Below are 55,054 nucleotides of genomic sequence, written 5' to 3'. Positions count from 1 at the left end.
CATAGCTGCGGAAGTCGAAGGACGGCGCCAGGGGCGCGTTCAGTATCTCCTTCGCCAGGACCGCCCCGATCACGTCCCCTGACGAACCTTCGATCACGGGATAGCGCGAATGGCCGAAATCCCGGATTTTTCGTCCGATCGTATCCAGACTGTCGTTTACGTCGATGAAACTCACCTCGGTGCGGTGGGTCATGATCGATTTGACGCTGCGGTCGCCGAGCCGGATGATGCGGCGCAGCATCTCGTGCTCGCTCTTCTCGATAGCGCCGCTCTCCACCCCTTCGGCCATGATCGCCTGCACTTCCTCTTCGGTGACGCGGTCAACGTCGTCAGCTCTCATGCCCATCAGGCGCAAGGCGAGAGCAGCGGTGGTCTCGAACAGGTAGACGACCGGCGCCGCTATCCGCGAAAGCCAGGTCATCGATCCCGCGACGAATATCGCCAGGGATTCCGGATTGCGGAGCGCGAGTTGCTTTGGGATGAGCTCGCCTATGACGACGGAAAGGAAGGTGATCAGAGTGACGACGAGCGCCACGGCTACCGTATGGCCATACGGGTGGATCCATGGGACTTCGTTGAGCACCGGTGCGACCTTTGCCGCGATCGTCGCGCCGCCATAGGCGCCCGCCAGAATACCGACCAGCGTGATCCCGACCTGGACCGTCGACAGAAACTTGCCAGGCTCCTCCGCAAGCTTCAGCGCGTTTTCGGCTCTCCGATTGCCCTGCTTCACCATTTGGCGAAGCAATGGCTTGCTTGCCGAGACGATGGCCAATTCCGAAAGCGCAAAGAAGGCGTTGATGAGGAGGAGGAGAAAAATGACGAAAAGCTCGGACATGGTCCCGATCTACCGCTGATGGAAGCCGCCGCACTCGCAGGCGACTGCGTCTGCAGATAGGCCACGGTCCATAAAAGGGCAAGGGCAGGCGATGGAGGAGCGGGTCACGCCATCTCGCCCTTGGCGAAAGCCTCGTGAATGCGGTCGCGCCCGTACTTGATGACATATTCCATCGCCTGCCGGGCACCTGCCTCGTTCCGGTTCCGGATTTCCTCGACGATGCGGATGTGATTTCGGGCAACCTCGTCGATGCCGCCCTTCTCATCCGTGGGTGAACTCAGCCGGAAGACGCCGACAAGGGCAGCTTCGATCAGGCTGCCGACGGTCCGCAGGAATGGATTTCCGGATGCATCGAGAACGGAGAGATGGAATTTGAGATCGGCCACGGCGAGGGTTTCCGCGCTGTGATTAGCATCGCCCATGGCGACCGCAAGGCGCATCATCGTCACGATTTCCGCATCGGACGCGTTTCTCGCGGCCAGTGCCGCTGCGTGAGTCTCGAAAGCAAACCGCACTTCGCTGAGATGCTGCAGGAATTCCTCATTCACTCCGCAGGCAAAATGCCAGGTCAGGATATCCGCGTCGAAAAGGTTCCACTCTTTCGGGGGCGTGACACGGGTGCCGATCCTGGCGCGCGGGACGATCATGCCCTTGGCGGCGAGCGTCTTCATCGCCTCACGCAGGACCGTGCGCGACACTCGGAAACGTGCCGCCAGTTCAGGGTCGCCGGGCAATATGCTCCCAACCGGAAATTCGCCAGAAACGATTGCCTTGCCGAGTTGATCCACCACCTGCGCGTGACTTGTCCGCTTCGGGGCTCTGGTTAATACGGTCTCGAGCAAATCCTTCACCCCCTCCCCTCCAAGAATGCCGCGGACGTCGCGCCACGTCCGACCACGGCGCTCTTCAGAAGCTCCGCATATAACTCTAGATCGAATACACGATTCCTGAAAGCCTGAGTTATATCGGCGGCTATAGATTTTGACCGATCTGAGCGAACGAGGCGCCGCGTGGGAGGTGTGTCGCCCGCGATGAAGCCGTAGCATCACAAGCCCACGGGCTGCCCGGCCCTGGGATGGGACAAACGGTCCCGAGGCGCCGAAATCTCTCAGCGCCGGCATAAGCAAACCCCGCGCACCGTGCGCGGGGTTCGCGGGTGTGAGAGGCCCCGAGAACGCAGGCTATTGCGGCAGCTTGTCGTCCACGCCTTCGACATAGAAGTTCATGCCGAGGAGCGTGGCATCGTCGGCCGTTTCACCTTCCTTGAGCCAGGGCGACCCATCCTGCTTGTTGAGCGGTCCGGTAAACGGCTTCAACTCGCCGGATTTGATCTTGGCTTCGGTCTCCTCCGCCATCTTCTTCACGTCGTCGGGCATGTTCGTGTAGGGCGCCATGGTCAGGATACCTTCCTTCAGGCCGTCCCAGCTCGAGGTTGATTGCCAGGTGCCATCGAGGAAGGCATTGGTGCGCTTCACATAATAGGCGCCCCATGTATCGACGATCGCCGTCAACTGCGTCTTGGGGCCGGCGGCGATCATGTCCGATGCCTGCCCGAAGGCCTTGATGCCGCGTTCGGCGGCGACCTGCATCGGAGCGGTCGTATCGGTGTGCTGCGTCAGGATATCGACGCCCTGGTCGATCAGCGCCTTGGCGGCATCCGCCTCCTTGCCCGGGTCGAACCAGGTGTTCGCCCAGATGACCTTGATCTTGAAGTCCGGATTGACCGAGCGGGCCCCGATCACGAAGGAGTTGATGCCCATCACCACTTCCGGGATCGGGAAGGACGCGATGTAACCGGCGACGCCTTTTTCGGACATCTTGGCCGCGATCTGGCCCTGGATGTAGCGGCCTTCATAGAACCGGGCGTTATAGGTGGCGACGTTCGGCGCGGTCTTGTAGCCGGTCGCATGTTCGAACTTCACGTCCGGGAATTTCTGCGCGACGTTTATCGTCGCATCCATGAAGCCGAAGGACGTGGTGAAGATCAGGCCACAGCCGGAACGTGCCATGCGCTCGATCGCGCGTTCGGCGTCAGGTCCTTCCGGCACATTTTCCAGGAACTGCGTTTCGACCTTGTCGCCGAGCTCCTTTTCGACCTGCTGGCGGCCGATGTCGTGTGCCTGGGTCCAGCCGCCATCGGTCTTGGAGCCCACATAGACGAAGCAGACCTTGGCCTTTTCCTGTGCGCTCGCGGCCGCAGCAAAGCCGAGCACCGCTGTCGTGGTTGCAAGGGCGAGGAGTAGTTTTTTCATTTTTTGACCTCTGTGGTTCGAGAATAGCCGTCTGGTTCTTGTTGTTCACCGGTCCGGCACGAACGGCTTGCCGAGCGATGCCGGCGTATTGATCAAGGTCATCCGCCGGTTGTGGGATATCAGTATGAGTACGACAATTGTCGCCACATAGGGAAGCGAAGAAAGGAACTGCGACGGGATCCCGATTCCGAATGCCTGGGCGTGCAGCTGGCTGATCGAGACGGCCCCGAAGAGATAACCGCCGACAACTATGCGCCACGGACGCCAGGAGGAGAAGACCACGAGGGCCAGCGCGATCCAGCCGCGTCCGGCCGACATGTTCTCGACCCATTGCGGCGTATAGACCAGCGAGAGCTGCGCACCGGCGAGGCCGGCGCAGGCGCCGCCGAAGAGCACTGCAAGATAGCGTATGCCTATCACGTCCACGCCGAGCGCATGCGCCGAGCCATGGCTGTCACCGACCGCCCTGAGCTTGAGCCCGGCGCGGCTCCGGAACAGGAACCAGTGGATGCCGGCGACGATCGCGACCGAGAGGTAGAAGATCGCATCCTGCCGGAAGAGCAAGGGGCCGACGAGGGGTAGCTCGGACAAGAGCGGAATGGCGATCGGCTGCAGCTTGATGCCCTGCATGCCGAGGAAACTCTCGCCGATCATGCCGGAGGCGCCGATACCGAGCAGCGTCAGCGCCAGTCCCGTCGCCACCTGATTGGCGACGAGCGTCAGCGTCAGGAAGCCGAACAGAAGCGAAAACGATGCCCCCGCGGCAACGCCGGCGAGGACGCCGAGATAGGGCGAACCGGTGAGCTGTGTCGCCGCGAAGGCGCATACGGCCCCCATGATCATCATGCCTTCGACGCCGAGATTGAGCACGCCGGACCGTTCGGTGACAAGTTCTCCGGCGGCGGCAAGGACCAGCGGCGTTGCCGCGGTGATGACGCTCAAGAGGATTGCTTCAACGATACCCATCAGTGCGCCTCATCCGTCTTGATCGCCGGAAGTCTCTCCCACACGAGCCGGATGCGATAATGGATGAGTGTATCGCAGGAGAGCACGAAGAAGAGCAGCAGTCCCTGAAAGACGCGCGTCACCTTGTCAGACACGCCGATCGAAAGCTGTGCTGCCTCGCCTCCGAGATAGGTGAGCGCCAGCACGAGGCCGGCGGCGATGATGCCGATTGGGTTGAGGCGCCCCAGGAAGGCGACGATGATCGCCGTGAAACCGTAACCGGGCGAAATCACCGGCCGTAATTGTTGGATCGCACCGCTCACTTCGGCAATGCCGGCAAGCCCCGCGAGTGCGCCGGAAAAGAGCATGGAAAACCAGATCATCTTGCGCGACGAGAAGCCTGCGAAGCGCCCTGCCCGCGCGGACTGGCCGAGAACGGCGACCTCGAAGCCCTTGAGCGTGTAGCGCATCATGAACCAGACGAGCACGGCCGCGATGATGGCGAAGGCAAAGCCCCAATTGGCGCGCCCGGAGGCGAGCATCTCCGGCAGGATCGCATCGGCTGCGAAGCGCCGCGTTTCCGGAAAGTTCATACCCTCCGGATTGCGCCAGGGGCCGCGCACCAGCCAGTCGAGGAAGAGCTGGGCGACATAGACCAACATCAGGCTCGTCAGGATCTCGTTGGTGTTCATATGCGCCTTCAGGAAGGCCGGGATCGCCGCGAAGAGCGCACCGCCGATCATGCCTAGAACGAGCATCAGCGGCAGCATCAGCGGCGATTGCCAATCGTAGAACACCACGGGCAGAATGGAGCCGGCGATCGCGCCCATAATGAATTGGCCTTCCGCACCGATGTTCCAATTGTTGGAGCGGAAGCAGACCGAAAGCCCGACGCCGATCAGGATCAGCGGCGCCGCCTTGATCGCCAGTTCATGCAACGACCAGACTTCGATCAGCGGCTCGACGAAGTAGCTGTAGAGCGCGATCGCCGGGTTCTTGCCGAGGAGCGCGAACATGATGCCGCCAAAGACGAGGGTCAAGGCGAAGGCGATGAAAGGCGAAAGGATCGAGAACAGGATCGAGACCTTGGCGCGCTTTTCGAGCTCAATGCGCATGTGCCGCCCCCGCGCCTTCAGTCAGCCCATGTAGGCCGCCCATCAGCAGACCGATCTTCTCGCGCGAAAGCTCCCGCGCCGGATAGGCATCCGATAGCCGGCCGTCGCTGATCACCGCGATCTCCGTCGCCACCTCGAAAATCTCGTCGAGATCCTGGCTGATTACCAGGACGGCGGAGCCCGCCTTGGCGAGATCGACCAGCGCCCGGCGGATGCGGCTGGCGGCACCCGCGTCGACGCCCCAGGTCGGCTGGTTGACGACAAGCACCGATGGCTCGCGGTCGAGTTCGCGTCCGACGATGAACTTCTGGAGATTGCCGCCCGAAAGCGATGCGGCCGGCGGATCGTCACCGCTCTTGCGGACATCCATGTTCTCGGAGATCCGCCTGGTCGCGGCCTTCACCGCATCTTGGCGGATGACCTTCAGGAAGCCGCCGCCGAGAAAGGCGCGGCGGTCCGACTGGTTGCGCGCGAGAACCAGATTATCGGAAAGCGGAAGTGCCGAAACCGCGGCGTGGCCGTGTCTCTCCTCCGGCACGAAACCGGCACCCATCAGCCGTCGCGCGTTGATGCCCTTTGTCCCGACCGGCGTTTGTCGGATGTGCACGGCATTGTCGTCGGCCACCGGATACTCGCCCGAAAGCGCGTCGAAAAGCTCGCTCTGACCGTTGCCGGCAACACCTGCGATCGCCAGGACCTCGCCGGCCCGCACCTTGAGAGAGACATTCTTCAGCGAGACCGCGAAAGGCGTGCGCGCGGCGACCGAGAGATGCCGCACCTCCAGTTGCACCGCCCCCTTGGTGTTCGTTCCCTCGGGGGTGACGGCCGCGACTTCGCTTCCGACCATCATTCGGGCGAGCGAGGCCGGCGTCTCCGCGCGCGGGTCGCAGGCACCCGTCACCTGGCCGTGCCTCAATACGGTGGCGCGATCGCAAAGTCGCTGCACCTCCTCGAGCCGGTGACTGATATAGAGGACGGACCTTCCCTCCGCTTTCAGCTTATACAACGTCTCGAAAAGACGGTCGGCTTCCTGCGGCGTCAATACCGAGGTTGGTTCGTCAAGAATGATAAGCTGCGGATTCTGCAGGAGCGCACGCACGATTTCGATACGCTGCCTTTCGCCAACGGAAAGGTCGGCGACATGTGCTTTCGGATCGAGCGGCAAGCCATAGGCGCGAGAAAGTCGCGAGGCCTCTTCGGCGACCCGCCCGAGCGAAACGTTCCGGTCCATCGACAGAGCAATGTTCTCGGCAACCGTCAGCGCCTCGAACAACGAGAAATGCTGGAACACCATGCCGATGCCGAGCTTGCGTGCGTCACCGGGGCTCGCTATCCGGACTGCGTCGCCCTTCCACAGGATTTCGCCCGCTGTCGGCGCCAACACGCCGAACAGCATCTTCACCAGGGTGGATTTCCCCGCCCCGTTTTCGCCGAGGAGCGCGTGGATTTCTCCGGATTCTATCTGCAGATCGATCGCATTGCAGGCTGCGAACGAGCCGAACAATTTCGTCAGGTTGCGCACGGCCAGCAACGGGCCGCTCGCAGTTGATCCCTTCACAGGCACGCCGCCCTCTTTCCCCTCAATTCCCAGCCGTCCAGGCAACGATCAGGGAATCAGCAATGTCGTTCCACTCGTTTTTCTTGTTTCGAGATCCGTATGCGCTCGGCCGGCCTCGGCGAGCGGATAGGTCTGATTGATATTGATACGCACTTTGTTGCTTTGCACAACATCAAACAGGGAATTTGCACACGCCTCCAGTGCGGGTCTCGTCGCAATGTAACCGAAGAGCGTCGGCCGAGTGGCAAAGAGCGAGCCCTTCTGCGCGAGAATGCCGATGCTGAAGGCGTCCACCGGGCCGGAAGAATTGCCGAAACTCACCCACATGCCACGCGGTCTTATACAGTCGAGCGAGCCGGGGAAGGTGTCGCGGCCAACCGAATCGTAAACGACATCGACGCCGCGGCCGCCCGTCAGCTCCTTCACGCGATCGACGAAGTTCTCCGCATTGTAGTTGATGACGTGGTCGTAGCCGTGGGCAAGGGCGAGCTCGATCTTCTCCTGAGAACCCGCCGTGCCGATCACCGTCGCGCCGAGTGCCTTGGCCCATTGGCCGGCGATGAGGCCGACGCCGCCGGCCGCCGCATGGAAAAGCAGCGTCGTCTCCGGACCAACCTTGAAAGTCTGGTTCAGAAGGTATTGCGCCGTCATGCCCTTCAGCATCATCGCCGCCGCCGTCTCGAGGCTGATCCCCTCGGGAACCCTGACCAGCTGCGACGCATCGACGTTGCGCTCGCTCGCATAGGCGCCGTCGGCGGAGGCGTATGCCACGCGATCGCCGACCGAAAAAAGACCGACGCCGTCGCCGACGGCCGTGACGATCCCCGCCCCCTCCTTGCCGGGAACGAAGGGCAGGCCCTTTGCCGATTTGTAGAGGCCGGTGCGGAAGTAGACGTCGATGAAATTGAGACCGATCGCCACCTGACGGATCTGAACCTCGCCCGGCCCGGGCGGCGCCAGCGTCACCCCTTCCATCTTCAGAACTTCCGGCCCGCCGAGCTCGCGGATGACGATCGCCTGTGCCATGAGCAACTCCTTGATTTCAGAAAAACGAAAGGGGACCCGAGCGAAGATGCGCGCGGTTCCCGCCCCTCTAGCCCCGCCCGAGATTTGGGAAAAGCTGCAGAATGAAACCGATGACGTAGAGATAGATCCCAGTCGCTACAACCCCGGCGGCGACCCACATCGGCGTCTCGAAATGCAGGAGCAGCGCGTAAATGCCGAGAGCCGACCAGAGGAAAAACACCGCGAGATTGAGAGATCGCAATCGCTTCACCCGCACCGGATGCAGAAAATTGATCGGCAGGAAGGTCAAGACGACCGACAGGAAAACGACGATGGATGCCGTCACTTCGCTCGCCTGGATGACAAACAGCGTGAAGACGACCATGTTCCAGACGACCGGAAAGCCGGAGAAGAAATACTCATCCGTTTTCATGCCCATGTCGGCATAGTAGATGGCGCTCGATACCACGATGGCGCCGGCCGCCACGAAGGACCAGGGTTCCCCGATCATGCCGCTTTGATAGAGCGCGAAAGCCGGCAGCAGGACATAGGTCACATAGTCGATGACATTGTCGAGCGTGTCGCCCGACCAGTTCGGCAGCACTTCCTTGACCTGCACCTTGCGCGCGATCGGCCCGTCGATGCCGTCGACGAGCAGCGCCAGGCCCAGCCACCAGAACATGTCGACGAAACGATGCTCGGCCGCCGCCACGACGCCGAGAAAGGCGAGGAAGGAACCCGACGCCGTCAGGACATGCACGGAAAAAGCGCGGATCTCGGCGTAGGGGACGCGTCTGTAGTTGAAGAATTTCATCCGCGAATGCCGCCCATCACTTGTTCGTCTTTTCAGCTTTTCGTCTTTTCAGCCACCATGCAGCAATTCACACCGTCTCCGACTGCATCAGCGGTAATATGCACCCTTTGCCGGGCATCGCCAGCAAAAACAAAGCAAGTCAAGCCTCAACGGGGATTGTCTTGTGGACATGCGGGTGCAATGGCCGCTCTCGATCGAGCCCATTTATTTCAATGAGCTAAGGGGGTAGAAAGGCGGCTACTGGAAAATGAGGCGGGCGACCGCCGCTAAGAGGGTGCTGTCGGCCATGGAGCATTACGACATCGTCATCATCGGGGCCGGGCTTGCCGGCTCGCTGGCCGCGATCGCTCTTGCCCGCGAGGGGCATCGCGTGGCGCTCATCGGTCCGCGACCGGCGATTGCCGACGGTCGCACCACGGCGTTGATGGATCAGTCCATCGAATATTTGAAGACGCTCGGCATCTGGGACGATGTCGCTCCGTTGACGGCACCGCTCGTCGCCATTCACATCATCGACGCAACGAAGCGGCTGCTGCGCGCGCCGCCCGTCAACTTCCGCGCCGCGGAAGTGGGCCTGGAAGCCTTCGGCCACAACATCCCCAACGCGCCCTTCCTCGAGATCCTCGAAAAGCACGAGGCGAGCCTGCCCACGCTCGAGCGGGTGCCGGTCGCGGCGACTGTCTTCGACTTCGGCGAAGTGGAAGTACGAGTCGGCCTCGAGGACGGGCGAATGCTCACTGCGGATCTGATCGTCGGCGCCGACGGCAGGCGCTCGGCCGTTCGGGAAGCAGCCGACATCGAAACGTTCACCTGGTCCTATCCGCAGGCGGCCGTCGTCCTGAACTTCGCGCACGAGCTCCCGCATCAGGAGGTTTCGACGGAGTTCCACACGGTAAGCGGGCCCTTCACGCAGGTACCGCTTCCGGGTGACCGCTCGAGCCTCGTCTGGGTCCAGAAGCCGCGCGACGCGGAGGAAACGCTGCAATTGCCGCTGGACGTGCTTTCGCGCACCATCGAGGACCGGATGCAGTCCATACTCGGCAAGGTGACCGTCGAGGGCAAACCGCAATCCTTCCCGCTCACCGGCATGACGGCCCGGCGCTTCGGCAAGGGAAGGGTGATGCTGGTCGGCGAGGCCGCGCATGCGTTTCCGCCGATCGGCGCCCAGGGGCTCAATCTCAGTCTGCGCGACGTTATGACGGTCGCCGAACTCGTTGGATCTCCGACCGGCCGCCGCCTGCCGGCTGACACGGGCGACCGCTTCGACAGCCGCCGCCGTATCGATATCGTCAGCCGCACGGCAAGCGTCGACCTCCTCAACCGTTCGCTGCTCTCCAGTTTCCTGCCGGTCCAGGCGATGCGCGCGGTCGGTCTTCAACTTCTCTCCTCGGCCGGACCGCTGCGGGGGCTGCTGATGCGCGAGGGCATTCATCCCGGCAGTGCGCTGCAGTCGATCAAGGAGAGCCTGCGGGAGACGTTCACCAGGAAGACCGCCTAGGACGGCGGCCTTCCCCCCTCTGGCCCGCCGGCCAGAGGGGGGACTTGTCGCCACCACCTAGCCGATTTGCGACAGGATGGGGAAAGTCTGCTGGAACCAGATCGCCACGGCGCTGACGAAACCGAAGAGGAAGGCCAGGCCGGCAGCGACGAGCAAGGCACCCATCAGCTTCTCGACGAGCCCGAGGTGACGCCGGAAGCGTAACAGGAAGCGCATGAAGGCGCCTGAAAAGCCCGCGGCGATCCAGAACGGAACGGCAAGGCCGAGCGAATAGATCGCGAGCAGCAACGCGCCGTCGCCGACGGTGTCGCGCGCGGCCGCGACGCCCAGGATGGTGCCGAGCACGGGGCCGATGCACGGCGTCCAGCCGAAGGCGAAGGCAAGGCCCATGATATAGGCGCCGGACAACGTCGCCGGCTTCCCGCCACCATGGAAACGCGCCTCCCGGGCGAGCAAGCCGATGCGGAAGACGCCGAGGAAATGCAGCCCCATGATGATGATGATGATGCCGCCAATGCGTGACAGCAGGTCGATATGTTGCCGCAGCAAAAGGCCGATCGAGGACGCCCCTGCCCCGAGCGCGACGAAGACGGTCGCAAATCCGAGCGTGAAGAACAATGCGGCCGGCAGCACCGCCCTGCGCGTGCTCGCCACCGCGACCGCATTGCCGCCCCTGAACTGGTCCACCGAGACGCCGGCCATGTAGCAGAGATAGGGCGGTACGAGCGGCAGGACGCAAGGCGAGAGAAACGACAGAGCGCCCGCGAGAATGGCGGTCCAGATGGATATATCGGCAATCGACAAGGTTCAGAAACTCCGGCGCTCAGGCTCGCTGCCTTCTTAAGCGCATATATAATGGGAAACCAATCACCTTTCGGCGATCAATTTGCCGCATGCGTGACGCATTCTGAAAATGATCGCGTAAGCCCCGCCAAAGAACGGATCGCCCGCGGTTCATTGGATCGGGAGGGCGCGCCTATTATTGATGGTTTCGTGCGAATTTTTGGTTGACCGGCACGAAAGGCGCGTGCATATGTCCGCCCACTTCCGCCGAGCTTCGCGCTCGGTCGACGGGAGCGCGTAGCTCAGCCGGTAGAGCAACTGACTTTTAATCAGTAGGTCCAGGGTTCGAATCCCTGCGCGCTCACCACTCAAATGTTTGTCCAGCCCGGAGACATAGGTAACAGTTTGTACCTAAGACATGGGTGACAACCTCGTGCCGAACGGGTTGTCGATGGTTTGCAAGGTTCTCTGCTCCAGGTCGATATATCCCAGATCATAATACATGAAGCTGACGAGCCAAATGCCCCCGGATCAAGTCCGGGGCAGGCTCTCTCCACCTCCTTGATTCCGAGCCTTTGACCGGCGAGCACGGTCGAGATGTTGATCTTCTTGCGGTGCATGCAGACGCGGCCGCAGGCGGTGACGAGGACGTCGCGGTCGTGGAAGGGATAATCGATCTCCGGCAAGCCGTCATAGGCTCTTGAAGACGGCGTGTAGAGCTCGGCTGTCGCCAGAGGAGGAGAGCGCCAGGCGATAAGTAATACTTAAAGCAAAAGTAATACTTACTTTTGTTCTTGCTTCACTAGACTTTGGTATAATAATCTCACTTCCTAAGCTTTGGGAGGAGCGAGATGGTTGTACGCGTTGAAGCCGATGAGCTTTCCAAGCAGTCTGCTACTAAGGTGTGGAATATTCACGATTTTTGCCGCAGGCAACGCTTGTGCCAGGAGGAAGAACGGCGGCTAACGGTCATCTTCGGCGATTTTGCTACGGCTTCTGAATTGCTTCACAATGCGAAGCGCGCTCCGAGGTGGAGGTATTAGCCCAGCAGCCGCCATCTTCCTTGCTGCTGCCGCGCGGGCGCTGCTGCGTTGTTGAGCCGCATGGGTTTCAGCATTTCGTGATACTGGCCCCAACCTGCCTCAAAATTCGCTGATCATGGCCATGATCTCCTTCGGCGACTCCTGAACCTGGAGCGTTACGCAAGCTCCGCTTTTAGTCGCGCAGGTGACGAGAGTCGTGCGCCGCTGCCCTTCGACCCGCTGGAAGTGCGTAACAGTGTCCATGTTGACGAAAATCAGTCCATTGCTGTCGTGCAGTTCGAGCCACATGGATTGGTCCTCTCTACGTAGCGTGTCTCCAAAGATAACACCAAAAGAGCCGGGGAAGGGTGCGGTCAACAATCACAGTAGTCCTGGAAAATTCGCCCGCCTTCATTAGCCTTTGCTTTGTACTGCGCGCCATCGGAATTCCTCCGCTCGCAAGTGAGCAGGCAGGCGCCGCCTGGTCGGCATACCTGCAAAACTGCTCCAAACCGCAACGGCCTGCTTCGTTCCGTACACACTTACGCCGCTCCTCGCCGTTTATCTCCTTCCGACGGCGGCATGAACACAACGGCCACCGATCTTGAGCCGCACCGCGGACATCGGAGCCGACTGGCGACCAGCGAAAGCGGAAAGTCTCGGCCGCGCGTCGCCACCAACGTCAGCATGTCTAGATCGTAGCTCCAGCCGCACTGGCGGACGGACTTCATGCCTTCGCGCTTGCCGTAGGCACAGCGCGCCTTGAGTTGCCATCCGAGGCTGAAAGCTTCGCCAATCGTCTCGACCATGATAGCCAGTTATTATAAGAACAAACTGAGAACAATCACAGAGGTGCGCCAGTTCCACAGGTTATCGCCAGCCCCACTGGCGCATTTCACCTGAAGGCAGGTTTGGCGACATCGCCAGTGAATCCGAATGCGGTATTCAGAATGACCACCGACCGCCCAAGCCAAGCGGTAGGACGAGGATCGCTGCGAACTCAAAACCATGGAAACTGCATCTTGGACTCATCGAATCCGCCATGATGCGCGTCTCTTCGAAGATCCGGCGCAGGCATTAAGCTCGGTGCGCAGCTTTTCTTTGGCGGCTTAGAGCTCGGCGCGGCGCTGGGCGACTCGGAGACATAGGTACAGCTTTCTATCGAATATGGACTCCACCAGCGCCACTAGCCCCGCGCAGGTCTGCATGATTGCCCGTCAACGACTCTCAGCGAACGTTGAGAACAGCCTGCCTCACCCCCCAGTATTCACAAGTTATTTTCGGCCATTAACATTCCGTTATCGAAGGTCATACTTCCGCTATCGAAAGAAAAATGAGGAACAAATGAAATCACGCGACGTTGTAGCCCGTGTGTAGCAAGGGAGTACGACAGATGAATGCCAAGATCTTTGTAGCTTCTATGATCGCGGCCGGAATGTTTGCCGCACCCGCACTTGCGGATGACCGTAACAACTCTGCCGTCACCGGCGCAGCAGGCGGAGCAGTGACCGGCGCTATCGTTGGCGGCCCGGTTGGCGCAGCGGTTGGCGGCGCCGTAGGCTTGGCTGCCGGCGCAATACTTGCTCCTCCGCCGAGAGAGGTCATTGCCTATGTGGAGCAACAGCCGGTACCGGCTGATACGGTGATGATCCAGGAGCAGATCGCAGTCGGCAAGCCGTTGCCGCGCGATGTGGTCCTGACCCCGGTTCCTGAAAACCCGGCCTACGCCTACGCGGTGGTCAACAAGCAGCGCGTAATTGTCGACCCCAGGAACTATACGGTCGTCCAGGTCGTGCAGTAATTACACCCGGTAAGAATGGAAGGGCCTTCCGCGTGAGCGGAGGGCCTTTTCCGCGCTCCCCTGACCCCCAGTGTGGCCTATACACATCGGCCATTCGATAAAACCTTTGGGGTACGAGAAATCCTCTTCCGTCGCGGCGAAATCCGTTCTCTATCTTGGGAACCAGCCGAGCCATTGGCCCGTTTCCTGGTTGCCGCCACCGGAGGAGTGCCGCAATGTTCACCGCCCTGCTGATCGCCTCGTTGATGGCGCCGTCGGCTGCCGTCCCGACCTCGGCTACGATGGAGGAGCTTCAGGCGGATTTCGAGACGGCCGTCGCCTGCAACCAGATCGACGGCCGCAAGGTGTGGAAGGGACAATTGGCCTACTACATCCAATCCTACGTCTTTGAAGACCAGGCCGCGGCTTCGGAAGACGTTGCCGATGCAGTTTTGCCCGAGGACAACACGGAAGAGACCGTGAGGGAATTCGAAGAGGCCTGTGCGGTTGCCGATTCATCCGGATCCCATGCCCAAAAGTGAGCGCCAATAAACTCACGTGTGGATGGCTTTGGACAGGCTTGCCGCATGGTTGGCGCTTCGCATCCTGAGCGGGCTGGCGCCATATTCGCGCCTATAGGCGCGCGAGAAAGCGGAGAGGCTGTCGAAGCCGCAGCGTAATGCTATATCGCGCATCGAAATCCCGGAATCCCGCACCAGCCGGTGGGCGACCTGCAATCTCAAGCGCAGGTAATAGGCCCCAGGGCTGATCGAAAGGCCGCGGGCGAAGAGTTGCTCGAGCTTGCGTTGCGAGACCGCGAGCCGCCGCGCCAGAGCCGCGATCGTCATAGGCCGTTCGATCGTGCGCTCCATCAGCCTGATCGCGCCGGCCAGTTCCGGATCCCGCACCTCAAGGCGCCCAAGCGAAACGAAAGGCTGCACATCGGTGGGGCTGTGCATCTGGTCGTAGACGAAAATGCTCGCGACATCGAGCGCCAGAGCCGGGCCCAGCCTCTCGGTGATCAGATGCAGCATCATGTCGAAGGTGGGCGACGCGCCGCCCGATGTCCAATATTTGCCGTCAGTGACGAAGCGGTCGCCGATGACGGTCAGCTCCGGGAAGGCTTGGCCGAAGTCCTCGAGCTCTTCCCAATGAGCCGTAGCCTTGCGGCCGTTCAGCAATCCGGAGCGACCAAGCAGCCAGCAACCGGACTCGATCCCGGCAACGATATCGAAATGGCGGGCGCATTCCTGCAAGGTCGCGAAAAAGCGCCTGCCGGCATGTCGCTCAAGATTGAAACCGCCGATGACCAGGAGAACGTCGCCTGCGAGCGGCGAGGAGAACCGGCCGTCCACGGCGATGGGTATGCCGCAAGTGAGCATCACCGCCTGCCCCTCGCCCGACAAGAGCCGCCAGCGGAAGACCTGCCGGCCAGCAGCGCGATTGGCAGCCCGCATCGGATCGAGCACCGAGGCAAGCGACATGATCGAAGATTCGGGCAGAACGACCACCGCGACTTCGATCGGAGCAACTCTTTCTGCACTTGCCGACATGCGCAGAACGTCAAAAATCTTACGAAGTTTGTCAACTTGGAAAGCGTCCTTCGGGCATTATCGAGTGGCAATCGATCTCTCTCGGCAAGGCATCTGCCGCGCGCCGAGAGACGTTCCCCTTTCCGCAATTTCGGGACGGGCCGGCCGGAAAACCTTCCGCCGGCCTGCTTTTTTTGTTGTTCCCCTTTTTCTTTCTTGCCTGTAAGAGCAAGTGATTCGCAAAAGCGAGAATTTCGGGCAGACTCCCCCTACTCGCATGTCTTCTTAAATCGACCTCGATTTACGGAGAAGGACAAGCAGCTAAGTGCTGCAGCCACGTTTGCGCGTCTGATAAGACGCGCGGCGCTGTAGAACAGTTGTTATTCTGCGGATCGACAACAGGAGGCATCTGTGATGATCAGAAACGTGCTTGTTGCTATTTTCGGCGCCTCGATGCTCGTAGGAACGTCCTATGCTGCGGACATCAGCGAAGCGCCGGAGCCCGCTCCAACGGCCATCGAAACCGTGCCCACATTCGTATGGACGGGGGGCTATGTCGGCCTCCAGGGCGGAGGCGGATGGCTGAACAGCGATCTCAGCGTTCCCGGCGACAGCACCTCGGAAAGCCTCAATGGCGGCATTTTCGGTGCCTTTGCGGGCTACAATCATCAGATCGGCGATTGGGTCGTCGGGATCGAGGGAGACGTCAGTTACAATTGGAACGACGAAACCTTCACGCTTTTCGGCGCAGATACGGAAGTGGCCACAGATGTATCCGGATCGGTGCGCGGGCGCATCGGCTATAGCCTCACCGAAAGGGCGCTGCTTTATGGAACCGCCGGTTGGGCCGTGACGCGCGGCTTCGTCGACGTTGAAGGCTTGCCCAAGGAGAAGGAAACCTTCAACGGCTGGACCATCGGAGCAGGCGTCGATTACGCCTTCACCGACAGCATGTTCGGCCGCGCCGAATATCGTTACAATGATTATGGCGACAAGGATGTCGGCGGCGTCAACGTCGATCTCGACCAACACCAGTTCACGATCGGCGTCGGCGTGAAGTTCTGATTGCTTTCCGTTGCATTCGATCGACGACCCCGGCCAGCGCCGGGGTTTTTTCTGCGGCCGCTAGCGGGCAGAATGGCAGGAAGTTTTCACCACGGCCGCCGGAGGGGGAGCAAGGATGGGAAAATTTCTGGAGTTTCTCGGTGGCGCGATCGCGATCGGCACGCTTCTCCTCGTCCTGATGACATTGGTACCGGCGCGCGATGTCGACAGCCTGCTTGCCATCCTGCCCTGGGCGTTTCCGGCGATCGCCAGCGGCCTGCTTCTGGTCGCCTTCGGCGCGATGCTCGATCAACTGGCGGCAATCCGTGCCGCCGCCGAGAGACAGACCGAGATATTCGAGCAATTGCTGGAGCGGCGGACGCCGCCGAAGAAGGAATGATGATCGACGCCGGATGCAAGAGTGATCAAGGCGAGCGCGCCATCGCACCGGAGCTATCCACGGCATCCCTGCTTTCCTGATAGGAAAGCAGGACGTAAATGAAGATGAGCACGCCGGCGATTTCGAGGCCCTCCTCGAGATTCGTCAGCATCCGATAACGAACGGTCTGCATGCCCTGCAACTCCGCGACACTGCCGCCAATCATCTCGACCCCGACGGCGCCGCCAAGAAAAGCTACCGCGGACAACACCAGGAGCAGCGCAAGTCGCGGAGGAAACGACCGGATGAACGGGACGAAGGCAGCAAGCCCAAGCAGGCTGAGAACACCGGCTGGCGCGGCCCAGGCGAAATACAGCAAACCGGTATTGTCGATCCTCGACGCCAGTGCACTACTTATCTTCTCGTGAATTCCCGCGAACTCATCGAATGATACCAGCAGAAAAAGGGCGCTGAGAAAGTACCAGTGCCACTTGAACCGGCTGCGGCGCGTGCTCGCCGCGGCGGCGATCCCGAACAGCAGCCAGGCCGCGGCAAATGTGGTTACAACCGAAAGCCAGGTGAAAGCGCTGACCTCGGAATCGACGTCGAGCAGCCATATCTTGTCGGAAGAAGCCGCGCTCGTGCCTGAAAGCAGGATCAGGTCCTGGGTGAGACTTCCGAAGAGAAGCAGGGCTGCGACGACGCAGGACAACAAAAATATTCGATGGTGCAGGAGAGCTATGGACCGGACGTGCATGGGGCACCGGATTTTCGTCGACTGTCGCAAAACTATCACGAATCCGTCACATTGCCATCGGGGCAGCCGATCACGGAAGCTGTCGGCACGAGAAATCCCGGGCCGGAATCCTCCACTATAAACAACCACTTGTTGTATTGTTTAAAAGCGTTTTAGCGCTTTGATTTCATCACCACACTTTAGGTGAATCCCTTCCTATTTTGAGGTATCTAGGGCTGGCCGAGACTCCTGGTGGAGAAGCGATCCATGGGTATCTACAGTTACGTCATCCTGCCTAGGCTCTGCGATCGGTCGATGCGCAACGAACGCCTGCACCCCTATCGCGAGCGCGTGATCGGCGCTGCAGAGGGCCGCGTACTTGAGATCGGCTGCGGTTCGGGCCTGAACCTGCCGTTCTACCGTCCACGAGTGCGGGAAATTCTGGCACTCGAGCCTGACCCAAACCTGCTCGCCATGGCGCGTCGCGTTGAAAATTCCGGGATACACGTGAATTTCATCGAGGCGTCCGCGGAAGCCATCCCGCTCGACGACCGCAGTGTGGACGTGGTCGTAACGACCTGGACATTGTGCACGATTCCAGGATCGGCCGTTGCGCTCTCGGAAATGCGCCGAGTCCTGAAACCGAATGGGCGGCTCTTGTTCGTCGAACACGGCCTGTCGCCCGACCGAGGTGTACGGTGGTGGCAGGACAGCCTTACGCCTATCTGGCGGCGCATCAGCGGCGGCTGCCATCTCAACCGCCCGATTCGGTCGATGATAGAGGATGCGGGCTTTGGCATCGATCACATTGAAACCGGGTATATGCGGGGACCGAAGCCGATGACGTTCATGTATGAGGGCAGCGCCCGCCCGAAATGAGTGGACTGATGTGGGTCGGCATTGCTGCCCCCTCCCGCGAGTTACTCGCGAAACTGCGGTATCTTTCGGAGATCGTTAAATCAATAGGTTAGATGGCGACCCCTGTTGGACTCGAACCAACGACAACCTGCTTAGAAGGCAGGAATGCGATTCAGTATTTCCAGGCTATTCAGGCGATCGGTTTACAATCCTCACCCCGAAAATGATTATCGAATCCGGGAGCGATGTAAACGGCTCCCACCCCGGCTATTGCCGCCCGGCCGCCGCACCGGAGTGCTCGTGAGGGTGGCTGGATGTCATCGCGCAGAGCGTCACCATATCTCGTTTTGCTCTAGAAGAGCGATCCGTCTCGAATCCTCTTCCTCCTCAATGCGTCGATGCAACTTATTCACCATATCATCGAAGACGCCTGCCAAATCCCAGAGATAGCGGCCCGTAATCCCGGTAACTAAATTTCCCTCTTGATCGCGGCCATTCCTGTGGACGCAATCGTGACGTATCTTTGCTGCCCTTAGCACCTCACCCCTAGTCTCCTTGTCAGCGGGAAGTATCGGGTGTCGGATCGCAGCGCGAAGCATTCCGTTGACATGCTCAAAGCGATGAAACTGAGTTTTCCGAAGTCTGGAGACAATTGTATCTCGAACAAGGTGAGGGTTGGCTGCTACGGAGGCTAAGGAGACTTTCTCCTCCTTCAGTTCAGGATGCCATGCCACGATAGCGTTCAAGATCTCAGAGTTGTTGTACACCAGCGAGATAACAGCATCGGACAAATATGCTTCCAAGATCGAGAACAGCTGAACCAACAGCATTCGGTTTCTTCCCGATGCATCCCCAGCTTCTCCAAGCTCTTTGAGTAACGAATGCCACTCGGAGATCGCGGCTCGATAATTGGTGTACGGGTGAGGCTCCGGCTCTAAGTCTTCGAGCCACTGGTCATCACCGTAGTCATAGTGATTGACCTGGACTTCGTGGCTGGGATTCCCTGACACATGTGCCGTCCAACCCAGCAGATGCGCTGTGACAGTAACGTCGGTGGTTTGGCCGCATTCATCGCATTCGATCTCAAACTCCCCGGTTATGTCCGCCTCCCCCTCGACATCCGAGATAGCAACAGGCATCCTTTCAGGCCACGCCTCGCAAGGCACACCACACACCGGACACTGCAGCAATAGCTGAAATTCTTCTCTGATCATCGAACCCGCCCTCTTTCACAACGATAGGATAGTGGACGCGAGTCTGCTAGGTCCTGAGAGGAGAGGAGCGCGCGGAAGTCCGGCGCAACGGCAATCAATCATTCGCGTCTCTTGGCGAACCTCACGCTTCCCCGGGGAGAGCACGCAGACGTTTCATGAGGCGACAGGCAATAGTGTATTCGTTCCACCTGCAGGCGAATGCATCCGACACTTCGAACCAACTGCCGTCGTTACCGGCCCCGTGGTTAGCGCCCATGCATGAGCACTGGCACTCATGTCCCTGCGCATTCATGCACGCAGGAGAGCATTTCTCTTGTTCTTGGTAGGGCTGGATGACATACACGCTTCCATAGCGATCCAGCGATCTGTCGACGATAGTATTGAGCCACGCCTTCGGCAGCTCCCAAAACCTGTCATTTGAATTCCATTTGGGATCACGGCGTCTCCCCATTTTCAACCACTCGCCGTTCCCCTCTGCGAAGGGAAGCCGAACGGACAACGGCCTACCTATACCTAACCTCATCACGACTGGGATCGTCGTTTGGGTCCACACCGCCTTCAACCTGGCAACGTCAACATACAGCGTCATCACAAGCCCCCCTCAGTGACGTACTAAGCGTTGAGTTAGCGATGATGTATCAGCTGGCGCAAGCTTCCGTTTCTGCAAAATTGGTTTTCGCTCCACAGAGATCGAAAGCAATACTCAGCGAGTTCAAACACCGTGGCGTCGTCAGCCCGCTCCCTGATCCCCTTGAACGAGGGATGCCGTAGCTTCCCATCCTCGGTCCAGGCGCGATACTCGACGTCCGCGACCAGGAACGGCTCCGTAAAGACCACGCCTTTCCGCTTCAGGTTCACCGCCGGCGAGTTCGTCTCGATCTCCTCGAGCAGCTCGCGCAGCAAGAGAGAGCAAAAGGATGTACGTCGGCATGTCAGGCAGCCCTCCTTTTGAGCGGTTCCTGTCCCTCGGCGACGCGGATTTCGTCGACGAGATCCATCACTTTCGACCAGTGCATTGCCCTCCCCTGTCCCTTCGCTCCGATCTTCTTGACTCGGGTCGTCCCGCGTGCAGTCGTGAGCTCGAGCGTGTAGCCATAGCCGATCGCGGCCATGCTGACCGTCGTCTCGAATTTTTCGCGGGTCAGTTCGACCTTCGGCACGTCATGTGCAAGGCCGCTGAACCACTGCGCCTGACCGACCGAGTCCATGGAGAAGTACGTGACCGACTGAATCCATTCCGGCGCCGAGGTGTCGACCGGGATCAGCTGGGCGTACTGGATCTCCTGGTACTTCATCGCATAGACCGTTGGCTCGATCAGAGAGGCCTGACGTATAAGAAAGCTCATCGCGACCTGCTGAGCGTCCTGAGTGATAATTGCGTTCATCGAGATCGCTCCTGGTTAGCCAAGGCGGAGAGCTGCGAGACCGGCACCGGCGGTGCTGGTATCCCAGGTCGCATTCGGGATGAGGGTGTTCGACGTCGACGTTTTCGAAAGGACGCCGGTCGCCGGTGTGTAGTAGACGGGATCACCGACAGCGACGGCTTCGGAGGCCGTGACGACAATGACGCCCTTCTTCATGACGGCGACGTTCTCGTACTGCTCGTACTTGCCGGTAGGCCGGGTCGTGTCGAGCACGGCGATGCCGACGAACTTGGCGGTCGCTTCGGAGTCGACGACCTGATTGTCGGCCGTGCCCTGAACGCAGACCTTGCCGAAGCCGATGCCCTCGACGTCCTCCGCAAGGCGCGTGACGACATCGGAAGGCTCCATGTTGAGGTTCATGCCCTCGACCCAGCGCGCGTACTGGGCGCTATAAGTGGTCTGAACTGCAGGCATCACTTAGCTCCCTTCGTCTGCCAGGCCGATTCGATATCGGAGACCATGGCCTTGTGAGCGGTTGCGGATGCGTTGGCGTCCGTGGTCTGCGAGAGACCCTGCTGAACAGCCACGCGGAACGGGTCGGCGCCGCCCTTGCCCTCGTCCTCGACGAGCATGTCGAAGCGAGCATCGATGTAGGCGTCCGACTTGTCGGCGACGGCGGCATCGCCAATCTTGGCGACGACGACAGCCTTGCGGATGGCCGCATCGGAGAGGCCTTCGGTCTTGACGTCCTTGGCGAGCCCCTTGGCCTTGGCGACGAGATCGGCGCGAGCAGTGACGCGCTTGTCGAGATCGGCGTCCGAAAGGATCTTGCCTTTCAGGGTGTCGATTTCGGCATCCTCCTTCGCCAGTTCGGCATCCTTGGCGGCCAGAGCCGTCTGATGCGCCTTTTCTGCGTCCGAGAGTTTGGTGTTGGCGTCGGCAAGCCGCTGCTGCAGAGTGCCTATCACCGTGGCACCCTGATCGGTTACTTCAACCGGGATGCCATCGACGGTAACCGTCTTCAGGGTCATGATCTTTTCCTTTTCGGGTTGCTGATCACTGGTGAACGGGGCAGCGCCCCACAACCTCACACCGTCGCCGATGTGAGCTTCTGATCCGGCGCGACCGCACTGCACGATGGCGACGTGGTTGATCCGGATATCCTTCTGAATGGCGTCGTACTTCTCGCCCTCGGGCGTGGTGCCCGGCTCCCATGCGAGATCGCAGCTGTAGCCCGCGGAGAGCTCGCGCTTGCCGCCCTCGATCTCGGCGATGACCGCCGCGTCCATAACGATGAGCGGGACGCGGACGAATTCACCATCACGGGCAATCTCATCACCGATCGAGCCGACGGCGAGCGCCTTCCAATTGTCGGCGGTGACCGCCTCGTCCGGGTGATCGTTTGTCACCGGCTTGTGCGCATAGCTGCCGAGGCTGGCAGTTCCGGCCGGTAGACCTTGACCACCTGCATTTGCGGCTTGCCGACCTCATGGCCGGCATAGAGCTGGATGCCAGTGCGCGCGGTCCGGACGTCAGCAACAAGGTAGCCGTCGGCGGTCCGTCGCGTGCCCGCGATGGTTGAAGCATCAATGAAGCGCATAGTAAGTATTCCTATCAACCGCGAAGGGAATCGAGGACGTTCAATGACCGATACGAGAAATGCTCAGCCCGCCGATCCATCCCCCCGAAAGCGTCCGACAATGGTCACTGACATCGGCAGCGATCGGATCATGCTGGAGATTTGGGGAGAGGAATCAGTCGAGCTGTTCGGACGGCTCGGCTTTGAACGAATTAAAGGGTCCGAACGCACCTATCGATTACGAGCAGACACCGATGCCGTTTTTGCCATGTGCCAAGTTCTGCGAGATATGGGGATCCCGTTCGCAACGCATCGTCATATGGGCGCTGACTATCAGGTGGAATATCTCCGTGAGAAAGGCCTCCTCAGCGGTGTCTTCAAGCGCATCAACTTCTTCGGCAACGACTGGGACGAGGAGGCTCCCTACCGCCTCGAAGAGTTCTAGACTTGTTCATTGTGAACTCCGGCGGCCGCCTCGACTTCGGCTTCCTGCGGCTCCTGTTCAGACAGTTTGCCGTATTCTTCAATTGCCGCATCGAGGCCTGGCAGCGAACCATCCTCGATGAACGTGTTAACGAGAGCATCGGAAACCGCATCACGTGGGATGATCTCCTGCCCGGGCGTAGTGCCGACCAGTTGGCGAGCTGCCTCTGCCTTCGTCTTGAAGACATCGGCCTTCTCCTTCTCCGACATGCCCCAGAGCGGCGCCCACTCGTAGTAGATGTCCGGGTCACGGGAACCGAGGGCACTTCGAATGATGCACTCGTCGAGACGAGCCATCGCCGGCGTCATCTCGACGGTCTGCATGGCCTGTAGCCGGTCGTAATAGTTCCTGAGGTCGCTTTCGCCCGTCGCGTTCATTATCGGCTTGAGCGGCGCTGGCAGCGCCCCGGCTGCGATCTGCTGGTTTGGGTAATGCTTAATCCGTCGACGGCCGATGCCGATGTCGATGATCCTACGATCCGTCGCTGCATCCGTTTCAGCCAGGCTTGGGGCTACGGCGGCATGATCGTCGGTAACATCTTCGCGCTGCGGTCCACAGACCCGGCTGCGCTGCTGATCGCGGCCGATCCGGTAGGGCCGATGAACGATGAGATGATCATCGAGGCATGCACGGAATTCATGCCGGCTGAGTACGGACGGCGGGATGTGATCGCCGCTTGGGGCGCGCATCCTTTCGCCGCCACTCGCGCCGTGCATGTCCTGTCGATCTCCACGATCGATGTCTTCTGCCTCGGCACCACGAAGGAAGGCCACCCGCGCCACCCTCTTTACGTGAAAAGCGATCAGCCACGAGTTCACTACGATGTTTCGCGCGACCTAAGACCACCAGAAAGGAAGAGCGGCCGATGACCACTCCTGCTCTCGTCAAAGCCGCTGAGCTGAAGCGCATGGCCGATGTTGCCAAATCCAAAGGCGTTACCGTCTGGATCGAGATCAACGGCCGGCGCGTCGGAGTTTCACCCGATATCCAAAGCGCTATCAGCGAAAAACCAGTTGACATGAAACCGGAAGACTTCTCGTCTTTGGCCGAATGGCAGGCGTGGAGAGATCGAGAACGTGCTCGTGAAGCTCAAAGGGATTCATAAGGTCAAGCGCAGGCTGGCGAGCGGAGAAATCCGCATCCACTATTACGCCTGGCGCGGCGGCCCCGAGATGCAGGCCGCGCCAAATACCGAGGCGTTCGCCGCCGAGCTCCTGAAGCATCGAGCCGAGAGCGCGCCGGCCGAGGTGAAGACGCTAGATGACCTGATCGACGCTTTCGAACAGAGCCCTGCCTTTTCAGCCCTGGCAGAGAAGACGCAGGATGGTCACAAGCACTCATTCAGGGAAATCCGCAAGGAATGGCCAAAGCTGCCACTGAAGCTCACCCAGCAGCGCGGCATGAAGGCGATGATCCGCAAGTGGCATCACACCTTCGCGGCCAATCCTCGGAAGGCTGATCAGATGCTGTTTTCTCTCTCCCGCGTATTTACGTTCGGGATCGATGAGGAAATGATCGAGAAGAACCCATGCACGGGAATCGATCGGCTCTATACCGGCTCCCGCAAGGAAAGCGTATGGACGCCTGAACTGATTGCGCTGTTCCGCGAGAAGGCCGCTCCTCACATGCTCCTCGCATTCGAGATGGCTATCCATACCGGCCAGCGACAAGGAGATCTCCTGCTCCTGACATGGAAGCAATACGACGGAACGCACCTGTCATTCGAGCAAGGTAAGACGAAGAAGCGCGTTCGCGTGCGGGTTCACAGCAAGCTCAAGGCGATGCTCGACGCATTGCCGAAGGACAAGATGCGGATCCTGACCAATTCGCGCGGCCGGCCGTGGACGAAGGACGGGTTCAAAACATCCTGGGGGAAAGAATGCGCCCGGCTGAAGATCGAGGGCGTGACGTTCCACGATCTGCGCGGCACGTTCATCACGGAGCGGCGCCGGGAAGGATCGACAACAGAGCAGATTGCGTCGATCACTGGACACTCCATTGCCGAGGTTGGGAGGGTGCTTGAAAAGCACTACCTGGCGACGGATCAGCAGACCAGCGACGCGGTCATTTTGCGGATGGAAAAGAACATCTAGAGAATGGATATTGTAAACGGTGCCAAAAAAGCTGTAAACGGGGGCGAAACAGCAGGCGCAAACGTCTACTAAGCGGTTGAAAAGATTGGCGACCCCTGTTGGACTCGAACCAACGACAACCTGCTTAGAAGGCAGGTGCTCTATCCAGCTGAGCTAAGGGGCCCCGTTGGGCAAACGCCCATACGAAGCGGCTCCGGACCTCAATGGGTCCAGGGCTGCATCCGGTTGAAACGGAAATTGTCCGAATAGGACACGTTCTTGCGCGTCGCGTCCTTCGGCGCGATCACGCGGTATTCGATGCCGTTGCGTTCGGCGTAGGCGATTGCCTGCTCGGCGGTCTCGAAGGTCAGCCGCAATTGTTGCCGCGTATCGCCGGAGCTGGTGTAGCCCATGATCGGATCAATCGTACGCGGCTTCTCCGGATCGAACTCCAGCACCCACAGATGCGTCTTGGCCTTGCCTGACTGCATGGCTGTCTTTGCGGGACGATAGATCTTCGCGGACATTGTTTCGAACGGCTCCCTTTTTCCTCGGCCCGACGCATCCGCCCCGATGCGCCAAGTCACTTGAATGCCTTGGGTTTGACGCGGGACGCTACGCCAGGATCGAAGCGAGACCTGGGAACAACCCTGCGAGGCGGACCTCCGCCTCGATCAGCGTTTCCCTTAGCGCAGAATGAATTAAAACGGAATGACTTCCGAGCGCGAAATACAGCTTTTTCAATTGCGTGGGGACGGCAATGAGGGAAACGAGCGCACCGCGTCCAGATTCGCGGCGAGGATGCGCGACTATCGGTGAATTGAAGTGGTCGGAGTGGAGAGATTCGAACTCCCGACCCTCTGGTCCCAAACCAGATGCGCTACCAGACTGCGCTACACTCCGCACCAACGATCGGGGAAATACACGCTTCGTCCGGAGGCTGCAACATCAAATTTGCTGGCCCAGGAATGGACGGTACGATCACTGCGCGCCATTGCCCGCCGGAATTCCGGCGCCCGATAGCCGATCGCCCGGCTTGATTCCGAGCCGCTTCACGGTACCGGCATTGAGCTCGAGCACGTAGGCCACCGGCTCTTGCGAATCGATGATCGCTTGCGAAAGGGGGACGGCATTCTCGTGGATGGTTCGCACCGTGCCGTCGGCGGAGATGAACAGCATGTCGAGCGGCAGATAGGTGTTCTTCATCCACATCACCACCCGCCGCGTCTGGCCGAAATCGAACAGCATGCCATGATCGGGCGCCATCTCGCGACGATGCATCAATCCCTGTTCGCGCTGCTCCGGCTCGACCGCCAGCTCGACCGACAGGTCATAGGCTCGCCCTTCGCCGGTCGTGAGACGAACGCGATCCCTTGAGAAGGAAAGGTCGGCAGCCGCCGAAGTGATCAGCGACAACAAAAAAAGCGCCGCCACGGCGCTTCTTGCAAGCGTGATGAAAAACGGCGGCATCAATGCGACCGGGTATTCGGAGTGGGGCCGTCCGGATGGATCTCCGCCGCCATCAATCCCTTCTCGCCGTCACCGAAGCGGCACAGCACTACTTGCCCTGGACGCAGCTCCGTCAGTCCGAAACGCCGCAAGGTTTCCATATGCACGAAGATGTCTTCCGTGCCCTCGCCCCGCGTCAGGAACCCGAAGCCCTTCGTGCGGTTAAACCATTTCACGAGGACCCGCTCCAGCCCGCTCGTCGGCGTCACCTGGACATGCGTGCGCACCGGCGGCAGTTGCGAGGGATGCACGGCCGTCGATTGATCCATGGAAAGAATGCGGAACGCCTGATAGCCGCGGTCCCGTTTTTGTACAAGGGCAACCACCCGCGCTCCTTCGAGCACCGTCTGGTAACCGTCGCGCCGAAGGCAGGTCACATGCAGGAGGACATCCTGCATGCCATTGTCGGGAACGATGAAGCCGAAGCCCTTCGCGACGTCGAACCACTTGATAACGCCCGTGATCTCGATGAGATCGAGAGCGTCATTGGCAAAGTCGTCATTCTGCATGACGCCCTTTGAAGATGTTCTGTCCGCCATTCTCCCAGCCCCTCGTTACGCGCAACTCTGTACTACGGTTAACTGATTCTTATGGACCAGAATAACATCGTCGCGCTGCGCATGCACAAGTCCCTCGACATATTTTGGCCCGGGCCGTTTATGGGGACACAGCCTTGCCTCTGGCTTGCCGACGCATAAGTATACGCCATCTTCCGCAAAACAGGGACAAGCCAATGCGATATCTGCACACGATGGTCCGCGTAAAAGACCTCGACGACGCTCTTCACTTCTATTGCACTCTGTTCGGACTCGAGGAGATTCGCCGCCACGAGAACGAGAAAGGCCGATTCACTCTCGTCTTCCTCGCCGCGCCCGGCGATGTTTCCCGCGCGAAAGGTGAAGCCTCCCCCTGCCTCGAACTTACCTATAATTGGGACCCGGAGGACTATACAGGCGGGCGCAACTTCGGTCACCTAGCCTATGAGGTCGATGACATCTACGCCTTCTGCAAGCACCTGTTGGATAACGGGGTTACGATCAACCGCCCGCCGCGCGACGGCCACATGGCCTTCGTCCGGTCGCCCGACGGGATCTCGATCGAAATCCTGCAGAAGGGCGGACACCTGCCGGCCCAGGAGCCCTGGGCTTCGATGCCAAATACCGGCAGCTGGTAAGCTTCGCACAATCCCTGCCGCCCATGCTTCCGGCACATCCAAAGCTGCGAAGGCATGGCATTTGTAGGCCAAGCGTCCTTTGATGCAGGACGCTGCACGTCTTCGTCGTGCTTTGCGAAAATCGGCTCCGATATGCAGGGTCGGGATTTGATGCATGCCAGTGTTCGGAACATCGCGGTTCCGACCAGGGCATGCGCGTAGAATGAGGACAAGACGTTGCAGGAAGCGGATTTAAGATGCGCGTTCCTTTCGGTCGGGCGCGCTGCGGCACTATCCGTATCTTTGCTCGCGCTTACGAGCTGCGTATCGGCCGTCGCCGAGAATGATCCCGTCGATTCGCGCGAAGCACAGGCGGCGAGTTCGCAGACCCCCATTGCCGAGGCGGCCGAAGCCAGTGCCGCCGATCAGGTCGGAGCAGAAGCCGCCGCCCCGCTGCAAGAAGCGGGCGCACCGACGATGCAGTCCGAGGCGACAGGCCTTGAGCAGGGTGTTGCGATGCAGGCGACCGCGCTCAGCGCCACGTCGTCCAGCATCTACGGACAATCGCCTCCGGCCACCGCGGTGGCAGACGACGCCGGTGCACCGGTGACGGGTGCTCAGCCGCGGCTGAATGCGACGACCAACAGCCTCTTCAGCGGTCAGAACTCGACAGCGCAGCCGATGATTTTGCCGCAGCAAGGGGCTAGCAACGAAGCTCCAGCGAACGTACCCGCCGTCGCTCAGGGTGCGGCCCACGCCGCGGCCGAGAGCGACATTCCTTCCGCCGTTCCAGTGCCGGTGAGCGCAAAGGCAGCGCTGGCGGGAGAAAGCCCGCCACCGCTACAACCTGCCTTGGCCGCCGCCCACGACGGCATATCATCCGATCCGAGCGAGGCTCTGGCCGAGCCTTCCCCCACAAACGGGAGAGGCACCGAAGCGCCAGTTAAAAGCTGGACGCTTGCGGGCCTCTTCGCCGCCAAACGCAAGGACAAGCCACGCCGTGGCGATGCCAGGAATATCGAGGCAATCGGAAAGCGGACGATTGCGGCCAATGACACGCCGAAGCCTCAGATCGCCTCCCTCGCCTATAGCTCGCTGCCGGGCGTCAAGATGAACCCGCTTTACAGTTTGGAGCACGCGGACCATGCAGCGGGTGATGTGGTCGACCAACCTGTGCAGGTCGCCAGTCTTTCGGGTCTGGCTCGCCTGGCGCCGAACGGTCTTGTCCTGCAGACCGAGAAGGTGGAGACGGGCTGCTTCAAGCCGGCTCTGCTCCAAATGCTGAAAACGGTTGAACACCATTACGGGCAGAAGGTCATCGTCACGTCGGGACTTCGTCCGATCAAGGTGAACAGCGAACGCCAGTCGCTGCACACGCGTTGCGAAGCGGCGGACATCCAGATTCCCGGCGTCAGCAAATGGGAGCTCGCCGATTACCTGCGAAACCTGCCCGGTCGCGGCGGCGTCGGCACCTATTGCCACACGGAATCGGTGCACATCGACATTGGCCCGCAGCGCGATTGGAATTGGCGGTGCCGGCGACACAAGGGCTGAGCGACGGCGCTCGTCACTCGTTCGTCATTTTTCCGATGAGAATTGAAATTTGCCACTTGCGGGAAGCCGAAGCGCTCTCTATAAGCCGCCTCGTCGTACAGCGCCGCGCGTCTTTCAGACGCTCAAAGGTCGCTGTAACACCGCACAGCAGGCGCCCATCGTCTAGCGGTCTAGGACGCCGCCCTTTCACGGCGGAAACACGGGTTCGAGTCCCGTTGGGCGTGCCATTCTTGTCTCCCTATATTTGTCGATACTTCAACGAAGCCTGGCAGCACAGACTTGTGCCAGCAAATGACCTCAAACTTTACTCTTAGATTTCGGCAGAAAAATCGAACTTATTTGCTTTTCTCGCTTGCGAGAAACCAAGTGCCTCTCTATAAGCCACTTGTCTTGGGCGCCCATCGTCTAGCGGTCTAGGACGCCGCCCTTTCACGGCGGAAACACGGGTTCGAGTCCCGTTGGGCGTGCCACTCTCTCCTTCCATATTCACCGTCTTTCCATTATGGTGTCGGCGTTCGGCTGCTGGGCCGAATTTGATCGCGCCCATCGTCTAGCGGTCAGGACGCCGCCCTCTCACGGCGGTAACACGGGTTCGAGTCCCGTTGGGCGTACCAATTCTCCCCCGACGCGGCGATGCGGCGCCGAGCGATTCTCCAGCCGCAAGTTTCCGGTGAAATCCACCAAAAAAATGAGGCCGAGCGCCTCGTGATGACTTGCGGGAATCCTAAGGCCTCTCTATAAGCCACCCTGTCTTGGGCGCCCATCGTCTAGCGGTCTAGGACGCCGCCCTTTCACGGCGGAAACACGGGTTCGAGTCCCGTTGGGCGTGCCACTTCTCCTCTCGTGATCCCTCAACAAGTCGCGGCAAATCGCTAATCGGCATCATTTAATTTGGTGCCGAGTCAAATGGCCTTGGCCGCATCCGTCACCCGCAGCTGAACCCGCCGGGTTCCCTGCCAAAGGTCCGTCGAGACGCAGCCCGCAACGTGAACCGTCGCGCCGCGATTGCCGAGCAGGAAGCTGCCAAGCGGCGTTTCCGTTGCGCGGAAGGCAATGCCCTCGATGCGGCTGCCGTCCTGCCCCTCCAGGGTAACCTTGACATGATTGGCGCCGACCTGGCGGCTGTCTCGCAGCCGGTGCTGCGGAAAGGCAAAGACGGGCTGCGGGTGACCTGAGCCGTAGGGGCCGGCCTGATCGAGCAGGTCGACGAGCTCGAGCGTCGCGCCGGCGGCCGCGAGCGCACCATCGACTTTGAGCGCCTGGACGGCGACCAGGTCCCGCACCGTGCCCTCGGCATGTTCCTCGAAGAATTGCCGGAGCTTTCCGAGCTTGCCGCGCTCGACTGTCAATCCCGCCGCCATCGCATGGCCGCCGCCCTTGGCCAGGAGACCGTTCTCGACCGCAGCTCGCACCAGCCGACCCATGTCGAAGCCGTTGATTGACCGGCCGGAGCCGGTTCCGCGGCCGGAGGGATCGAATGCGATGGCGAAGGCCGGCCGGCGGAACTTCTCCTTGATGCGTGCCGCAATGAGGCCGACAATGCCGGGGTGCCAATTCTCCCTGGCGGTGACGATCACCGAGGCGTTCTCGCCGGTTCCGTACTCCGCCAGCACCTCCGCTTCCGCTTCGGCGAGCATTGTCGACTCCATCGCCTGGCGTTCGCGGTTGAGTTCGTCGAGCTGGCTCGCAATGATTTCCGCGGCAGCGGCATCGTCGAGCGTCAGCAGACGGCTGCCGAGCGCCGCATCACCGATTCGCCCGCCGGCATTGATCCGCGGCCCGATCAGGAAACCCAGATGATAGGGCGTGACCGGTCCGCCAATCGCGGCCTTGCGCAGAAGAGCGGCAAGGCCCGGATTGCTCATGTGCCGTGCCGCGATCAGTCCCTTGACCACATAGGCGCGGTTCAAACCCTTGAGCGGCACCACGTCACAGACGGTCGCAAGCGCCACAAGGTCGAGTTGCGCCAAGAGGTCGAACGTGCCGGCGCGAGCGTGCCCCTGCAAACGAAGCACCCGCAGCGTATTGACAAGCACCAGATAGACGACGCCGGCCGCCGAGAGATGCCCCTGCCCCGACAGATCATCTTCCCGATTGGGATTGACCAGGGCATGGCAGGGGGGAAGCGCCGTTCCGACCTGATGGTGATCGATGACGACGACATCCACGCCACGCTCGGCAGCGACTGCGAGCGACTCATGACTTGTCGAACCGCAGTCGACCGTGACGATCAGGCCGGCACCATTGCCGATCAGTTGCTCTATTGCCTGCGGATTGGGACCGTAGCCTTCGAAGATGCGGTCGGGAATATAGATCTCGGCCTCGACGCCGAAATGGCGCAGGAAACGCAGCATCAGCGCCGAGGAAGCCGCACCGTCCACATCGTAATCACCGAAGATCGCCACTTTCTCACCGCGTCGAATGGCATGCGCCAGCCGCTCCGCCGCCCCGCGGCAATCGGTGAGCGTGTCCGGATCCGGCATCAGCCCGCGAAGCGTCGGGTCGAGAAAGGCGGCAGCCTCGTCGAGACCGACGCCGCGGCCGGCGAGCACCCTGGCGATGAGTTCGGAATGGCCATGCACCTGACTGATTGCCAGGGCACGGTTCTGGCCGGCCTGGTCGAGGCGCGACACCCAACGCTGACCGCTGACCGAGCGCTCGACGCCGAGAAACGCCCGCTGGATCGGATCCACCAATAGGTCCATCTTGTCCACCCGCCGAATTTCCCTCGTTCTTAACGAAGATTTCGACAGGGAAAAACCGGCCGGATAGCGGCTGCGCCCGGCCCTGCACGTCATTCAGACGTTTCTCAACAGTTTTAATGCAAAGACGGGATCACCAGTCCTTCGGCCGCTCGATGCGGATCACCTGCGGTTCGCCGACGAGATAGCCCTCGCCCTTGATCGAGACGATCGCCTTGCGCACGGAGGCTTCGAAGGTCGCGTGTGTCACGAGGATGATCGTCTTCGGCTCGGCCGGATCCATGTAATGCTTGGCGTGCTGCATGATCGATTCGAGCGAGATGTCGTTCTCGGCCATGTGCCGCGCGATGTTGGCGAAGACGCCGGTCCGGTCGACCACTTTCAACCGGATGAAATATCCGCCCTCGTGGCTCTGCATCCGGGCGCGCTTGTAAGGGAGCAGCGCCGTTACCGGGCGGCCGAAGGCCGGCACATGCTGCGCGCCCGGCCGGCTCTTCGCGATGTCCGCAATGTCGCCCAGCACCGCCGATGCGGTTGCGTTGCCGCCGGCGCCGGGACCGACCATCAGCAGTTCGCCGAGAATGTCGGATTCGATCGCGACGGCATTCGTCACGCCATCGACCTGGGCAATGACGGAGTCATAGGGCACCATTGTCGGGTGGACACGCTGCTCAATGCCGCTTTCGGTGCGCTGGGCAACGCCGAGCAACTTGATGCGGTAGCCAAGGTCGGCGGCCGCCTGGATGTCCTCGATCGAGATATTGGTGATGCCCTCGAGGTAGATATCGTCGGCGGCGATCGCGGTGCCGAAGGCAAGGCTCGTCAGGATCGACAGCTTATGCGCGGTATCGTTGCCTTCGATATCGAAGGCTGGGTCAGCCTCCGCATAACCCAGGCGCTGCGCTTCCTTCAGGCAGGTCTCGAAGGAGAGTCCCTCCTTCTCCATCTGCGTCAGGATGTAGTTGCAGGTCCCGTTCATGATCCCGTAGACGCGTGAGATCGTGTTGCCCGTCATCGACTCGCGCAGCGCCTTGATGACCGGAATACCGCCGGCAACCGCCGCTTCGTAGTTGAGTAGCGCCCCCCGCTCCTCTGCAATCCCTGCAAGCTCGACGCCGTGCGCGGCAAGAAGGGCCTTGTTCGCCGTGACGACGTGGATGCCGCGTTGGAGCGCGGCCTTCACCGCCGAATAGGCCGGGTCTCCGGAGCCACCCATCAGCTCGACAAACACGTCGATTTCGGCTTCGGAGGCCAACGCAACCGGGTCTTCGAACCAGCCGGCCACCGAGAGATCCACGCCGCGGTCCTTGTTGCGGTCTCTCGCCGCCACGGCAGCAATCTCGATCGCCCTTCCGCACGTGGTTGCCAGCATCTCATGACGTTCCTGGACAATCCGCACGAGCGAAGCACCAACCGTGCCCAATCCCGCAATGCCGATTTTGAGGGCATCTGCCATAGCAAGTTCCTAACATGTGAGATGCGCCCCGCCCGTGCGGCGGGGCCAATTCCGAAAAAAGCCGCTCTATCTGTTAGCGATGGGCGTTGAGCGAAACGACGTTGTGCAACGTGTCGTCCGCCGTGGACAGGAAACGCTTGATGTTGCGGGCTGCCTGACGGATGCGGTGCTCGTTTTCAACGAGGGCGAGCCGGACATAGTCGTCGCCCTGCTCGCCGAAGCCAACGCCGGGTGCGACGGCGACGTCCGCCTTCTCGACCAGCAGCTTGGAGAACTCGAGCGAACCGAGGTGGCGGAATTTTTCCGGGATCTTCGCCCACGCGAACATTGTCGCCGGCGGCGGCGGCACTTCGAACCCAGCCTTGCCGAAGCTCTCGACCATCACGTCGCGGCGGCGCTTATAGATATTCCGCACCTCGGCGATGTCGCTGCCGTCACCATTGAGTGCCTGGGTTGCCGCGACCTGGATCGGCGTGAAGGCGCCATAGTCGAGATAGGACTTCACCCGTGTCAGAGCCGCAATCAGGCGCTCGTTGCCGACAGCAAAACCCATCCGCCAACCGGGCATGGAGAAGGTCTTCGACATCGAGGTGAACTCGACCGCTACGTCGATCGCACCCGGCACCTGCAGTACCGAGGGCGGCGGGTCGTCATTGAAGTAGATTTCCGAATAGGCGAGATCGGAAAGCACGATGATGTCGTGCTTCTTCGCAAAGGCGACGACCTCCTTGTAGAAATCGAGGGTAGCCACCTGCGCCGTCGGATTGGACGGGTAGTTGAGGATCAGCGCCAGGGGCTTCGGGATCGAATGCCTGACGGCCCGCTCCAGCGGCGGGAAGAAGGTGTCGTCCGGCTCGACCGGGATCGAACGGATGACGCCACCCGCCATCAGGAACCCGAAGGCGTGAATCGGATAGGTGGGATTAGGGCAAAGGACGACGTCACCCGGCGCGGTGATCGCCTGCGCCATATTGGCAAAGCCTTCCTTCGAGCCGAGCGTGGCGACCACCTGCGTCTCGGGGTTCAGCTTGACGCCGAAGCGGCGGGCGTAATAGGCGGCCTGGGCGCGGCGCAAACCCGGAATGCCCTTCGACGAAGAATAGCGGTGGGTGCGCGGGTCCTGCACGACCTCGCAAAGCTTGTCGACGATCGACTGTGGAGTCGGAAGGTCCGGATTGCCCATGCCGAGGTCGATGATATCGGCCCCTGCGGCTCGCGCGCTTGCTTTCAAACGGTTGACCTGTTCGAAAACATAGGGCGGCAGGCGCCGGACTTTGTGAAACTCTTCCATCTCCAGACCTCGTTTGGCACGCGCTTTTGCAAGCCTATGCGGCTATCCGTGAACATGCGCGGGGTGAACGGCCGATCTATCGGCCAATTCACGCTTTGCGGCCAAATCGCCAGAAAGGCAAGCGCTAATTCTCGATCTGTTTCAGCGTGTCGGCGCCGTGCCGCTCGGCCAGCATCTGCAACTCCTTGAGACGCCGCTGATACTCTGCCTCGGAGATCGCGCCGGACCTGCGCTCAGCTGCAAGTGCCGTCAACCGCTCCCCTTGATTCACGGCTTCCTCATCCGTCATCTGCTGGGTAGCCGCGGCCCTTTGCCCGTAGACCGAGGGATAGGTCTGGAGCTCGGCCGTCGAACTGCATCCGGCAAGCATGCCTGCGACGATCAGTCCGGAAACAAAAGATGGCAAAAGCGGTTTTCCGAAGGCAAACATGCTTGCGATGAGTCCCTGTTTTGCGGCGCGACGATGCGCTAGCCCTTGTAATCATTTTCGGGCAGAATGTAAAAATACAAAACAAACAAGAAGCTGTGGAGGACACCGGGTGAGCGCAGACAAGGCCGAGGACACCACGCGCAAAACCGGCTTTGCCGGCTTCGACCCGAAATCGGTCGAACCCTATATCGTCAAGGATCCCGAAAGTCTGGCCATCAACCTGGCCCGCGCGGCCGAACATATGGGCAAGGCGGCATCCGCCTGGCTGGCGCCACGCGAAAGCGGCGAGGCGAGCGACAACTACGCCGAGCCCGTCTCCGATATCGTGAGGACGCTATCGAAAGTCTCCGAGTACTGGCTGTCCGATCCGCGCCGGACGCTCGAGGCGCAGACCAACCTGATGGGTAGCTTCTTCGGCATCTGGTCGCGAACGATCCAGCGGATGGCCGGCGACAACGTCGCCGAACCGGCGGCAATCCAACGGGAAGACAAGCGCTTCGCCGACGAGGACTGGGTGAAGAATCCATTCTTCGACTTCGTACGCCAAGCCTATTTCGTCACATCCGACTGGGCGGAGCGCATGGTCGAGAGCGCGGAAGGCCTCGACGAGCACACCCGGCACAAGGCGGCTTTCTATATTCGCCAGATATCGAGCGCTCTTTCGCCGAGCAATTTCATTGCCACAAATCCGCAACTCTATCGCGAGACCGTCGCCTCCAGCGGCGCCAACCTGGTGAAGGGCATGCAGATGCTTGCCGAAGACATTGCCGCCGGGCGCGGCGAACTTCGGCTGAGGCAGACGGATACGAGCAAGTTCGCGATCGGCGAGAACATCGCGATCACGCCGGGCAAGGTTATTGCGCAAAGCGATGTCTGCCAGGTTATCCAGTACCAAGCGAGCACCAAAGACGTACTGAAGCGGCCGCTGCTCATTTGCCCGCCCTGGATCAACAAGTTCTACGTGCTCGACCTTAACCCCCAAAAATCCTTCATCAAGTGGGCGGTTGAGCAGGGCCACACGGTCTTCGTCATTTCCTGGGTCAATCCCGACGAACGGCACGCCGGCAAGGATTGGGAGGCCTATGCGCGAGAAGGCATCGGCTTTGCGCTCGATAGCATCGAGCAAGCGACCGGCGAGCGCGAGGTCAATGCCATCGGCTATTGCGTCGGCGGCACCTTGCTCGCGGCAACGCTCGCGCTCCATGCGGCCGAGGGCGACGAGCGCATCCGCTCGGCAACGCTATTCACGACGCAGGTTGATTTCACCTATGCGGGCGACCTCAAGGTTTTTGCCGACGAGGATCAAATTCGCCAGGTCGAAGCGAGAATGCGCACGACCGGCTATCTCGAAGGTTCGAAGATGGCTTCGGCCTTCAACATGCTGCGGGCTTCGGAACTCATCTGGCCCTATTTCGTCAACAACTACCTGAAGGGCCAGGAGCCTATGCCCTTCGACCTGCTCTATTGGAATTCCGATTCGACACGGATGCCGGCCGCCAACCATTCCTTCTACCTTCGTAATTGCTACCTGGAGAACAGGCTTGCGAAGGGCGAAATGGTGCTTGCTGGCCGGCAGGTTTCGCTCGGTGACGTCAAGATCCCGATCTACAATCTCGCGACCAAGGAAGACCATATCGCGCCGGCGAAATCGGTTTACCTCGGCGGCCAGTTTTTCGGAGGCAAGGTGACGTTCGTCTTGTCCGGCTCCGGCCATATCGCCGGCGTCGTCAATCCTCCGGACAGGAGCAAGTACCAGTTCTGGACCGGAGGACCTCCGAAGGGCGAGCTCGAAGACTGGATGGAGAAGGCAAAGGAAACGCCGGGCTCGTGGTGGCCGCATTGGCAGGGCTGGATCGAAAAGATCGACAAGCGCCGGGTGCCCGCCCGCAAGGTCGGGGGGCCGCTGAAGCCGCTTGAGGACGCGCCGGGCTCCTATGTGCGAGTTCGCGCCTGATCGGCTAGCCGGGTGTCGCCCTTGTACTTTTCCCGCCCGCTCGTTCCTGCAACGCTTCTGCAGCGTTACAAACGCTTTCTGTTCGATGCCGTTCTTTCCGACGGCACCGCAATCACCGGGTCGTGCCCGAATACCGGCTCCATGCGCGGACTGACCGCCCCCGGGTCGGCAATCTGGCTCTCGGAGCACGACACGCCCACGCGCAAATACCGTCATATGCTCGAGATCGTGGAGGCGAACGGTACGCTCGTCGGCATCAATACGGGGCTGCCGAATCGGATTGCGGAAGAGGCGATCGCCCTCGGCATGGTCAGCGATCTCCACACCTATGAAACACTCCACCGCGAACAGCGATACGGGCGCAACTCCCGCATCGACATCCTTCTCAGCGACCCGGCAAAGGGGCTCGCCTATGTGGAGGTGAAGAACGTCCATTTCAGCCGTATCGACGGCCTGGCGGAATTTCCGGACAGCCCGACGGCACGCGGCGCGAAACATCTCGACGAGCTCACAGACATGGTCGAGGCGGGGCACCGGGCGATCATGCTTTATCTCGTTCAAAGAAACGACTGCGACGCCTTGCGGATATGCCGGGAGCTCGATCCGGTCTATGCTCGGGCCTTCGAGCGGGCGGCAGCGCGCGGCGTCGAGGCCTATGCGGTCAGATGCGCAATATCGCCGTCTGAGATCGTGCCCGCGGCTGCGATGACAGTGGACGAAGCAGTCCTCGCTGTTTTATGAAAGCCGCCTGAACAACGAAAGTCTGGGAATGGTCACTTATATCGAAGCCGGCGCGGCCCCCTACAAGAACACCGGCGCCATCCGACTTTATGGACCGGAGGGTTTCGAAGGCATGCGCAAGGCCTGTCGGGTGACGGCGCAGTGCCTGGACGAACTCGTGTCGCATGTCCGGCCCGGTGTGACGACGGAGGAGATCGACCGCTTCGTCTTCGAGTTCGGCATGGACAACGGCGCACTCCCCGCGACCCTGAACTATCGCGGTTATACCAAGTCCTCCTGTACCTCGATCAATCACGTCGTCTGCCACGGTATTCCGAACGACAAGCCGTTGCGCGAGGGGGACATCGTCAACATCGACGTGACCTATGTCGTCGATGGCTGGCATGGCGATTCCAGTCGCATGTATCCGGTCGGCGAGATCAAGCGTGCCGCCGAGCGGCTGCTGGAGGTCACGCACGAGTGCCTGATGCGCGGGATCGCGGCCGTACGCCCCGGCGCCCGCACCGGCGCGATCGGCGAAGCGATCCAGGCCTATGCAGAATCGGAGCGCTGTTCGGTCGTGCGCGATTTCTGCGGCCATGGCGTCGGGCGGCTGTTCCACGATGCCCCGAACATCCTTCATTACGGCAGCGCCAATGAGGGGCCGGAATTGAAGGAAGGCATGATCTTCACAATCGAGCCGATGATCAATCTCGGTCGTCCGCATGTGAAGGTGCTTTCGGACGGCTGGACCGCTGTCACCCGCGACCGCTCGCTGTCGGCGCAGTACGAACATACCGTCGGCGTCACCGCCGATGGCTGCGAGATCTTCACGCTCTCGCCCGCCGGCCTGTTCAAGCCCGGCCTTCACGCTCTGGGCAACGCGTGACGAAGTCCCCGCCCTCGCCCGAACCCGATGAATTCGAGCCTGCGGACGAGCGGCAGTTCTTTGCGCAGCAGAAGACGCGGAAACGTGCGCCGACGCTCGGCCAAGCGGCCGAGGCCCATCATCATGGCCACCGCGACCGACTGCGGACACGCTTCCGCGAGCAGGGAGATGCTGCCCTCGCAGACTACGAAATCCTTGAGCTCATCCTTTTTCGCCTGATTCCTCGCCGCGACACGAAACCGATCGCCAAGGCCCTTCTCGCCCGCTTCGGTACGCTCGCCGGCGTCTTCGGCGCGCCGCAGCACCTGCTGCAGGAGGTCAAGGGCGTCGGCGAGACCGTTGCACTCGATCTGAAGCTCATCGCGACTGCCGCGCAGCGGATGTTGAAGAGCGAGCTGCGCAACAAGCAGGTACTGTCCTCCTGGAGCGCCGTCGTCGACTACTGCCACGCCGCCATGGCGCACGAAACGCAGGAACAGTTCCGCATCCTCTTCCTCGACAAACGCAATGCGCTCATTGCCGATGAGGTGCAGCAGCGCGGGACGATCGACCACACACCCGTCTATCCGCGAGAGGTCGTCAAGCGGGCTCTGGAGCTTTCCGCGACTGCCCTCATTCTCGTGCACAACCATCCTTCCGGCGATCCGACGCCGTCGCGTGCGGATATCGAGATGACGAAGCTGATTGCCGACGCCGCCAAGCCGCTCGGCATCACCGTCCACGATCACCTCATCATCGGCAAGGATGGGCATGTCAGCATGAAGGGGCTGCGGCTCTTTTGAGTGCTCGCTCAAAGCCAGCGCGCACGCCGGAAGAACCGATAGAGCGTGACGCAAAGCGCAATGATTATCGCCAGGACGACGAAATAACCGTAGCGAAATCTCAGCTCCGGCATTTGCTCGAAATTCATGCCGTAAATCCCGGCAATCGCCGTCGGAACAGCAAGAATCGCGGCCCAGGAGGCAAGCTTTCGTGATATCTCCGTCTGCTCCGACTGACCGATCATGAGGCTCGCCTCGAAGGTGAAGGCGAGCACCTCGCGAAGCGCATCGATGTCCTCCTGAACCCGGCGAACGTGGTCGGTGACATCACGGAAGAGCGGCTGCATCGCCACCTCCATGCCCGGTAGTTCCAGATGCTCATGCCGGCGACAGACATCCACCAGCGGAACGACTGCATTGCGCAGGCGAAGCAGGTTCCGCCGCAACATGTAAAGATGCTCGATGTCGGCTTTGGCCAACCGGTCGCGCAGCAGTCGGTCTTCCAGAGCTTCCACCTCGCCATGGATCGCCTCGACCACCGGCATATAGTTGTCGACGATGAAGTCGAGGATGGAATAGAGGACGTAGTGCTCGCCATGCGCGAGAGCTGCGGGCGAGGCTTCGCAGCGCTGTCTCACCGCCATGTATGAGGTCGAGGGGCCATGGCGGACGGAGACGACGTAGCCGCGTCCGACGAAAAGATGGGTTTCGCCGAATGCGATCTCCTCGCCCGTCATATGCGCCGTGCGGGCCACGACGAAGATCGCTTCGCCATAGATCTCGAGCTTCGGGCGCTGATGAGCTTTGCCGGCGTCTTCAATGGCGAGATCGTTCAGGTCGAATTCCAATTGGACCTGCCGCAGAAGTTCCTGGTCGGGCTCATGCAGGCCGATCCATATGACCACCCCCTCGCGGTTGCGCCACTCGCCAGCTTCTTCGATCCGGATGTCGCGGAGCCGGCGTCCGTGTTGATAGACGGCTGCCGCGACGACACCGGGCCGATGGCCCGCCGCGTCCGCCTGCTGACCGACAGCGGCAGGGCTGCGTTCCGCCCCAGCGTCGCGACCGTTCGTCCGCTCAAGCGCCATGTCTTCAGTCCTCCGGCCTCAGCCGGTCGCAGCATAGCGACAATTCTAATCGGACGCATCCAGAACAGATGATTGCGGCATTGCACATCAGCGAAACGCCAATTGACGCTATAGCTGTGGCTGCGTGATGTATGCTGCATCGCACAAGCGATTCTCGCGTAGTGCGGCTTCAGGTGATGCCCCTGATTGCAAGATGCTCTAGGGAAAGCGTTCATGACCCAATTCGATCTCATCGTCGTCGGCAGCGGACCCGCCGGTCGTCGTGGCGCCATCCAGGCAGCCAAGCTCGGCAAGAAGGTGCTCGTGATCGAGCAAGGCAAGCGCGTCGGCGGCGTCTCCGTCCACACCGGGACGATCCCCTCCAAGACATTGCGCGAAACCGCGCTCAATCTCTCCGGCTGGCGCGAGCGCGGATTTTACGGCCGATCCTATCGGGTAAAGCAGGAGATCAGCGCCGAGGATTTGCGCCGCCGCCTGATCATCACGCTCAATCACGAGGTTGAGGTGCTGGAGCACCAGTTTGCCCGCAATCGCGTCCAGCACATTCGCGGACGGGCGAGTTTCGTCGCCCCGACAACTCTTGAGATCACCAAGGATGATGGCGAGAGCATCCTCGTCACCGGTACAAAAATTCTGCTTGCCGTCGGCACGAAGCCCTTCCGTCCCGACTACATGCCATTCGACGGCAAGACTGTCGTGGACAGCGACGAACTGCTCGAGATCCAGGAATTGCCGCGATCGCTGGTTGTGATAGGCGCAGGGGTCATCGGCATCGAATACGCCACCATTTTCAGTTCCCTCGACACGCAGGTGACCGTGATCGACCCCAAGAGCACGATGCTCGATTTCATCGACAAGGAAATCGTCGAGGATTTCACTTACCAGCTTCGAGATCGCAGCATGAAGCTCTGTCTCGGCCAGAAGGCCGACAAGGTCGAGCGACTCGAGGACGGCAAGGTTCTGCTTACGCTCGACAACGGCCGAAAGATTACGGCGGACATGCTTCTGTTTGCCGCCGGTCGCATGGGCGCAACCGAGGCACTCAATCTTCCCGCCGCCGGCCTCGTGGCCGACAGCCGGGGTCGCCTGAAGGTCAATCCGGAGACCTTCGAAACCGAGGTGCCGAATATCTATGCTGCCGGCGATGTTGTCGGCTTTCCGAGCCTCGCCTCGACGTCGATGGAACAGGGGCGCGTTGCCGCACGCGTTGCCGTCGGTGCGATTGCGAAGGAACCGCAGAAATACTTTCCCTATGGGATCTATGCAGTGCCGGAAATTTCCACCTGCGGGCTTTCCGAAGAGGAGGTCAAGGAGCGAGGCATCCCCTATGAATGCGGTATCGCCCGGTTCCGCGAGACGTCCCGCGGGCACATCATGGGGTTGGATGCCGGCATGCTGAAGATGATCTTTTCGCTGAAGACGCGACGGCTGCTCGGCGTGCATATCATCGGCGAAGGCGCGACCGAACTCGTGCATATCGGCCAGGCGGTGCTCAATCTGAAAGGCACCGTCGAATATTTCGTCGAGAACACCTTCAACTATCCGACGCTCGCCGAGGCCTACAAGATTGCCGGGCTCGACGCCTGGAACCGGATGGGCGAGATCAAGGCCGTTTAATAGGAACCCGGCTCAGGCGGCTGCTTGCAACCACGTGCGCCGGTCGTACGCTGTCGGCGACACCCCCCTGGCCTGCCGGCCATCTCCCGCAACGAGTCGGATATTGCCCGCTTACCCCATCCGGCCTCGGATGCCCCTCATCCCGCTGCCGCGACCTTCTCCCCGCAAGCGGGGCGAAGGGACTCGCGGCGGCCGCTTAGTCCCTCTCCCCGCCTGCGGGGAGAGGGTCAGTCCTCGGGTTAAACCCGAGGAGAGGGGCAACTCCGGCCAGAAGTACCTGCAACCACTCGCGGAATTTCGATACCGCAGCGACTTGCTCAACGAAAAAGGCCGCCCGGAGGCGGCCTTCGCATCGGTTCCAGAGGGGCCGATTACTCGGCGGTTTCGTCTGCGGCCGGCTTCTTCTTGGCCGGAGCCTTCTTCTTCGGTGCGGCTGCTTCTTCGCCTTCCCCGGCCTCCGACTTGGCGGCTGCCTTCTTCTTGGAAGCGGCCTTCTTCGCGGCGGGCTTATCCTCCGCCTCGTCCTCTGCCATCAGTTCTTCCTTCGAGACCGTCTTATCGGTCACCGAGATTTCCGTGAGCAGGTGATCGACGACCTTTTCTTCGAAGATCGGCGCGCGCAGCGAAGCGGCAGCGCCGGGCGTGTTCTTGAAATAGTCGTAGATCTGCTTTTCCTGGCCGGGGAACTGGCGCAGCTGTTCGAAGAGCGAGCGCTGCATCTCCTCGTCGCTCACCTGAACGCCGGCCTTCTCGCCAATCTCCGAAAGAACGAGGCCGAGGCGGACGCGGCGCTCGGCGAGCTTACGATACTCGGCGCGGGCTTCCTCTTCGGTCGTGTCCTCATCGGCGAAGGTCTTGCCGGCCTGCTGCAGGTCGGTGTTGATCTGGCGCCAGATGTTCTCGAACTCAGCATTGACGAGCCGCTCGGGCGTGTCGAACTGATAGAGTTCGTCAAGCTGGTCGAGCAGTTGCCGCTTGACCTTCTGGCGGGTGACCGCACCGTACTGGCCTTCGATCTGGCCGCGAACGATCTCCTTGAGCTTGTCGACCGATTCGAGACCGAGCTTCGTTGCCAGTTCGTCGTTGATCTCGATCGGAGCGGCAGCGGCCACGTCCTTCACGGTGACGTCGAAGGTCGCTTCCTTGCCGGCGAGATTGGCGGCCGGATAGTCAGCCGGGAAGGTGACGGTGATCGTCTTCTCGTCACCGGCCTTGACGCCCACGAGCTGCTCCTCGAAGCCGGGAATGAAGCGGTTGGAGCCGAGCACAAGTTCGGCGTCCTCGTCCTTGCCACCGTCGAAGGCAACGCCGTCGACCTTGCCCAGATAGTCGATCGTCACGCGATCGCCGTTCTCGGCCTTGCCCTTCTTCGATTCATAGGTGCGGGCACTGTCGGCGATGCGGAGAATCTGTTCGTTGACCTCATCCTCACCGATTTCAACGACGTCGCGCGTGACCTTGATTCCGCTCGCATCCTTGAGCTCGATCGGGGGAATGATCTCGTAGGCGAGCGTGAATTCGAAATCGGCTTCGGCCTTGAGGATCTTGTCGGCCTCGGCCTCGTCCTCGGTCATCGCGACCTCCGGCTGCGTGGCCGACTTCTCGCCGCGGCTCGTCAGGATTTCGGTCGGCTTTTCGCGAACGATTTCATTGACGAGGTCGGCCATGATCGACTTGCCGTAGACCTTCTTCAAGTGCGCGACCGGCACCTTGCCGGGGCGGAATCCATTGATGCGGACCCGGTCCTTCACTTCGGCCAGACGCTCGTTCATCCGAGCTTCCATTTCATCGGCCGGGATGACGACCTTCAGTTCGCGCTTCAGCCCTTGAGCGAGCGTTTCGATAACCTGCATGTTCAAACCTTCACTTCACGTTGACGGTGCTCTTGCCTCTAAGGGCCTGGCGAGCACTTGAACCGATCCATTTGCCGGGAGTTGGCTTTACGCAATTCCGTAACCGTTTTGCAAGCAAAATGGCATCCTCCTCACGCTCGAATGCCGATATGTGGCTCGGATATCGCCCCGGCCGCTGCTTGTGGCGCACCTCTTTGGAGCCACAAGGCCACACGCCTCACCACCGCCCATCGGGATTGCCGGATCTCCGACAGACCCACCTCTTTCGCCCGTGGCAGCGCAGTGGCGGCAGCGCTCGCGGGCAGACGGCACGTTTCGCGGTGTATCACGGGCGCCAAATACACCCGTTGACCTGCGAAAGGCAAGCACTTCCATCCCGGCCGCGAGAGCTGGTTGGCCATGCAAGGCTTGCCAAGCTGGCAGTCATTGTCTACAGGCTTGGGGACCAGACCTCGCCTGCCCGGTTGGTGGAATTGGTAGACACACTTGGTTTAGGTCCAAGCGCGAGAGCATGGGGGTTCGAGTCCCTCACCGGGCACCACCGCACTTCGATGGCCCACAATCGGCATTGCATCGGACGCATATCTTCCATGCCGATATTGCACTGCACAAAAGTGGCCTCACGCGCTATATTCAAACCATCGAAGGAATTCGAAGCGGCGAACTCCTCCTCCCATCGCCGCTCCGATTGATTGGCAACACTCCTCCTCCCGGTTGCCAGTCGCCTATAGGACGCCCGCCGGACCTCCTCCCCCGGCGGGCGTTTTCTTTTTCCGGCTGCGAAAAATCATGCTGCTGCCCACGTGACTGCTGCTGCCTTGACAATGTGAGCGATTATTGCGGCCACTGGACGTCACAGGCATGCAGGATCCGCATAGGTGCCATCCGCCTTGTACCCTACACATCTGAGGGTCCGCTCCTATCTTGGGAGCATCGGTCGGGCAGCGCCTCCTCCTCCCAGCGCGCCCGATACGGATTGGCAACACTCCTCCTCCCGGTTGCCAATCAGAACAGGCAACGCCCGCTGGACCTCCTCCCCCAGCGGGCGTTGTTTTTATGTTTTGCTCGTCGTTCCAATCCCGAAAAAACGAAAATCCAGGCGCTCCCGACCACGAAGGTTTGACAGGCAATTAAGGGCCGGCGGAGGATTGCAAAACCCGCATGGGTGCGATGCAGCATCGTCTCTGTAATCTTCGTTCAAACCGATTATATTCCGGCCATGAGATGACGGCCAGCAAGAGAGACAAAGTGCTGGCAGCACTGGAAAGGAATAGGACCATGAACCTCACACGTTCTTTCAGCAATTGGCGCAAGTATCGCCAGACCTGCAACGAGCTCGGCCGCATGAGCGACCGCGAGCTCAACGACCTCGGCATCGGCCGGGCCGACATCCCCTACGTCGCTCGTCAGGCCGTCAAGTAAGCCACGACGTTCTGCCGACAAGGGCATTCAGGAAACGCCTTCCGGCTCCGCCGGCGGGCGTTTTTTCTTTGGTCATTCACGAGCCACCTCCCCGCATCCCTTATTTGCGAGCGGCCAAACAGCCGCATGTCATGCTTGGACCGATCCCGATCTAGGAAAAGAGATGCAGCAGAGTGCTGCTGCGATCTTTGCACGTCCGATGAGACGCGCGGTGCTGTAACGCGCGTAAACGCCGATCGCCGGCAGGCTCCCATTTTAGATTTAAGCACCAGGAACGCAGGCGGATCGCACATCTTCATCAATACTTAACGGATGACGCGTTTTCGGGCGAACCAGGCCCTTGCACAGCAATTCAGCGATGCAGTGCACAAATGCATAGCAGATGCATTTTCTTTGCACTCCATCTTCCAATTCGACAAGCGTATAAGAACCTCAACGACGCAGACAATCACTGTCGCGAACAGATCTTGAGGAAAACGACCATGAACCCCATTCGTCTCGCAAAAAGCTGGATCAACTACCGCCGCACTGTCGCCGAACTCGGCGGCCTGTCGAACCATGCCTTGAACGATATCGGCATCACCCGCTACGACATCCGCAACATTGCGGCACGTTCCTACCGTTAATCGGTACCGGAGAATTCAGTCTCCCCAAGACGGCGCCCACGGGCGCCGTTTTCGTTTCTTCGCAATTGGAAGCGGGAAACGGCTGTGTTAGTAAGCCGCGCATGAACAGTGACATCTCCTATCCGCCCATCCACGTTATCGGTGGAGGGCTCGCCGGGTCGGAAGCCGCCTGGCAGATCGCGCAATCGGGCGTGCCGGTCATCCTGCACGAGATGCGTGGCGTGCGCGGTACCGATGCGCACAAGAGCGACGGCCTGGCCGAGCTCGTCTGCTCCAATTCCTTCCGCTCCGATGATGCGACCAGCAACGCCGTCGGCGTCCTTCACGCTGAGATGCGCCTCGCCGGCTCGTTGATCATGCGCGCCGCAGACAGCAATCAGGTGCCAGCCGGCGGCGCGCTCGCTGTCGATCGGGAGGGCTTCTCCAATGCCGTCACCACCGCAGTCGAAGCCCATCCGCTAATCACGGTCGTGCGCGAGGAGATCACCGGCTTGCCGCCAACGGAGTGGGACCTCGCTATCATCGCCACGGGTCCGCTCACCGCGCCGGGTCTCGCCGAAGCGATCCGGCAGGAGACCGGGGCCGATGCGCTCGCCTTTTTCGACGCTATCGCGCCGATCGTTTATGCCGACACCATCGACATGGACGTTTGCTGGCACCAATCGCGCTACGACAAGGTCGGGCCCGGCGGCACGGGCAAGGACTACATCAACTGCCCGATGACGGAGGAGCAGTACAACGCCTTCGTCGATCAGTTGCTCGCGAGCGATACGACCGGTTTCAAGGAGTGGGAAGGCACGCCGTATTTCGACGGCTGTCTCCCGATCGAGGTGATGGCGGAACGCGGCCGGGAGACGCTGCGCCACGGACCGATGAAGCCGATGGGGCTCACCAATGCCCACAACCCGACAGTGAAACCCTATGCGGTCGTCCAGCTCCGGCAGGACAATGCTCTCGGCACGCTCTACAACATGGTGGGCTTCCAGACGAAGCTCAAATACGGTGCCCAGACGGAAGTCTTCCGGCTGATTCCGGGTCTCGAAAAAGCGGAGTTCGCTCGCCTCGGAGGCCTGCACCGCAACACCTACATCAATTCACCGATTCTGCTCGATCACTCATTGACGCTCAAGTCGCGCCCCGGCCTGCGCTTCGCGGGGCAGATCACCGGCTGCGAGGGTTACGTAGAAAGCGCCAGCATCGGCTTGCTCGCGGGCCGCTTCGCAGCCGCGGAACGCAAAGGGGAAAAGCCAACACTTCCGCCCGCCACGACGGCATTCGGGGCACTGTTGAATCACATCACCGGCGGCCACATCGTGTCGGAAGACGAGCCGGGTAAACGCTCGTTCCAGCCGATGAACGTCAATTTCGGTCTGTTCCCGCCCTTGGAGCCGGGCGCGCTGACCAGGCCTGAAGGCGTCAAGCGGTTTCGCGGCAAGGATAAGGCTTTGGCAAAGAAGCAGGCGATTGCAGCACGCGCGCTCGGCGACTGCGAGGTCTGGCTCGCTAACGAAAAATCGTGAGCGTTCAGTCGCAGGCCCGCGTTGCCTGATCGGCTTTAGAAGATGCTTCGAGTTCCGATTGGGGACTGAAGCTTCCGAGCAGCCAGAGCGAGACCTCGGCGGCTTCCGCCGCCGTGCGAAATTCGAACGTGTTGTCCAGATAGGTGAAATCGGGGAAGTGCACGATCAAATCGCGACCGCTCTCGGAGCCATTCACCCGGACCTTCCCCGGCTGAATGACGTGGCAGACAAAATGCGAGCCATAAGACTGGATGAAGCCGGCCTTGCCATCGTGCAGGCGCAGGAAGATAGCCTTGTGGTCGAGGGTCGAATGCAGGGCCCGGATTGCCTCGTCAGGGAAAGCGCGCCCGAATTCCACCATCGCAAGGCCCGCATCCGGATTGGTGATGTCCCGCTCCGCGCGCGCATTCATCCGCATATAGAACGCAGCGGCGAGAGCGACGGCGGCGAGAAGCAGTAACCAAAGCATCGATGCGGGCCCCTTCCAGGCGAGAGAACTCCGATAGAAGGGTCTATTACCGCATGAGACTTGCGCCAACTTGACCAGCGCATCGGCGTTGGCGACGCCACGGGCGGGCATCTTTCCGCAAGGGCAGAGGCAATCGCCTATGCCCTGACGAAATCCTGCTCGCCGTGTTAGTCGCGAACTAGGCGGGAACGTATGTCAACCTGATCACGTCCCCGCCAATTCGATCGGTGGCGACAAGGCGCAGCGGCGGCCGCGGGCCTGCGAAGAACGGCTTGCCGCGACCGAGCACGACGGGATGGAGATACATTCGATACTCATCGACGAGACCAAGGTCGGTCAGGCTTCGCGCCAGCTCTGGTCCAGCAACTTCAATCTCCCCACGAAGCTGGGCTTTCAGCCCGCGTATCACCGCCTCGATGTCGTCCTCAACGAGAGTGGCGTTCGGGCCGACGGACTTCAACGAGCGCGACACGACCCACTTCGGTTGGGTCCGCCACGCCGCCGCGTAATCGCGTTCCTCCGCGCCCCACTCAGGACGATCTTCGTCCCAATACCGCATCACCTCGTACATGCGGCGACCGTACACGCTGCCGGCCAGACTGCGCACATCGTCGATGAAGTGATGAAAGAGCACGGCATCGGGCGCAAATTCCGTGTGGTCGACATACCCATCCAGGGACTGGTTCAGGGCGTAGACGAGCTTCGCCATGCTGCAGGATCTCCTCCCCGGGTTCCTCAATAGGCTCACCCGATGCTACGCAGAAATGAAGTTGAGGACAATCTGGCCGCCGCTTCGTTACAACAGAGCTTCGCTCTCCTGTAGGGACCGTCACCGATCCGCTCGCTCTCGACCATTTAGTCCTTGTGCGTGCTTCTGGGTGACATGCATCAGAAACGCCGACGCCGGCTTGCGCGCCACATCCACCATTGGCGTCGCCATTGCGGCGGCTGGATGGGGTGTTTGAGGATGCGGGCCCCGGCAAGCTCCGCCTGATCGAAGATCGGCCCGGCGAGCGCTACCGGAATGAAGGCGGCGAAATTTCGCGCCGAGATCGAGACCATGGTGCTGCGTGCCTTGGCAAGATGGTCGCGCCCGAGACCGCAGAAGGCGCGGATGGCCCTGCTGATCGCCTCCTCGTCGCGCCCCTCCAGGAGCGCCTCTCTGTCGAGCCCGGTCGCGCGCAGGAGATCTGCGGGAAAATACACCTGGCCGCGCCGGCAATGGATCGGCAGCAGCAATAAAAGACCGGCAATCGTCTGGGCGACACCTGCATGGCCGGCGGCTTCCGCCGAATTCGCCGCGTTCTCCGGGTCGAGGACCAGCGATGCAAGCTGAATCAATGCAGACGCCGTTTCGCCGGCATAGCCCTCCAGCGCCGAGCGGTCCCCCATCGGATCGTCATACAGGTCGAATATGCGGGCATCGATCATGTCCTGGAGTACCGCGACGGGCAGTCGGTGCTCGCGAATACAATCGAGGAGCGCCTCAGCGACCGGATGCCCCTCGCCGGTCGACTGCTCATTGCCCAGCACGTCGCGCCACCATTGCAGCCGGATCTCACCGGGCAGCGGTTCGTGGATCACATCGCGGACCCGGGCGATCTCCGCGTAAAAGGCATAAAGCGCAGCAAGCGGGTAACGCTTTTCTGCAGGTGAGAGCAGACAGGCTAGATAGCGATCGCGGTCGGTGTCCCGCAGCGTCGCGAGAATCGGGGAATCAGGCTGTTGCACGGATTGAATGTCCCTCGGGCTCGTCACACCGCGATCAGCGCGGCGGCAACAGCGCGCGACTCCGCCAGCATCACGTTGTAGGTCCTGACAGCGGCACCGGTATTCATCGGATCCGAAAATATGCTTGCGGCTTTGAGCGCCGCCTTCAGATCCGCGGGCAAGGGCCGGATCTCGCGACCAGTACCGACGAGCAGCACCTCGATTTCACGCGCCTCGTCCAGGACGCGCTTGAACTTGCCGATCGCGAGCGGGTCACCTTCCGAAATGTCCCAGGCATAGGTACCCGAGGGCAGCATCAGCACGGAGCCCCTGTGCGACATATCGGCAAAACGGAAACCGCCATTGCCATAGGCGTCGATCGGCGCGCGTCCCGGAAAGTGCGCCTCGCGCATTTCGATTCCTTTTGCCATAGTCAGGATGCACCCTTTGTCGACTCGTCCGGTATCGCTGCCACTCCACCCAACTCGCCGCCAGGGCGATTGTTTCCGCGGTTGAAGAGAATGAGCACCGGTCCGGCGATATAGATCGACGATACGGTCCCCACAAGCACGCCGAAGAGCAAGGTAGCGCTGAAAGACTGAACGAGGCGGCTGCCGCCAAAAAAGTAGAGCGCGACGAGTGCCAAGGCGGTCGTCGCGGCCGTCAGCAGCGTGCGGGACAGCGTCTGGTTGATCGACGTGTCAATCAGCACCGACAGCGGCATCCTGCGATAGCGGGCGAGATTCTCGCGAATGCGATCGTAGATCACCACCGTATCGTTCAAGGAGTAGCAGACGATCGTCAGAAGCGCGGCAATGCTTGCGAGATTGAACTCCAGACCGGTAATGACGAGAAAACCGATCGTCAGCAGCACGTCGTGCAGCATCGCGATAATGGCGCCGGCTGCGAAACGCCAGCCGAAACGGATCCAGACATAAAGGATCACCGCAAGCAAGGCCGCGCCGACTGCGAGCGTGCCAGACCGCGTCAGTTCTGCGGATACCGCGGGTCCGACCACCTCAACCCGACGAAACACATAATCCTCCTCGAGTTCGGCACGGACCAGACCGACCGCAGTCTGCTCGGCATTGTCTCCGCCTTCTTGCGAGGGAATGCGTATGAGCACGTCTCGTGCCGAACCGAGTTCCTGAACCCGAGCCTCTCCAAGATTCAATGCGTCCAGACGGGCGCGGATGTCCGCAACATCGCCGTCACCTGCCCTCGCCCGCAGTTCGATGAGGGAGCCAGCTCTGAAATCGGCGCCCATGTTGAGGCCGGCACCAACCATGACCACAAGCGTGGCCAGGGAGAGTGCCGCCATCAGGATGAAGACGGGGTTGCGGATCGCCATGAACCGTATGTCGGCTGCAGAAAAAAAGCCCGTGCGAATGCCCCTTGGCAGATGTCGGGGACGTCGACGGCGGTACCAGCCGCGAATGAGCCGGCGTGTCAGGCTGTGCGCCGTCAGGATGGTGGTGATGCTGCCGATCGCGAGCGTCGCGGCAAAACCACGGATGGCCCCGGTACCGAGAAAGAACAGAATGGCGCCCGCGGCAAAGACCGTCAGATTTGCATCGATGATGCTTCTCAATACTCGGGAAAAGCCGTTATCGAGTGCTTTGCGCAAGGGCGCACTGCTGTTGCGAGCCTCCTCGCGCAGCCGCTCGTAGATGAGGACGTTCGAGTCGACCGCCATGCCTATCGTGAGGATGATCCCGGCAATCCCTGGTAAGGTCAGCGTCGTGCCAAGCAGGGACAGTACGGCGACGATCAGCACTAGGTTGACGACGACCGCTACCACCGCGACAGCGCCGAAGAAGCCATAAAACGTGATCATGCAGGCTGCGACTGCAAGCGCCGCGATCACGCCCGCCCTAAGGCCGTTCGCTATGGCATCGCTCCCGACCTCAGGGCCAACGGTGCGCTCCTCGATGACGGTCAGCGAGATCGGAAGCGAACCGGCACGCAGCAGGGCGGCAAGGTCGCTCGCCCCGTCCTCTGATAGATTCCCCGATATCCGAGCCATGTTGCCGTTGATCGCATCGGCAAAAGTAGACGTCGAGACCACCTGCCCGTCGAGGACGATTGCGAATTGCCGCTTCGCCTCACTCTGCAGCAACGACGCAAGACGCTGCGCCGTCTCGGGCTTTAGCGTGACGTCGACGACCGGCTCGCCGGTCGACGGATGGACCGCCGATTGCGCCGAATCGAAGTCCTCGGCCGCTGCAAACGCTCGCCTCTCGACGAGAAAGGGAATCGGCGGATCGTCGAGCGAATAGAGGAGCTCGGAACCGCCAGGCACTCGCGTGCCGACCGCCTGCCCCGCCGGCACCGACAGATCCAGCCAGTGGAACGTCAGTATCCCGCGCTGGTTCAGAAGATCCTTGAGCCGTTGCGGGTCCTCAAGCCCGGGTACCTGCACGCTCAAGCGATCTTCGCCACGGCGCTCAATGACGGGCTCCGCGGCGATAACCTCCGCGACGCGTCGGCGCACGACTGGGATGGCCTGAGAAATCGCCTCGGCAGAGCGCCGATCAATCCCCTCGTCCGTCAGACGAAAGCGAAGCGGCTGCCCAGCGGCGCTTGGCTCGGCGGTGAGAGTTGGGGTGTCGTCCTTGGCGCCATCAGGCGAGCGCGTGGGCGCCGTCATCGGCAACAGTGCCTGCAGCGCGTCCTCGGTTCTCGAGTCGTCACTAAGCCGGAACTGGATTGCCTGCCCGCTCCCGGACAGGCCTACGTAACCAATCCGTGCATTCCGCAGCGCCTGGCCGATCGCCTCGATCGTCGCCTCGAGTTGGTCGGCAACGACATCTTCGCGGCTGACCCTCAGCATGATGTTTGTGCCGCCGCTCAGATCCAGTCCAAGCGGGATCTGCCGAAGCGGCAACCAGCTCGGCCATCCAGCAAGATGCTCCTTCGGAACGAGGTTCGGCAGAGCGAAAATCAATCCAGCCAGGACGACCAGCCAGATCAGGGCGTTTTTCAGCGGCGAAAATATGGGCATGCCTCGAAATGCTCCATCGCCAAACTTACGTCGCGCGTCTTTCAGGCGCGCAAAGCTTGTATTGCTGCTTCGTTTCTCTATCCGGCTGACGTCAAAGGAACATGGAGCCGCTCGCCAAGCTTACGGTGGCTATTCCTTGATCGGTTCACCCTTGACGCGAACCTCGGAAATGCCGTTGCGGACGACGCGCACCTTGGTACCCTCGGCAATCTCGACCTCCAGTTCCGCATCGTCGATGACCTTCGTCACCTTGCCGACGATGCCGCCACCGGTGACGACCTGATCGCCGCGGCGGATGTTCTTCAACAGCTCTTCACGACGCTTCATCTGTGTGCGCTGCGGGCGGATGATCAGAAAATACATCACGACGAAGATCAGGATGAACGGCAGAATGGACATCAGGATATCGGCGCCGCCTGCGCCGCCCGGGGCCGTCGTCTGCGCAAAAGCTTCGGTAATGAACATCGATCACTCCTTGAGTTCAAACTGCGCGGTCACCTTCCGCGCGCAATCCGCCGATATGGAGAGTCGGAACCCGACCCTTCTACGTTGCTCCTGCCTCTGACACAATTTGCTTAACAGGAGAACCCCTCAGACACGCGCGCCTGGGCTTTTCCAGCGTAAACCTCCGTGCTGACGAGAAAATTCCCGCTTGCCGCGCCCCCTACTGCATGTCTCCTCAAACCGACCGCGATTTAAAGAAGAAGACATGGAGCAATCCAAAGTGCTACAGCGACCTTTGTGCGGCGATAAGGCGCGCGACGCTATATCGACTGGAGATGGCCGGTTAGGGAACGACAGCGCCCGCCGTGCCCGCGGTCGCCTTGGTCCCGCCTGAGATCGCGGGTCGGAGAATAGACAGATGCACGAAAGCAAGATCGACATCCTGATCAACGAAATGCAGAAACTCTCGGCTGCGCTCGACCGCCTGGCCGGCCCCGCCGCAGCGATCAATGACTGGACGGCCGCCGAGTGTTTCGTCTGGGCGCCGGCGACCCGCCATCTTCAGCCGGTCACCAGGCCCAACCGGATCGACCTTGCACTGATCACCGGTGTCGACCATGTGCGCGACATACTTTTCGAGAACACGCTTCGCTTCGCCGAGGGCTATCCGGCAAACAATGTCCTCCTCTGGGGCGCACGCGGCATGGGCAAGTCGTCGCTGGTCAAGGCGGTTCACGCGAAGGTTGCGCGCGAAACCGGCAGCGAGCTGAAGCTCGTCGAAGTGCATCGCGAAGACATCTCCACCCTGCCGGTCCTCATGGAAATCCTCAAAGCCGCGCCGATGTCCGTCATCGTCTTCTGCGACGACCTCTCCTTCGATCACGATGACACGTCTTACAAGTCCTTGAAAGCCGTCCTTGATGGGGGCGTCGAGGGGCGGCCGGCAAATGTCGTGCTTTATGCCACCTCAAACCGCCGACACCTTCTGCCGCGCAACATGATGGAAAACGAGCAGTCGACCGCGATCAATCCCTCGGAGGCGGTCGAAGAAAAAGTGTCGCTGTCGGATCGCTTCGGCCTGTGGCTCGGATTTCACAAATGCAGCCAGGACGATTATCTCGCCATGGTCGAGGGTTACGCCCGCTACTATGGCCTTTCCGTCGAGCGGGAAGCGCTCCACGCCGACGCACTCGAATGGGCAACGACGCGGGGGTCGAGATCCGGCCGCGTCGCCTGGCAGTTCATTCAGGACCTTGCGGGACGCCTGCGCCGTCCGCTCGGCGAGCCGGTCTGACGTTGCAGCCGGGGCAGCGCAATAGTTACTCGAGAAAGCTCACCGGGTTGACCGGCGTCGCATTCTTGCGCACCTCAAAATGCAGCTGCGGCTGGGCCGCCCGGCCGGTCATGCCGGAGGCTGCGATCGTCTGACCGCGCTGCACCTTCTGACCGCGCTGTACCTTGAGCTCGGAGGCGTTGCCGTAAACCGTGACGGTACCGTCGTCGTGGCGAACCAGGACGGCATTGCCGAGTTCTTTCAAGCTGCTGCCCGAATAGATGACGACGCCATTTTCGGCCGCCTTGACGGGCGTGCCTTCCGGCACCGAGATATTGATGCCGTCGTTGCGATTGCCGTCGACATTGGCGCCATAGGCGGCAACCACTGCGCCCCGCACCGGCCACCGATACTTGCCGATCCCGGTGGCTTTCGGCGATTCCTCTACGACGTCGCTCTTGATCGCGACCTCCGACACACTCTCCTTGGCGACCGGCGCCTTATATTCAGACGGCTTGCCCTGATCGAGCGCGGCGACTTTCGTTCCAGCCTTTGGCATTGACGCCGTCGCGGGTGCATCGCTCGCGACCGCGCGGCCCGGCAATTTCAACTTCTGACCGATGCGGATGGCTTCGGTCGTAAGGCCATTCGCCTCTTTGAGCGCGCCGACCGAAACACCGTTCTGCTTGGCGATCCGGTTGAGGGAGTCACCCGCCTTGACGATATAGGTTCCGGCC

Annotated in this window: 54 protein-coding genes, 9 tRNA genes and 3 pseudogenes (2 of these 66 running past the window's edge); 28 read left to right on the top strand and 38 right to left on the bottom strand. The window is 60.9% G+C overall.

Going from position 1 to position 55,054, the window contains the following annotated elements; genetic code table 11:
* The 8 genes from J2Z31_RS22670 to pcsA form a co-directional block, all read right to left on the bottom strand.
* Window positions 1–838 carry the 5' portion of a hemolysin family protein gene (locus J2Z31_RS22670; protein WP_209604855.1) on the bottom strand. It extends 458 nt beyond the left edge of the window, so the window shows 838 of its 1,296 coding nt (coding positions 1–838); the start codon lies at window positions 836–838; its stop codon lies beyond the left edge, outside the window.
* 104 nt (window positions 839–942) lie between these two features.
* Window positions 943–1,689 carry a FadR/GntR family transcriptional regulator gene (locus J2Z31_RS22665; RefSeq protein ID WP_209604853.1) on the bottom strand — a complete coding sequence of 249 codons (747 nt, stop codon included), beginning with the start codon at window positions 1,687–1,689 and terminating at the stop codon, window positions 943–945.
* 330 nt (window positions 1,690–2,019) lie between these two features.
* Window positions 2,020–3,090: a BMP family ABC transporter substrate-binding protein gene (locus J2Z31_RS22660; protein ID WP_209604850.1), complete on the bottom strand. Its 1,071-nt coding sequence runs from the start codon at window positions 3,088–3,090 to the stop codon at window positions 2,020–2,022.
* A gap of 45 nt (window positions 3,091–3,135) precedes the next feature.
* A complete protein-coding gene (locus tag J2Z31_RS22655; RefSeq protein WP_209604847.1) occupies window positions 3,136–4,056 on the bottom strand; it encodes an ABC transporter permease in 921 nt (306 codons plus the stop codon).
* Entirely contained in the window at window positions 4,056–5,150 is a 1,095-nt protein-coding gene (locus J2Z31_RS22650; RefSeq protein ID WP_209604845.1) for an ABC transporter permease, read from the bottom strand. Before J2Z31_RS22650 ends, J2Z31_RS22655 begins: the two co-directional genes overlap by 1 nt.
* Window positions 5,140–6,714 (bottom strand): ABC transporter ATP-binding protein, encoded by a 1,575-nt coding sequence (locus tag J2Z31_RS22645; protein WP_209604843.1) that lies wholly within the window; start codon window positions 6,712–6,714, stop codon window positions 5,140–5,142. The genes J2Z31_RS22650 and J2Z31_RS22645 overlap by 11 nt, the downstream gene beginning before the upstream one ends.
* Before the next feature lie 42 nt (window positions 6,715–6,756).
* Complete coding sequence (locus J2Z31_RS22640; protein WP_209604841.1) at window positions 6,757–7,734, bottom strand: quinone oxidoreductase family protein; 978 nt, start codon at window positions 7,732–7,734, stop codon at window positions 6,757–6,759.
* A gap of 67 nt (window positions 7,735–7,801) precedes the next feature.
* Window positions 7,802–8,527 carry a phosphatidylcholine synthase gene (pcsA, locus tag J2Z31_RS22635; protein WP_209604839.1) on the bottom strand — a complete coding sequence of 242 codons (726 nt, stop codon included), beginning with the start codon at window positions 8,525–8,527 and terminating at the stop codon, window positions 7,802–7,804.
* A 286-nt stretch (window positions 8,528–8,813) separates the two neighbouring features.
* Between pcsA and J2Z31_RS22630 the strand changes: the two genes are divergently transcribed.
* On the top strand, window positions 8,814–10,025 hold the full coding sequence (locus tag J2Z31_RS22630) for a UbiH/UbiF family hydroxylase (protein WP_209605174.1): 1,212 nt from the start codon (window positions 8,814–8,816) through the stop codon (window positions 10,023–10,025).
* A 57-nt stretch (window positions 10,026–10,082) separates the two neighbouring features.
* Here the strand turns inward: J2Z31_RS22630 and J2Z31_RS22625 are convergent, their stop codons facing one another.
* Complete coding sequence (locus J2Z31_RS22625; RefSeq protein ID WP_209604837.1) at window positions 10,083–10,829, bottom strand: cytochrome c biogenesis CcdA family protein; 747 nt, start codon at window positions 10,827–10,829, stop codon at window positions 10,083–10,085.
* 270 nt (window positions 10,830–11,099) lie between these two features.
* On the opposite strand from J2Z31_RS22625, the gene J2Z31_RS22620 reads away from it, so the two are divergent.
* Window positions 11,100–11,175 (top strand) — tRNA-Lys (locus J2Z31_RS22620).
* A 44-nt stretch (window positions 11,176–11,219) separates the two neighbouring features.
* On the opposite strand, the pseudogene J2Z31_RS29405 reads toward J2Z31_RS22620, so the two are convergent.
* Window positions 11,220–11,533 (bottom strand): annotated as a pseudogene (locus tag J2Z31_RS29405) (IS481 family transposase); the annotation flags it as partial.
* Between the two features lie 126 nt (window positions 11,534–11,659).
* On the opposite strand from J2Z31_RS29405, the gene J2Z31_RS29400 reads away from it, so the two are divergent.
* Window positions 11,660–11,851 carry a hypothetical protein gene (locus J2Z31_RS29400; protein WP_234939593.1) on the top strand — a complete coding sequence of 64 codons (192 nt, stop codon included), beginning with the start codon at window positions 11,660–11,662 and terminating at the stop codon, window positions 11,849–11,851.
* A 99-nt stretch (window positions 11,852–11,950) separates the two neighbouring features.
* On the opposite strand, the gene J2Z31_RS22615 is transcribed toward J2Z31_RS29400, so the two are convergent.
* Window positions 11,951–12,139 carry a hypothetical protein gene (locus J2Z31_RS22615; protein WP_209604835.1) on the bottom strand — a complete coding sequence of 63 codons (189 nt, stop codon included), beginning with the start codon at window positions 12,137–12,139 and terminating at the stop codon, window positions 11,951–11,953.
* Between the two features lie 1,084 nt (window positions 12,140–13,223).
* On the opposite strand from J2Z31_RS22615, the gene J2Z31_RS22610 reads away from it, so the two are divergent.
* Complete coding sequence (locus J2Z31_RS22610; RefSeq protein WP_209604833.1) at window positions 13,224–13,631, top strand: DUF1236 domain-containing protein; 408 nt, start codon at window positions 13,224–13,226, stop codon at window positions 13,629–13,631.
* A 215-nt stretch (window positions 13,632–13,846) separates the two neighbouring features.
* Complete coding sequence (locus tag J2Z31_RS22605) at window positions 13,847–14,152, top strand: hypothetical protein (protein ID WP_209604831.1); 306 nt, start codon at window positions 13,847–13,849, stop codon at window positions 14,150–14,152.
* Between the two features lie 12 nt (window positions 14,153–14,164).
* On the opposite strand, the gene J2Z31_RS22600 is transcribed toward J2Z31_RS22605, so the two are convergent.
* Complete coding sequence (locus J2Z31_RS22600; protein WP_408022054.1) at window positions 14,165–15,163, bottom strand: GlxA family transcriptional regulator; 999 nt, start codon at window positions 15,161–15,163, stop codon at window positions 14,165–14,167.
* 393 nt (window positions 15,164–15,556) lie between these two features.
* On the opposite strand from J2Z31_RS22600, the gene J2Z31_RS22595 reads away from it, so the two are divergent.
* Entirely contained in the window at window positions 15,557–16,207 is a 651-nt protein-coding gene (locus tag J2Z31_RS22595) for an outer membrane protein (protein WP_209604829.1), read from the top strand.
* Between the two features lie 115 nt (window positions 16,208–16,322).
* On the top strand, window positions 16,323–16,586 hold the full coding sequence (locus J2Z31_RS22590) for a hypothetical protein (RefSeq protein ID WP_209604827.1): 264 nt from the start codon (window positions 16,323–16,325) through the stop codon (window positions 16,584–16,586).
* 25 nt (window positions 16,587–16,611) lie between these two features.
* Here the strand turns inward: J2Z31_RS22590 and J2Z31_RS22585 are convergent, their stop codons facing one another.
* Complete coding sequence (locus J2Z31_RS22585; RefSeq protein ID WP_209604825.1) at window positions 16,612–17,277, bottom strand: hypothetical protein; 666 nt, start codon at window positions 17,275–17,277, stop codon at window positions 16,612–16,614.
* 291 nt (window positions 17,278–17,568) lie between these two features.
* Here J2Z31_RS22585 and J2Z31_RS22580 point away from each other — a divergent pair, with 291 nt between their 5' ends.
* A complete protein-coding gene (locus J2Z31_RS22580; protein WP_209604823.1) occupies window positions 17,569–18,180 on the top strand; it encodes a class I SAM-dependent methyltransferase in 612 nt (203 codons plus the stop codon).
* A gap of 93 nt (window positions 18,181–18,273) precedes the next feature.
* Here the strand turns inward: J2Z31_RS22580 and J2Z31_RS22575 are convergent.
* The 6 genes and pseudogenes from J2Z31_RS22575 to J2Z31_RS22550 form a co-directional block, all read right to left on the bottom strand.
* Window positions 18,274–18,359 (bottom strand) — tRNA-Arg (locus J2Z31_RS22575).
* Between the two features lie 132 nt (window positions 18,360–18,491).
* Window positions 18,492–19,373, bottom strand: coding sequence for a hypothetical protein (locus J2Z31_RS22570; RefSeq protein WP_209604821.1), 882 nt, complete (start codon window positions 19,371–19,373; stop codon window positions 18,492–18,494).
* A 624-nt stretch (window positions 19,374–19,997) separates the two neighbouring features.
* Window positions 19,998–20,276, bottom strand: a complete 279-nt coding sequence (locus J2Z31_RS22565) for an ATP dependent DNA ligase (RefSeq protein WP_456242961.1) — start codon at window positions 20,274–20,276, stop codon at window positions 19,998–20,000.
* 29 nt (window positions 20,277–20,305) lie between these two features.
* A complete protein-coding gene (locus J2Z31_RS22560) occupies window positions 20,306–20,758 on the bottom strand; it encodes a major capsid family protein (protein ID WP_234939592.1) in 453 nt (150 codons plus the stop codon).
* Window positions 20,759–20,773: 15 nt separating this feature from the next.
* The gene (locus J2Z31_RS22555) at window positions 20,774–21,211 is read right to left on the bottom strand and encodes a DUF2190 family protein (RefSeq protein WP_209604819.1); all 438 of its coding nucleotides are present in this window, start codon (window positions 21,209–21,211) and stop codon (window positions 20,774–20,776) included.
* Window positions 21,211–22,337: pseudogene (locus tag J2Z31_RS22550) on the bottom strand (DUF2213 domain-containing protein). Before J2Z31_RS22550 ends, J2Z31_RS22555 begins: the two are co-directional and overlap by 1 nt.
* 43 nt (window positions 22,338–22,380) lie before the next feature.
* Between J2Z31_RS22550 and J2Z31_RS22545 the strand changes: the two are divergent.
* Window positions 22,381–22,761 (top strand): hypothetical protein, encoded by a 381-nt coding sequence (locus tag J2Z31_RS22545; protein ID WP_234939591.1) that lies wholly within the window; start codon window positions 22,381–22,383, stop codon window positions 22,759–22,761.
* On the opposite strand, the pseudogene J2Z31_RS22540 reads toward J2Z31_RS22545, so the two are convergent.
* Window positions 22,758–23,183: pseudogene (locus J2Z31_RS22540) on the bottom strand (anti-CBASS protein Acb1 family protein); the annotation flags it as partial. The gene J2Z31_RS22545 and the pseudogene J2Z31_RS22540 overlap by 4 nt on opposite strands.
* Before the next feature lie 48 nt (window positions 23,184–23,231).
* On the opposite strand from J2Z31_RS22540, the gene J2Z31_RS22535 reads away from it, so the two are divergent.
* Genes J2Z31_RS22535 through J2Z31_RS22525 form a run of 3 tightly spaced genes read left to right on the top strand, consistent with a single transcriptional unit; the run spans window position 23,232 to window position 24,893 of the window.
* Window positions 23,232–23,669, top strand: a complete 438-nt coding sequence (locus J2Z31_RS22535) for a DUF1643 domain-containing protein (protein WP_234939590.1) — start codon at window positions 23,232–23,234, stop codon at window positions 23,667–23,669.
* Complete coding sequence (locus J2Z31_RS22530; RefSeq protein ID WP_209604817.1) at window positions 23,666–23,905, top strand: hypothetical protein; 240 nt, start codon at window positions 23,666–23,668, stop codon at window positions 23,903–23,905. The genes J2Z31_RS22535 and J2Z31_RS22530 overlap by 4 nt, the downstream gene beginning before the upstream one ends.
* Entirely contained in the window at window positions 23,877–24,893 is a 1,017-nt protein-coding gene (locus tag J2Z31_RS22525; protein WP_209604815.1) for a tyrosine-type recombinase/integrase, read from the top strand. The genes J2Z31_RS22530 and J2Z31_RS22525 overlap by 29 nt, the downstream gene beginning before the upstream one ends.
* 86 nt (window positions 24,894–24,979) lie before the next feature.
* Here the strand turns inward: J2Z31_RS22525 and J2Z31_RS22520 are convergent.
* From J2Z31_RS22520 to J2Z31_RS22500, 5 genes are all read right to left on the bottom strand, one after another.
* Window positions 24,980–25,056, bottom strand: a tRNA-Arg gene (locus tag J2Z31_RS22520).
* Between the two features lie 37 nt (window positions 25,057–25,093).
* Window positions 25,094–25,399, bottom strand: coding sequence for an ETC complex I subunit (locus J2Z31_RS22515; protein ID WP_066874100.1), 306 nt, complete (start codon window positions 25,397–25,399; stop codon window positions 25,094–25,096).
* A 299-nt stretch (window positions 25,400–25,698) separates the two neighbouring features.
* Window positions 25,699–25,775: transfer RNA gene (locus J2Z31_RS22510), tRNA-Pro, on the bottom strand.
* Window positions 25,776–25,853: 78 nt separating this feature from the next.
* Complete coding sequence (locus J2Z31_RS22505) at window positions 25,854–26,342, bottom strand: DUF192 domain-containing protein (protein ID WP_209604813.1); 489 nt, start codon at window positions 26,340–26,342, stop codon at window positions 25,854–25,856.
* Entirely contained in the window at window positions 26,342–26,920 is a 579-nt protein-coding gene (locus J2Z31_RS22500) for a cold-shock protein (protein WP_209604811.1), read from the bottom strand. Before J2Z31_RS22500 ends, J2Z31_RS22505 begins: the two co-directional genes overlap by 1 nt.
* Window positions 26,921–27,114: 194 nt before the next feature.
* Between J2Z31_RS22500 and J2Z31_RS22495 the strand changes: the two genes are divergently transcribed.
* From J2Z31_RS22495 to J2Z31_RS22470, 6 genes are all read left to right on the top strand, one after another.
* Window positions 27,115–27,555 (top strand): VOC family protein, encoded by a 441-nt coding sequence (locus J2Z31_RS22495; protein ID WP_209604809.1) that lies wholly within the window; start codon window positions 27,115–27,117, stop codon window positions 27,553–27,555.
* A gap of 216 nt (window positions 27,556–27,771) precedes the next feature.
* Window positions 27,772–29,088, top strand: coding sequence for a YcbK family protein (locus tag J2Z31_RS22490; RefSeq protein ID WP_209604807.1), 1,317 nt, complete (start codon window positions 27,772–27,774; stop codon window positions 29,086–29,088).
* Between the two features lie 151 nt (window positions 29,089–29,239).
* Window positions 29,240–29,315: transfer RNA gene (locus J2Z31_RS22485), tRNA-Glu, on the top strand.
* 167 nt (window positions 29,316–29,482) lie between these two features.
* Window positions 29,483–29,558, top strand: a tRNA-Glu gene (locus J2Z31_RS22480).
* A 69-nt stretch (window positions 29,559–29,627) separates the two neighbouring features.
* Window positions 29,628–29,702: transfer RNA gene (locus tag J2Z31_RS22475), tRNA-Glu, on the top strand.
* Between the two features lie 142 nt (window positions 29,703–29,844).
* Window positions 29,845–29,920: transfer RNA gene (locus J2Z31_RS22470), tRNA-Glu, on the top strand.
* Between the two features lie 70 nt (window positions 29,921–29,990).
* Here J2Z31_RS22470 and recJ read toward each other — a convergent pair.
* From recJ to J2Z31_RS22450, 4 genes are all read right to left on the bottom strand, one after another.
* On the bottom strand, window positions 29,991–31,793 hold the full coding sequence (recJ, locus tag J2Z31_RS22465; protein WP_209605163.1) for a single-stranded-DNA-specific exonuclease RecJ: 1,803 nt from the start codon (window positions 31,791–31,793) through the stop codon (window positions 29,991–29,993).
* A gap of 130 nt (window positions 31,794–31,923) precedes the next feature.
* On the bottom strand, window positions 31,924–33,246 hold the full coding sequence (locus J2Z31_RS22460; RefSeq protein ID WP_209604805.1) for a homoserine dehydrogenase: 1,323 nt from the start codon (window positions 33,244–33,246) through the stop codon (window positions 31,924–31,926).
* Between the two features lie 73 nt (window positions 33,247–33,319).
* Entirely contained in the window at window positions 33,320–34,537 is a 1,218-nt protein-coding gene (locus J2Z31_RS22455) for an LL-diaminopimelate aminotransferase (protein ID WP_209604803.1), read from the bottom strand.
* 124 nt (window positions 34,538–34,661) lie between these two features.
* Window positions 34,662–34,967: an SHOCT domain-containing protein gene (locus J2Z31_RS22450; protein ID WP_209604801.1), complete on the bottom strand. Its 306-nt coding sequence runs from the start codon at window positions 34,965–34,967 to the stop codon at window positions 34,662–34,664.
* A 109-nt stretch (window positions 34,968–35,076) separates the two neighbouring features.
* Here J2Z31_RS22450 and phaC point away from each other — a divergent pair, with 109 nt between their 5' ends.
* The 4 genes from phaC to radC are packed head-to-tail and all read left to right on the top strand — an operon-like array spanning window position 35,077 to window position 39,312.
* Window positions 35,077–36,921 carry a poly(3-hydroxyalkanoate) polymerase subunit PhaC gene (gene phaC / locus J2Z31_RS22445; protein WP_209604799.1) on the top strand — a complete coding sequence of 615 codons (1,845 nt, stop codon included), beginning with the start codon at window positions 35,077–35,079 and terminating at the stop codon, window positions 36,919–36,921.
* Between the two features lie 21 nt (window positions 36,922–36,942).
* A complete protein-coding gene (gene sfsA / locus J2Z31_RS22440) occupies window positions 36,943–37,662 on the top strand; it encodes a DNA/RNA nuclease SfsA (protein ID WP_209604798.1) in 720 nt (239 codons plus the stop codon).
* 28 nt (window positions 37,663–37,690) lie between these two features.
* A complete protein-coding gene (gene map, locus J2Z31_RS22435) occupies window positions 37,691–38,530 on the top strand; it encodes a type I methionyl aminopeptidase (RefSeq protein ID WP_209604796.1) in 840 nt (279 codons plus the stop codon).
* Window positions 38,527–39,312, top strand: a complete 786-nt coding sequence (gene radC / locus J2Z31_RS22430; protein ID WP_209604794.1) for a RadC family protein — start codon at window positions 38,527–38,529, stop codon at window positions 39,310–39,312. Before map ends, radC begins: the two co-directional genes overlap by 4 nt.
* A gap of 8 nt (window positions 39,313–39,320) precedes the next feature.
* Here the strand turns inward: radC and J2Z31_RS22425 are convergent, their stop codons facing one another.
* Window positions 39,321–40,379: a magnesium and cobalt transport protein CorA gene (locus tag J2Z31_RS22425; protein ID WP_209604792.1), complete on the bottom strand. Its 1,059-nt coding sequence runs from the start codon at window positions 40,377–40,379 to the stop codon at window positions 39,321–39,323.
* A 213-nt stretch (window positions 40,380–40,592) separates the two neighbouring features.
* Between J2Z31_RS22425 and sthA the strand changes: the two genes are divergently transcribed.
* On the top strand, window positions 40,593–41,996 hold the full coding sequence (gene sthA, locus J2Z31_RS22420; RefSeq protein WP_209604790.1) for a Si-specific NAD(P)(+) transhydrogenase: 1,404 nt from the start codon (window positions 40,593–40,595) through the stop codon (window positions 41,994–41,996).
* A gap of 371 nt (window positions 41,997–42,367) precedes the next feature.
* Here the strand turns inward: sthA and tig are convergent, their stop codons facing one another.
* On the bottom strand, window positions 42,368–43,849 hold the full coding sequence (gene tig / locus J2Z31_RS22415; RefSeq protein ID WP_209604788.1) for a trigger factor: 1,482 nt from the start codon (window positions 43,847–43,849) through the stop codon (window positions 42,368–42,370).
* 458 nt (window positions 43,850–44,307) lie between these two features.
* On the opposite strand from tig, the gene J2Z31_RS22410 reads away from it, so the two are divergent.
* The 4 genes from J2Z31_RS22410 to trmFO all read left to right on the top strand — a co-directional run bounded on the left by J2Z31_RS22410 (window position 44,308) and on the right by trmFO (window position 47,417).
* Window positions 44,308–44,390, top strand: a tRNA-Leu gene (locus J2Z31_RS22410).
* Between the two features lie 737 nt (window positions 44,391–45,127).
* Complete coding sequence (locus J2Z31_RS22405) at window positions 45,128–45,271, top strand: DUF1127 domain-containing protein (protein ID WP_209604786.1); 144 nt, start codon at window positions 45,128–45,130, stop codon at window positions 45,269–45,271.
* 482 nt (window positions 45,272–45,753) lie between these two features.
* Window positions 45,754–45,897: a DUF1127 domain-containing protein gene (locus J2Z31_RS29840; RefSeq protein WP_209604784.1), complete on the top strand. Its 144-nt coding sequence runs from the start codon at window positions 45,754–45,756 to the stop codon at window positions 45,895–45,897.
* Window positions 45,898–45,998: 101 nt separating this feature from the next.
* Window positions 45,999–47,417 (top strand): methylenetetrahydrofolate--tRNA-(uracil(54)-C(5))-methyltransferase (FADH(2)-oxidizing) TrmFO, encoded by a 1,419-nt coding sequence (gene trmFO, locus J2Z31_RS22395; RefSeq protein ID WP_209604782.1) that lies wholly within the window; start codon window positions 45,999–46,001, stop codon window positions 47,415–47,417.
* Between the two features lie 4 nt (window positions 47,418–47,421).
* On the opposite strand, the gene J2Z31_RS22390 is transcribed toward trmFO, so the two are convergent.
* The 6 genes from J2Z31_RS22390 to yajC all read right to left on the bottom strand — a co-directional run bounded on the left by J2Z31_RS22390 (window position 47,422) and on the right by yajC (window position 53,065).
* On the bottom strand, window positions 47,422–47,886 hold the full coding sequence (locus J2Z31_RS22390) for a hypothetical protein (RefSeq protein ID WP_209604780.1): 465 nt from the start codon (window positions 47,884–47,886) through the stop codon (window positions 47,422–47,424).
* A 178-nt stretch (window positions 47,887–48,064) separates the two neighbouring features.
* Window positions 48,065–48,595, bottom strand: coding sequence for a dihydrofolate reductase family protein (locus tag J2Z31_RS22385; protein ID WP_209604779.1), 531 nt, complete (start codon window positions 48,593–48,595; stop codon window positions 48,065–48,067).
* Window positions 48,596–48,774: 179 nt separating this feature from the next.
* Window positions 48,775–49,617, bottom strand: coding sequence for a phytoene/squalene synthase family protein (locus J2Z31_RS22380; protein WP_209604777.1), 843 nt, complete (start codon window positions 49,615–49,617; stop codon window positions 48,775–48,777).
* 23 nt (window positions 49,618–49,640) lie between these two features.
* Window positions 49,641–50,027, bottom strand: a complete 387-nt coding sequence (locus J2Z31_RS22375) for an Mth938-like domain-containing protein (RefSeq protein ID WP_209604775.1) — start codon at window positions 50,025–50,027, stop codon at window positions 49,641–49,643.
* A gap of 2 nt (window positions 50,028–50,029) precedes the next feature.
* Window positions 50,030–52,600 (bottom strand): protein translocase subunit SecDF, encoded by a 2,571-nt coding sequence (gene secDF, locus J2Z31_RS22370; protein WP_209604773.1) that lies wholly within the window; start codon window positions 52,598–52,600, stop codon window positions 50,030–50,032.
* A gap of 129 nt (window positions 52,601–52,729) precedes the next feature.
* Complete coding sequence (gene yajC, locus J2Z31_RS22365; protein ID WP_209604771.1) at window positions 52,730–53,065, bottom strand: preprotein translocase subunit YajC; 336 nt, start codon at window positions 53,063–53,065, stop codon at window positions 52,730–52,732.
* Between the two features lie 397 nt (window positions 53,066–53,462).
* On the opposite strand from yajC, the gene J2Z31_RS22360 reads away from it, so the two are divergent.
* Window positions 53,463–54,338 (top strand): ATP-binding protein, encoded by an 876-nt coding sequence (locus J2Z31_RS22360; RefSeq protein ID WP_209604769.1) that lies wholly within the window; start codon window positions 53,463–53,465, stop codon window positions 54,336–54,338.
* A 25-nt stretch (window positions 54,339–54,363) separates the two neighbouring features.
* Here J2Z31_RS22360 and J2Z31_RS22355 read toward each other — a convergent pair whose 3' ends face one another.
* Window positions 54,364–55,054 carry the end of a peptidoglycan DD-metalloendopeptidase family protein gene (locus J2Z31_RS22355; RefSeq protein WP_209604768.1) on the bottom strand. 812 nt of this gene lie beyond the right edge of the window, so only the last 691 of its 1,503 coding nucleotides appear in the window; its start codon lies off the right edge, out of view; it ends in the stop codon at window positions 54,364–54,366.

This window comes from Sinorhizobium kostiense, from assembly GCF_017874595.1.
Taxonomy (GTDB): domain Bacteria; phylum Pseudomonadota; class Alphaproteobacteria; order Rhizobiales; family Rhizobiaceae; genus Sinorhizobium; species Sinorhizobium kostiense.
This window is presented reverse-complemented; position numbering and strand designations above follow the sequence as displayed.

Coding starts and splice junctions, on each gene's coding strand:
- J2Z31_RS22595 (WP_209604829.1), top strand. CDS start 15,557: ATGATCAGAAACGTGCTTGTTGCTATTTTCGGCGCCTCGATGCTCGTA.
- sthA (WP_209604790.1), top strand. CDS start 40,593: ATGACCCAATTCGATCTCATCGTCGTCGGCAGCGGACCCGCCGGTCGT.
- J2Z31_RS22640 (WP_209604841.1), bottom strand. CDS start 7,734: ATGGCACAGGCGATCGTCATCCGCGAGCTCGGCGGGCCGGAAGTTCTG.
- trmFO (WP_209604782.1), top strand. CDS start 45,999: ATGAACAGTGACATCTCCTATCCGCCCATCCACGTTATCGGTGGAGGG.
- tig (WP_209604788.1), bottom strand. CDS start 43,849: ATGCAGGTTATCGAAACGCTCGCTCAAGGGCTGAAGCGCGAACTGAAG.
- J2Z31_RS22655 (WP_209604847.1), bottom strand. CDS start 4,056: ATGGGTATCGTTGAAGCAATCCTCTTGAGCGTCATCACCGCGGCAACG.
- J2Z31_RS22605 (WP_209604831.1), top strand. CDS start 13,847: ATGTTCACCGCCCTGCTGATCGCCTCGTTGATGGCGCCGTCGGCTGCC.
- J2Z31_RS22580 (WP_209604823.1), top strand. CDS start 17,569: ATGGGTATCTACAGTTACGTCATCCTGCCTAGGCTCTGCGATCGGTCG.
- secDF (WP_209604773.1), bottom strand. CDS start 52,600: ATGCCCATATTTTCGCCGCTGAAAAACGCCCTGATCTGGCTGGTCGTC.
- J2Z31_RS22530 (WP_209604817.1), top strand. CDS start 23,666: ATGACCACTCCTGCTCTCGTCAAAGCCGCTGAGCTGAAGCGCATGGCC.
- J2Z31_RS22405 (WP_209604786.1), top strand. CDS start 45,128: ATGAACCTCACACGTTCTTTCAGCAATTGGCGCAAGTATCGCCAGACC.
- J2Z31_RS22385 (WP_209604779.1), bottom strand. CDS start 48,595: ATGGCGAAGCTCGTCTACGCCCTGAACCAGTCCCTGGATGGGTATGTC.
- J2Z31_RS22610 (WP_209604833.1), top strand. CDS start 13,224: ATGAATGCCAAGATCTTTGTAGCTTCTATGATCGCGGCCGGAATGTTT.
- J2Z31_RS29400 (WP_234939593.1), top strand. CDS start 11,660: ATGGTTGTACGCGTTGAAGCCGATGAGCTTTCCAAGCAGTCTGCTACT.
- J2Z31_RS22560 (WP_234939592.1), bottom strand. CDS start 20,758: ATGAACGCAATTATCACTCAGGACGCTCAGCAGGTCGCGATGAGCTTT.
- J2Z31_RS22515 (WP_066874100.1), bottom strand. CDS start 25,399: ATGTCCGCGAAGATCTATCGTCCCGCAAAGACAGCCATGCAGTCAGGC.
- J2Z31_RS29840 (WP_209604784.1), top strand. CDS start 45,754: ATGAACCCCATTCGTCTCGCAAAAAGCTGGATCAACTACCGCCGCACT.
- J2Z31_RS22455 (WP_209604803.1), bottom strand. CDS start 34,537: ATGGAAGAGTTTCACAAAGTCCGGCGCCTGCCGCCCTATGTTTTCGAA.
- J2Z31_RS22600 (WP_408022054.1), bottom strand. CDS start 15,163: ATGTCGGCAAGTGCAGAAAGAGTTGCTCCGATCGAAGTCGCGGTGGTC.
- J2Z31_RS22425 (WP_209604792.1), bottom strand. CDS start 40,379: ATGGCGCTTGAGCGGACGAACGGTCGCGACGCTGGGGCGGAACGCAGC.
- J2Z31_RS22630 (WP_209605174.1), top strand. CDS start 8,814: ATGGAGCATTACGACATCGTCATCATCGGGGCCGGGCTTGCCGGCTCG.
- pcsA (WP_209604839.1), bottom strand. CDS start 8,527: ATGAAATTCTTCAACTACAGACGCGTCCCCTACGCCGAGATCCGCGCT.
- J2Z31_RS22500 (WP_209604811.1), bottom strand. CDS start 26,920: ATGGCGGACAGAACATCTTCAAAGGGCGTCATGCAGAATGACGACTTT.
- J2Z31_RS22360 (WP_209604769.1), top strand. CDS start 53,463: ATGCACGAAAGCAAGATCGACATCCTGATCAACGAAATGCAGAAACTC.
- J2Z31_RS22545 (WP_234939591.1), top strand. CDS start 22,381: ATGACCGATACGAGAAATGCTCAGCCCGCCGATCCATCCCCCCGAAAG.
- J2Z31_RS22375 (WP_209604775.1), bottom strand. CDS start 50,027: ATGGCAAAAGGAATCGAAATGCGCGAGGCGCACTTTCCGGGACGCGCG.
- yajC (WP_209604771.1), bottom strand. CDS start 53,065: ATGTTCATTACCGAAGCTTTTGCGCAGACGACGGCCCCGGGCGGCGCA.
- map (WP_209604796.1), top strand. CDS start 37,691: ATGGTCACTTATATCGAAGCCGGCGCGGCCCCCTACAAGAACACCGGC.
- J2Z31_RS22555 (WP_209604819.1), bottom strand. CDS start 21,211: ATGCCTGCAGTTCAGACCACTTATAGCGCCCAGTACGCGCGCTGGGTC.
- J2Z31_RS22590 (WP_209604827.1), top strand. CDS start 16,323: ATGGGAAAATTTCTGGAGTTTCTCGGTGGCGCGATCGCGATCGGCACG.
- J2Z31_RS22495 (WP_209604809.1), top strand. CDS start 27,115: ATGCGATATCTGCACACGATGGTCCGCGTAAAAGACCTCGACGACGCT.
- J2Z31_RS22505 (WP_209604813.1), bottom strand. CDS start 26,342: ATGCCGCCGTTTTTCATCACGCTTGCAAGAAGCGCCGTGGCGGCGCTT.
- J2Z31_RS22535 (WP_234939590.1), top strand. CDS start 23,232: ATGCTTAATCCGTCGACGGCCGATGCCGATGTCGATGATCCTACGATC.
- J2Z31_RS22615 (WP_209604835.1), bottom strand. CDS start 12,139: ATGTGGCTCGAACTGCACGACAGCAATGGACTGATTTTCGTCAACATG.
- J2Z31_RS22570 (WP_209604821.1), bottom strand. CDS start 19,373: ATGATCAGAGAAGAATTTCAGCTATTGCTGCAGTGTCCGGTGTGTGGT.
- J2Z31_RS22460 (WP_209604805.1), bottom strand. CDS start 33,246: ATGGCAGATGCCCTCAAAATCGGCATTGCGGGATTGGGCACGGTTGGT.
- J2Z31_RS22660 (WP_209604850.1), bottom strand. CDS start 3,090: ATGAAAAAACTACTCCTCGCCCTTGCAACCACGACAGCGGTGCTCGGC.
- J2Z31_RS22450 (WP_209604801.1), bottom strand. CDS start 34,967: ATGTTTGCCTTCGGAAAACCGCTTTTGCCATCTTTTGTTTCCGGACTG.
- J2Z31_RS22650 (WP_209604845.1), bottom strand. CDS start 5,150: ATGCGCATTGAGCTCGAAAAGCGCGCCAAGGTCTCGATCCTGTTCTCG.
- J2Z31_RS22390 (WP_209604780.1), bottom strand. CDS start 47,886: ATGCTTTGGTTACTGCTTCTCGCCGCCGTCGCTCTCGCCGCTGCGTTC.
- recJ (WP_209605163.1), bottom strand. CDS start 31,793: ATGGACCTATTGGTGGATCCGATCCAGCGGGCGTTTCTCGGCGTCGAG.